Origin of the sequence: Smaragdicoccus niigatensis DSM 44881 = NBRC 103563, from assembly GCF_000380645.1 — a bacterium.
In the GTDB taxonomy this organism is placed as follows: domain Bacteria; phylum Actinomycetota; class Actinomycetes; order Mycobacteriales; family Mycobacteriaceae; genus Smaragdicoccus; species Smaragdicoccus niigatensis.
On the sequence record NZ_AQXZ01000015.1, the window covers coordinates 1 to 57,144 of the forward strand.

The 57,144-nt window shown below is 63.2% G+C and carries 53 protein-coding genes, 2 tRNA genes and 2 pseudogenes (1 of these 57 only partly in view); 26 read left to right on the top strand and 31 right to left on the bottom strand.

What is annotated here, in order from left to right; genetic code table 11:
* From F600_RS27510 to F600_RS0108490, 4 genes and pseudogenes are all read right to left on the bottom strand, one after another.
* Positions 1–239 (bottom strand): annotated as a pseudogene (locus F600_RS27510) (hypothetical protein); the annotation flags it as partial.
* Between the two features lie 103 nt (positions 240–342).
* Positions 343–1,329 (bottom strand): DUF2157 domain-containing protein, encoded by a 987-nt coding sequence (locus tag F600_RS0108480; protein ID WP_018160176.1) that lies wholly within the window; start codon positions 1,327–1,329, stop codon positions 343–345.
* A gap of 34 nt (positions 1,330–1,363) precedes the next feature.
* On the bottom strand, positions 1,364–2,407 hold the full coding sequence (locus F600_RS0108485) for an LLM class F420-dependent oxidoreductase (RefSeq protein WP_018160177.1): 1,044 nt from the start codon (positions 2,405–2,407) through the stop codon (positions 1,364–1,366).
* The gene (locus tag F600_RS0108490; protein ID WP_018160178.1) at positions 2,408–3,169 is read right to left on the bottom strand and encodes an SDR family oxidoreductase; all 762 of its coding nucleotides are present in this window, start codon (positions 3,167–3,169) and stop codon (positions 2,408–2,410) included.
* Between the two features lie 90 nt (positions 3,170–3,259).
* On the opposite strand from F600_RS0108490, the gene F600_RS27515 reads away from it, so the two are divergent.
* The 3 genes from F600_RS27515 (at position 3,260) to F600_RS0108505 (ending at position 5,584) form a co-directional block, all read left to right on the top strand.
* Entirely contained in the window at positions 3,260–3,886 is a 627-nt protein-coding gene (locus F600_RS27515; RefSeq protein ID WP_018160179.1) for a TetR/AcrR family transcriptional regulator, read from the top strand.
* Between the two features lie 74 nt (positions 3,887–3,960).
* A complete protein-coding gene (locus F600_RS0108500; protein WP_026306310.1) occupies positions 3,961–5,457 on the top strand; it encodes a multicopper oxidase family protein in 1,497 nt (498 codons plus the stop codon).
* 51 nt (positions 5,458–5,508) lie between these two features.
* Positions 5,509–5,584, top strand: a tRNA-Arg gene (locus tag F600_RS0108505).
* Positions 5,585–5,620: 36 nt separating this feature from the next.
* Here the strand turns inward: F600_RS0108505 and F600_RS0108510 are convergent.
* The 6 genes from F600_RS0108510 to F600_RS0108540 all read right to left on the bottom strand — a co-directional run bounded on the left by F600_RS0108510 (position 5,621) and on the right by F600_RS0108540 (position 11,823).
* Complete coding sequence (locus tag F600_RS0108510) at positions 5,621–6,751, bottom strand: tyrosine-type recombinase/integrase (protein WP_018160181.1); 1,131 nt, start codon at positions 6,749–6,751, stop codon at positions 5,621–5,623.
* A 317-nt stretch (positions 6,752–7,068) separates the two neighbouring features.
* A complete protein-coding gene (locus F600_RS0108520) occupies positions 7,069–8,673 on the bottom strand; it encodes a replication initiator (protein ID WP_018160183.1) in 1,605 nt (534 codons plus the stop codon).
* Complete coding sequence (locus tag F600_RS0108525; protein WP_018160184.1) at positions 8,670–9,089, bottom strand: hypothetical protein; 420 nt, start codon at positions 9,087–9,089, stop codon at positions 8,670–8,672. Before F600_RS0108525 ends, F600_RS0108520 begins: the two co-directional genes overlap by 4 nt.
* 417 nt (positions 9,090–9,506) lie before the next feature.
* Complete coding sequence (locus F600_RS0108530; protein WP_026306311.1) at positions 9,507–9,902, bottom strand: PPOX class F420-dependent oxidoreductase; 396 nt, start codon at positions 9,900–9,902, stop codon at positions 9,507–9,509.
* Positions 9,903–9,929: 27 nt separating this feature from the next.
* Positions 9,930–11,174 (bottom strand): NADH:flavin oxidoreductase/NADH oxidase family protein, encoded by a 1,245-nt coding sequence (locus tag F600_RS0108535; protein ID WP_018160186.1) that lies wholly within the window; start codon positions 11,172–11,174, stop codon positions 9,930–9,932.
* 91 nt (positions 11,175–11,265) lie between these two features.
* On the bottom strand, positions 11,266–11,823 hold the full coding sequence (locus F600_RS0108540; protein WP_018160187.1) for a hypothetical protein: 558 nt from the start codon (positions 11,821–11,823) through the stop codon (positions 11,266–11,268).
* Positions 11,824–12,072: 249 nt separating this feature from the next.
* Here F600_RS0108540 and F600_RS0108545 point away from each other — a divergent pair, with 249 nt between their 5' ends.
* From F600_RS0108545 to F600_RS0108565, 5 genes are all read left to right on the top strand, one after another.
* Positions 12,073–13,026, top strand: coding sequence for an alpha/beta hydrolase (locus F600_RS0108545; protein ID WP_018160188.1), 954 nt, complete (start codon positions 12,073–12,075; stop codon positions 13,024–13,026).
* 72 nt (positions 13,027–13,098) lie between these two features.
* The gene (locus F600_RS0108550; RefSeq protein ID WP_018160189.1) at positions 13,099–14,097 is read left to right on the top strand and encodes an adenylate/guanylate cyclase domain-containing protein; all 999 of its coding nucleotides are present in this window, start codon (positions 13,099–13,101) and stop codon (positions 14,095–14,097) included.
* Between the two features lie 134 nt (positions 14,098–14,231).
* Complete coding sequence (locus F600_RS0108555; protein ID WP_026306312.1) at positions 14,232–15,263, top strand: AraC family transcriptional regulator; 1,032 nt, start codon at positions 14,232–14,234, stop codon at positions 15,261–15,263.
* Positions 15,260–16,297, top strand: a complete 1,038-nt coding sequence (locus F600_RS0108560) for an AraC family transcriptional regulator (protein ID WP_018160191.1) — start codon at positions 15,260–15,262, stop codon at positions 16,295–16,297. The genes F600_RS0108555 and F600_RS0108560 overlap by 4 nt, the downstream gene beginning before the upstream one ends.
* Positions 16,298–16,313: 16 nt before the next feature.
* Positions 16,314–17,579: a hypothetical protein gene (locus F600_RS0108565; RefSeq protein ID WP_018160192.1), complete on the top strand. Its 1,266-nt coding sequence runs from the start codon at positions 16,314–16,316 to the stop codon at positions 17,577–17,579.
* Between the two features lie 10 nt (positions 17,580–17,589).
* Here the strand turns inward: F600_RS0108565 and F600_RS0108570 are convergent, their stop codons facing one another.
* The 4 genes from F600_RS0108570 to F600_RS0108585 all read right to left on the bottom strand — a co-directional run bounded on the left by F600_RS0108570 (position 17,590) and on the right by F600_RS0108585 (position 21,446).
* Positions 17,590–18,429, bottom strand: coding sequence for an oxidoreductase (locus F600_RS0108570; protein WP_018160193.1), 840 nt, complete (start codon positions 18,427–18,429; stop codon positions 17,590–17,592).
* Between the two features lie 35 nt (positions 18,430–18,464).
* Entirely contained in the window at positions 18,465–19,517 is a 1,053-nt protein-coding gene (locus F600_RS0108575) for an alpha/beta hydrolase (RefSeq protein WP_018160194.1), read from the bottom strand.
* Between the two features lie 75 nt (positions 19,518–19,592).
* Positions 19,593–20,195, bottom strand: a complete 603-nt coding sequence (locus F600_RS0108580) for a TetR/AcrR family transcriptional regulator (RefSeq protein WP_018160195.1) — start codon at positions 20,193–20,195, stop codon at positions 19,593–19,595.
* Between the two features lie 39 nt (positions 20,196–20,234).
* Positions 20,235–21,446, bottom strand: a complete 1,212-nt coding sequence (locus F600_RS0108585) for an acyl-CoA dehydrogenase family protein (protein WP_026306314.1) — start codon at positions 21,444–21,446, stop codon at positions 20,235–20,237.
* An 88-nt stretch (positions 21,447–21,534) separates the two neighbouring features.
* Here F600_RS0108585 and F600_RS30245 point away from each other — a divergent pair, with 88 nt between their 5' ends.
* The gene (locus F600_RS30245) at positions 21,535–24,222 is read left to right on the top strand and encodes an FAD-binding oxidoreductase (RefSeq protein WP_156024491.1); all 2,688 of its coding nucleotides are present in this window, start codon (positions 21,535–21,537) and stop codon (positions 24,220–24,222) included.
* 62 nt (positions 24,223–24,284) lie between these two features.
* On the opposite strand, the gene F600_RS0108595 is transcribed toward F600_RS30245, so the two are convergent.
* The 6 genes from F600_RS0108595 to F600_RS0108620 all read right to left on the bottom strand — a co-directional run bounded on the left by F600_RS0108595 (position 24,285) and on the right by F600_RS0108620 (position 30,278).
* Complete coding sequence (locus F600_RS0108595) at positions 24,285–24,977, bottom strand: type 1 glutamine amidotransferase domain-containing protein (RefSeq protein WP_018160198.1); 693 nt, start codon at positions 24,975–24,977, stop codon at positions 24,285–24,287.
* Positions 24,978–25,048: 71 nt separating this feature from the next.
* Positions 25,049–26,260, bottom strand: a complete 1,212-nt coding sequence (locus tag F600_RS27530; RefSeq protein WP_018160199.1) for an MFS transporter — start codon at positions 26,258–26,260, stop codon at positions 25,049–25,051.
* A complete protein-coding gene (locus tag F600_RS0108605) occupies positions 26,260–27,042 on the bottom strand; it encodes an alpha/beta fold hydrolase (RefSeq protein ID WP_018160200.1) in 783 nt (260 codons plus the stop codon). Before F600_RS0108605 ends, F600_RS27530 begins: the two co-directional genes overlap by 1 nt.
* Positions 27,039–28,760, bottom strand: a complete 1,722-nt coding sequence (locus F600_RS0108610) for a GMC family oxidoreductase N-terminal domain-containing protein (RefSeq protein WP_018160201.1) — start codon at positions 28,758–28,760, stop codon at positions 27,039–27,041. Before F600_RS0108610 ends, F600_RS0108605 begins: the two co-directional genes overlap by 4 nt.
* Positions 28,744–29,247: a hypothetical protein gene (locus tag F600_RS0108615; RefSeq protein WP_018160202.1), complete on the bottom strand. Its 504-nt coding sequence runs from the start codon at positions 29,245–29,247 to the stop codon at positions 28,744–28,746. The genes F600_RS0108610 and F600_RS0108615 overlap by 17 nt, the downstream gene beginning before the upstream one ends.
* A 131-nt stretch (positions 29,248–29,378) precedes the next feature.
* Positions 29,379–30,278, bottom strand: a complete 900-nt coding sequence (locus tag F600_RS0108620) for a hypothetical protein (protein WP_018160203.1) — start codon at positions 30,276–30,278, stop codon at positions 29,379–29,381.
* 262 nt (positions 30,279–30,540) lie between these two features.
* Here F600_RS0108620 and F600_RS0108625 point away from each other — a divergent pair, with 262 nt between their 5' ends.
* The gene (locus tag F600_RS0108625) at positions 30,541–30,948 is read left to right on the top strand and encodes a nitroreductase/quinone reductase family protein (protein ID WP_018160204.1); all 408 of its coding nucleotides are present in this window, start codon (positions 30,541–30,543) and stop codon (positions 30,946–30,948) included.
* Between the two features lie 17 nt (positions 30,949–30,965).
* Here F600_RS0108625 and F600_RS0108630 read toward each other — a convergent pair whose 3' ends face one another.
* From F600_RS0108630 to F600_RS0108640, 4 genes and pseudogenes are all read right to left on the bottom strand, one after another.
* A complete protein-coding gene (locus tag F600_RS0108630; RefSeq protein WP_026306316.1) occupies positions 30,966–32,318 on the bottom strand; it encodes a WS/DGAT/MGAT family O-acyltransferase in 1,353 nt (450 codons plus the stop codon).
* 7 nt (positions 32,319–32,325) lie between these two features.
* Entirely contained in the window at positions 32,326–32,793 is a 468-nt protein-coding gene (locus F600_RS32350) for an SRPBCC family protein (RefSeq protein WP_245541512.1), read from the bottom strand.
* Between the two features lie 9 nt (positions 32,794–32,802).
* Positions 32,803–33,495 (bottom strand): annotated as a pseudogene (locus F600_RS32355) (type 1 glutamine amidotransferase domain-containing protein); the annotation flags it as partial.
* Positions 33,496–33,501: 6 nt separating this feature from the next.
* Complete coding sequence (locus F600_RS0108640) at positions 33,502–35,052, bottom strand: succinic semialdehyde dehydrogenase (RefSeq protein ID WP_211220055.1); 1,551 nt, start codon at positions 35,050–35,052, stop codon at positions 33,502–33,504.
* A gap of 280 nt (positions 35,053–35,332) precedes the next feature.
* Between F600_RS0108640 and F600_RS0108645 the strand changes: the two genes are divergently transcribed.
* Together F600_RS0108645 and F600_RS0108650 are read left to right on the top strand one after the other, a co-directional pair.
* The gene (locus tag F600_RS0108645) at positions 35,333–36,103 is read left to right on the top strand and encodes a hypothetical protein (protein ID WP_018160208.1); all 771 of its coding nucleotides are present in this window, start codon (positions 35,333–35,335) and stop codon (positions 36,101–36,103) included.
* Positions 36,104–36,180: 77 nt separating this feature from the next.
* Positions 36,181–37,425: a saccharopine dehydrogenase family protein gene (locus F600_RS0108650; protein ID WP_018160209.1), complete on the top strand. Its 1,245-nt coding sequence runs from the start codon at positions 36,181–36,183 to the stop codon at positions 37,423–37,425.
* Positions 37,426–37,437: 12 nt separating this feature from the next.
* Here the strand turns inward: F600_RS0108650 and F600_RS0108655 are convergent, their stop codons facing one another.
* Positions 37,438–37,878 (bottom strand): nitroreductase/quinone reductase family protein, encoded by a 441-nt coding sequence (locus F600_RS0108655; protein ID WP_026306317.1) that lies wholly within the window; start codon positions 37,876–37,878, stop codon positions 37,438–37,440.
* A 126-nt stretch (positions 37,879–38,004) separates the two neighbouring features.
* Here F600_RS0108655 and F600_RS0108660 point away from each other — a divergent pair, with 126 nt between their 5' ends.
* From F600_RS0108660 to F600_RS31575, 6 genes are all read left to right on the top strand, one after another.
* Positions 38,005–39,483 (top strand): flavin-containing monooxygenase, encoded by a 1,479-nt coding sequence (locus tag F600_RS0108660; RefSeq protein WP_018160211.1) that lies wholly within the window; start codon positions 38,005–38,007, stop codon positions 39,481–39,483.
* On the top strand, positions 39,480–40,169 hold the full coding sequence (locus tag F600_RS0108665) for an alpha/beta fold hydrolase (RefSeq protein ID WP_018160212.1): 690 nt from the start codon (positions 39,480–39,482) through the stop codon (positions 40,167–40,169). Before F600_RS0108660 ends, F600_RS0108665 begins: the two co-directional genes overlap by 4 nt.
* Before the next feature lie 38 nt (positions 40,170–40,207).
* The gene (locus tag F600_RS0108670) at positions 40,208–40,831 is read left to right on the top strand and encodes a TetR/AcrR family transcriptional regulator (RefSeq protein ID WP_018160213.1); all 624 of its coding nucleotides are present in this window, start codon (positions 40,208–40,210) and stop codon (positions 40,829–40,831) included.
* A gap of 665 nt (positions 40,832–41,496) precedes the next feature.
* A tRNA-Ser gene (locus F600_RS31570) sits at positions 41,497–41,581 on the top strand.
* 60 nt (positions 41,582–41,641) lie between these two features.
* Positions 41,642–42,235, top strand: coding sequence for a dihydrofolate reductase family protein (locus F600_RS0108680; protein ID WP_026306319.1), 594 nt, complete (start codon positions 41,642–41,644; stop codon positions 42,233–42,235).
* Positions 42,236–42,253: 18 nt separating this feature from the next.
* The gene (locus F600_RS31575; RefSeq protein WP_018160215.1) at positions 42,254–42,427 is read left to right on the top strand and encodes a hypothetical protein; all 174 of its coding nucleotides are present in this window, start codon (positions 42,254–42,256) and stop codon (positions 42,425–42,427) included.
* Here the strand turns inward: F600_RS31575 and F600_RS0108690 are convergent.
* Positions 42,424–42,639, bottom strand: a complete 216-nt coding sequence (locus tag F600_RS0108690; RefSeq protein WP_156024492.1) for a hypothetical protein — start codon at positions 42,637–42,639, stop codon at positions 42,424–42,426. The two genes, F600_RS31575 and F600_RS0108690, sit on opposite strands and share 4 nt — an antisense overlap.
* A gap of 760 nt (positions 42,640–43,399) precedes the next feature.
* Between F600_RS0108690 and F600_RS0108695 the strand changes: the two genes are divergently transcribed.
* Positions 43,400–44,143, top strand: coding sequence for an MspA family porin (locus tag F600_RS0108695; RefSeq protein WP_018160217.1), 744 nt, complete (start codon positions 43,400–43,402; stop codon positions 44,141–44,143).
* 53 nt (positions 44,144–44,196) lie between these two features.
* Here the strand turns inward: F600_RS0108695 and F600_RS0108700 are convergent, their stop codons facing one another.
* On the bottom strand, positions 44,197–44,412 hold the full coding sequence (locus F600_RS0108700; RefSeq protein WP_018160218.1) for a hypothetical protein: 216 nt from the start codon (positions 44,410–44,412) through the stop codon (positions 44,197–44,199).
* 150 nt (positions 44,413–44,562) lie between these two features.
* On the opposite strand from F600_RS0108700, the gene F600_RS0108705 reads away from it, so the two are divergent.
* Positions 44,563–44,823: a hypothetical protein gene (locus tag F600_RS0108705; protein WP_018160219.1), complete on the top strand. Its 261-nt coding sequence runs from the start codon at positions 44,563–44,565 to the stop codon at positions 44,821–44,823.
* A 7-nt stretch (positions 44,824–44,830) separates the two neighbouring features.
* On the opposite strand, the gene F600_RS0108710 is transcribed toward F600_RS0108705, so the two are convergent.
* Together F600_RS0108710 and F600_RS0108715 are read right to left on the bottom strand one after the other, a co-directional pair.
* Positions 44,831–45,052: a three-helix bundle dimerization domain-containing protein gene (locus tag F600_RS0108710; protein ID WP_018160220.1), complete on the bottom strand. Its 222-nt coding sequence runs from the start codon at positions 45,050–45,052 to the stop codon at positions 44,831–44,833.
* Positions 45,053–45,162: 110 nt separating this feature from the next.
* Positions 45,163–45,354, bottom strand: coding sequence for a hypothetical protein (locus F600_RS0108715; RefSeq protein WP_156024493.1), 192 nt, complete (start codon positions 45,352–45,354; stop codon positions 45,163–45,165).
* 217 nt (positions 45,355–45,571) lie between these two features.
* Between F600_RS0108715 and F600_RS0108720 the strand changes: the two genes are divergently transcribed.
* The 6 genes from F600_RS0108720 (at position 45,572) to F600_RS0108750 (ending at position 50,718) form a co-directional block, all read left to right on the top strand.
* A complete protein-coding gene (locus F600_RS0108720; RefSeq protein ID WP_026306320.1) occupies positions 45,572–46,768 on the top strand; it encodes an RtcB family protein in 1,197 nt (398 codons plus the stop codon).
* Positions 46,769–47,113: 345 nt separating this feature from the next.
* Positions 47,114–47,332, top strand: coding sequence for an SHOCT domain-containing protein (locus tag F600_RS27540; protein WP_018160224.1), 219 nt, complete (start codon positions 47,114–47,116; stop codon positions 47,330–47,332).
* Between the two features lie 3 nt (positions 47,333–47,335).
* On the top strand, positions 47,336–47,728 hold the full coding sequence (locus tag F600_RS0108735; RefSeq protein WP_018160225.1) for a fluoride efflux transporter FluC: 393 nt from the start codon (positions 47,336–47,338) through the stop codon (positions 47,726–47,728).
* On the top strand, positions 47,725–48,066 hold the full coding sequence (locus F600_RS0108740) for a DUF190 domain-containing protein (protein ID WP_018160226.1): 342 nt from the start codon (positions 47,725–47,727) through the stop codon (positions 48,064–48,066). The genes F600_RS0108735 and F600_RS0108740 overlap by 4 nt, the downstream gene beginning before the upstream one ends.
* A complete protein-coding gene (gene crcB, locus F600_RS0108745) occupies positions 48,063–48,422 on the top strand; it encodes a fluoride efflux transporter CrcB (RefSeq protein WP_018160227.1) in 360 nt (119 codons plus the stop codon). The genes F600_RS0108740 and crcB overlap by 4 nt, the downstream gene beginning before the upstream one ends.
* 58 nt (positions 48,423–48,480) lie before the next feature.
* Positions 48,481–50,718, top strand: coding sequence for a WD40 repeat domain-containing protein (locus F600_RS0108750; RefSeq protein WP_156024494.1), 2,238 nt, complete (start codon positions 48,481–48,483; stop codon positions 50,716–50,718).
* Between the two features lie 72 nt (positions 50,719–50,790).
* On the opposite strand, the gene F600_RS0108755 is transcribed toward F600_RS0108750, so the two are convergent.
* Positions 50,791–56,301 (bottom strand): ATP-binding protein, encoded by a 5,511-nt coding sequence (locus F600_RS0108755; protein ID WP_018160229.1) that lies wholly within the window; start codon positions 56,299–56,301, stop codon positions 50,791–50,793.
* A 56-nt stretch (positions 56,302–56,357) separates the two neighbouring features.
* On the bottom strand, positions 56,358–57,144 hold the 3' portion of the coding sequence (locus tag F600_RS30250) for a CE1 family esterase (RefSeq protein WP_162141405.1). The gene runs 98 nt beyond the window's last position; only the last 787 of its 885 coding nucleotides appear in the window; its start codon lies beyond the right edge, outside the window; its stop codon occupies positions 56,358–56,360.

A 57,144-nucleotide genomic window follows, 5' to 3' on the forward strand; every position in this document is an offset into this window, starting at 1 on the left:
CTGAACACATGACGCCAGAACAGTGCGTGAACCTCGGGTGATGCCGTCCGTGCCCATGCGGACTGGTAGCCAGCCTCCTTGGCCCACTTCAACCCGGTCGATTCGCTGACGCCCGCCTCGACTGCGGCCTGCGAGGGCGTCTTGCCCGCACCGACCGCCCGCCAGAACGCTTCACGCACCTCGCTCGGCAAACTCCCGCCACGCGGACGTCCACGGCGACGCTTCAACTGCGCACACACAGCTACAGCACCTCTCAAAAGAGACAGGTGTTGCAGCGATCACTTGAGCCCGCCCGCGTATATCGGTTGCCTCGGCTGTGAGACGACAATTCGAGCACGCACCTCAGTCGGTCGCGCTCTGGTGCAGTCGATATCCCGCGAACGATGCGATCAACAGCGTCACTCCGGCGACGAGGACTCCGCCGACGGCACCGAGTGAATCCTCGGTCCAATCGCTCACCATCTCGGGGACGACGAGCGTCACCGCGATGACGGCGACCGCCACGTACGGCCAGTCGATCTTCTTGAGGTACAGCCACACTGCGGCGCCTGCGACGAGGATTGTCAGCAGGTAACCGACCCACGAAGACGCATCGGTGAACGACGCGATCTGCGCTCCGATCAGCGTCGCCGTGACACCGAGCGCCCGGGCGATCGTGATGTCTTCGAAGAACCGGAACTCGGTCAGAATCAGCCACACGAGCCCGACCCCGAAGAACGCGAGGCCGATCACGAGCGCTTCGTAGCGCGACGGCGCGAGTCCCCCGGCGAGGTCGACGGCCGCGACGAGCGCTCCACCCAACATGCCCAGGAGCCCGACCGCGGTCGAACTGAACCGGTACGCGAGCACGCAGATGACGACGTCGACGAGCGCGCCCCAGAACGCCGGCCAGTAGACGCCTCCGGTGTGCACACCCCCGAAATCCTCGATCGCGACGCCGACCGTGACACCGATGGTCACCGCCGCGGCCGTCAGCAGGGTTCCCGACAACCGCCGGCGCGTCTGCTCCGCGAGCCGGCTGCGCAGCGCCCCGAAGCCGGCGAGTCCGAGCACGATCGCGATCGCACTCAGGAACGCGACGTGACCGACTTTGCCCAGGTCGTTCCAGGCTTCCATCGTGAAGAGAAACCCAGCCGCCAAGACGAGCGCCCCACCGAGATAAGCGACGACCTCGGTGAGCTTTGGTAGTCCTGATTCCGCCGTCGGGGCCTTGCTGGTCGCCATCGCCCGCTGCACGACAGCGATCGCGCGTTCTTCCCCACCGGGAATGAGCAAGCCCTCGCCCGCGAGTTCGGACACCAGACGCTCGGCCGCTGAGTTGTTACCCATACCTATAACTTTGACACCAAATCGGTCAAAGTGATCACTCGTCGACGATCGACCGCAGCTTCGCGATATGTGCCACGCGCTCTTCCTTCGTGGCACCGATCGGGGTGACGAGGATCGTCGTGACGCCCGCTTCCCGGTAGGCCGCGATTCGCTCGCGGATGAACCCTTCCGGACCGACGAGGTTGGTGTCGCGAGCGAGTTCATCGGGTACGGCCGCGGCGGCTTCCATTTTCTTGCCGTCGAGGTAGAGATCCTGGATGAGCTTGGCTTCGTCCTCGTAGCCGTACCGGCAGGCCATCGTGTTGTAGAAGTTCTTGCCGCGCGCACCCATGCCGCCGACGTACAACGCGATGTAGTGCTTGATCGCCTCTCGCAGATGCTCAGTTCCGTCACCGATCGCGAGCGCCGCCGAGGTGAGAATCTGCAGTGGCCCCAACGCCGGATCACGCTTGGCCAGACCCGCTTCGAGCGACTCCCCCCAGACTGCTTTGGCCTTCTCGGGATAGAAGTGGATCGGCTGCCAACCGTCGGCGATCTCGGCCGTGAGCTCGACGTTCTTGTGCCCGACTGCCGCCAGGACGATCGGAATGTTGTCGCGCACTGGCTGGTTTATGATCTTGAGCGGTTTGCCAAGGCCAGTTCCCTGGTCGGCCGGAAGCGGCAGCGTGTAGTACTTGCCCTCGTACTCCATACGCTCGCGCTTCCACACCTTGCGGCAGATCTCCACGACTTCGCGCGTCCGGCCGAGCGGAGCGTCGTACTTCACGCCGTGGAATCCCTCGATGACCTGCGGTCCGGAGGCACCGAGACCGAGGATGTACCGGCCATCGGACACATAGTCGAGGCCAGCCGCGGTCATCGCGGTCAGCGTGGGCGTCCGCGTGTAGAGCTGCAGGATTCCGGACATCAACTTGAGGCGCTCGGTTTTCGCGGCCAGGTAGCCGAGCTGGCTGACCGCGTCATACGAATACGCCTCGGCCACGACCGCGAGGTCGAGCCCGGCGGCCTCCATGTCGACGACTTCAGCAGCGAGTTCTTTGAAGCCGCCGGCGTAGTTGATGAGGAGTCCGATTTCCATTTACATCATCTTCTTCAGCACCGAAATGGGGGCTACCGCCATGGCCTTGGTCATCGGAACCCACGGCCACGCCGGGACGATCGCCTCGTCGGGTTCCTTCTCGATCGCGTCGACGAGGGCCTTGCACCCCTCCTCGGCGGACACCATGAACTTCGTCGAGTCGGCTTTACCGGTCATCTCCGATTCGATGTAGCCGGGCATCAACGTCGTGACCGAGATCGGCTTGTTGTAGTTCTGCAGGCGGATGCCCTCGGCGAGCGATCGCGCGGCCGCCTTGGTCGCGGCGTACACCGTCATCGGACCCGCGAAACCGCGAACGGCGCTGATCGACGAAATGACCACGAGGTGCCCGTTCTTGCGTGCGAGGAAGATCTCCATCGCGGCCTCGCACTGAGCGAGCAGTCCCAGGAAGTTGGTCTGGGCGGTTTGAAGATTCGCTTTGAACTTGCCGGTGCCGAGGGGTGCGCCCTTACCCATTCCGGCGTTCGCGATGACTCGGTCGATGCCACCGAGTTCTTCGTCGAACTCCTTGAAGACCCGGAAAACGGCGTCGTAGTCGTTGACGTCCAGGGCGCGAACCGCAACTTTAATGCCCGGGTACTTGGCCCGAAGTTCCTCGGCGAGCGTCTCGAGACGGTCGGTGCGGCGCGCGCAGATCGCGAGATTACGTCCCTTCGCCGCGAATAGCCTGGCCATTCCTTCGCCGAGACCGGAGCTCGCACCGGTGATCAGGATGTTCTTACGTTCAACCTTGGACGTCACGGCTCGACTCTAGCTGCGGCGCTTGATCTCGAATAGGGGCCGTTGGCGTTACCCTCAGTAACGCACGATGACCGGAAATGATCAGGACAAATGACGACCCCAGACTCGCCTCGCTACCAAGACGCCGCGAAGACGTTGATGCGGAACACGATTCTGGACGCGCTCGGCCAACTCGTCGCCGAGCGGGAATGGACCCGCATCACGCTGACCGATGTCGCCAAGCTCGCCGGTGTCAGCCGGCAGACCGTCTATGCGCAATTCAAGTCGCGCAGCGGACTGGCGATGGCGTACGTCCTGCGCTTCATGAGCGAAGTGATTGCAGACGGCGTCGAGAAGGCGATCACCGATCACCCCGGCGATCCATTCAATGCCTTCGTCGACGGATTCCGGTCGTTCTTCCAGTCGTTCGACAGCGATCCGGTGGTCAAGGTGCTGCTGCACCCCGAGCGCAACCCCGACCTGATCCCGTCGATCACCGATTCGAGCACCGAATGGCTCGGCCAGGCGAAGGAACGGCTGAGCCTCTCGTATCAGAACAGTTGGGCTGGCGCGACGGCTCAGCAGGCCGACGTCCTCGCCTCTGCGGTCGTGCGAGTGACCTTCAGTTACGTGCTTCTTCCGCCCGAGAACGACCGCGATCATGCGGTGGACCTGGCCGCGATCTTCGCGCCGTGCGTCTATGCGCTCCTGGCGATGCAGCAGGCGAATAACTCCTAGCTCGGATTGTTTCCGGTCGCCGGATCGCGGCCCCGGCGTTAGCCTGGCAGGGTTGTCACGGCTAAGGGGTATGTGTGGACCGGCGTCATTTTCTGGGTTTGAGTGCCGCTGCGGTGGTGACCGGGCTGCTCCCCGGCTGCTCGAAGGACACGCCGTCGGGCCCCCGGATCGGATCGAACTCGCAGATCGTTGCGGACTACGAAAGCAAGCGCCGTGCCGCCAACGCCGCCGTTGCGGAAGTAAAGCTGCGCGCTGCCGCGACCGACGTCGACCTCGGGGGCGGCGTCATCAACACCTGGACGTACAACGGCGGTCTGCCCGGACCATTGATCCGCGTCAAGAAGGGCGACGTCATCCGGGCGACAATCCAGAACGATCTCCCCGCGGACACCGCCATCCACTGGCACGGCATCGGGCTCCGCAACGACATGGACGGTGTGCCGGGTCTGACGCAGGACCCCATCAAGCCGGGTTCGAGCTTCACCTACGAGTTCGCCGTCCCCGACTCCGGCACGCACTGGTTCCACCCGCACTTGGGAACCCAGCTCGAACGCGGGCTCTACGCGCCGCTCATCGTCGATGACCCCACCGAGAAGGCCGACTACGACATCGACACCATCGTCATCTTCGACGACTGGCTCAAGGGCGACCCCGACGCGACGCTCGCGGGCTTGAAGAAGAACGGCATGGGCGGCATGGACATGCCGGGAATGGACCACGGCTCGATGGTCATGCCGCAGTCCGACGTTCTCGATGGCGACGCCGCGGATGTCACCAGCTACCAGGGCATGCTCGCGAACGGTCGGTTCCCGACCGCACCTGTCGTGGTTACCTGTCGCGAAGGTCAGCGCGTTCGGCTTCGCATCATCAACGCAGCTGCCGATACCGCGTTCCGCGTTGGTGTCCCGGGCCAGAAGTTGAACGTCACCCACACCGATGGGTTCGCGGTCCAACCCGTCGAGGGCGACGCCGTGCTGCTCGGTCAGGGTGAGCGAATCGACGCAGTCGTCACTGTGCGAGGCCTGACCCGCGTGATCGGAGTCGGCGAGGGTCGAAGCCTGTATGCCCAGGTCATATTGCTCCCGGAAGGCGCTCAGGGTCCCCAAGAGGACCTGGCAATGGCGCAGGCGGTCGAGAAGTCAACGCCGTTGCGCCTGTCGGATTTCGTTGCCGCCGAATCAGTCCGTCTCGCTTCCAAGTCACCCGACGTGACCCACGACCTCGTCCTGGGCGGACCCGGTTCGAACTACGAGTGGACGATCAACGGGATCGCGTTCGACCACGCCAAGCCACTCGAAGGTGCCCTCGACTTCAAGCCGGGTCAGCGCGTGCGACTCAACTACAAGAACGACACCACGATGTTCCACCCGATGCACCTGCATGGGCACACCTTCCAGGTGGTCAACAACGGCAAGCCGGGCGCACGCAAGGACACCGCGATCGTGCTCCCGAAGCAGACCCTCACCGTCGATTTCGACGCGAACAACCCGGGTCAATGGGTGACGCACTGCCACAACGTCTATCACGGCGAATCCGGAATGATGTCGGTGCTGTCGTACGTGGAGTCGTGACGGAGCGGTAGACACAGGGTGTTCCCACGGGCGGCTAGACTTACCCCGCCCGCCCCCGTAGCTCAGGGGATAGAGCAACCCTCTCCTAAAGGGTAGGTCGAACGTTCGAATCGTTTCGGGGGCACCAGCAAAGAAGCAGGTCAGAGGTCATTTCTGGCCTGCTTCACTGCACGAGACGAAGGGTCGTGGGCACATTTTGGGCACAACCGTCCGTCCATGTGCCCGACAGCTTTGCCGAAACTTCATCGAGCTCGTCCTCCATCAAGTGTCCGTAACGGTTCAGCGTGAGGCTCGCGTCCTGGTGTCCGAGCATCCGCTGGATGGTCTTGATGCGTGCGCCCGCGCTGATGGCCAACGATGCCGCCGTGTGCCTCAGCTCGTGCAACACGAGGTCTCCGGGCACACCGGCATCGGCTGCCTGCGCAACAGCCTTGACCCACCAGCGTTGGGCGACATTGCGACTCCGCAGCGGTCCTCCGTTGCGATCCGGGAAGACGAGATCCTTCGGCGCCTTGCCCTCGATGTGCTTCGCCAGCAGGGCCATGAGATCGGGAACCAGCGGAACCTCTCGCCCCTTGCCGCTCTTAGTGTTGGACCAGACCAGGACACCCGCGGCCTCAGTCACGCTGGCGTGGACGTTCAGACGCCCTCGCAGCACATTGACGTCCTCGACGCGGAGCGCGGCAGCCTCACCGAAGCGAAGCCCCGAATAGCCCAGCAGCAGGATCAGTAGTCGGCGCTCCCCCTCGGCGCCGTCGGCAAGCCGGTGCAGCTGCGGCGCGGTCAGGAAACGACGTGGCTTCTCCGTCACCTTCGGCAGGCTCGCCTTCTTGAGAACGGCCGGATTGCTCACCAGGAGCTTGTCCTCGACCGCCACGTCCAAGATTTGCCTCAGGATCGTCACCGCCTTGCGCACCGTGTGGCCGGCCACCTTGGAGTCCAGGTCGGCAACCCACAGCCGCACGGCCTCCGGGGTTATCTGCCCAATCTCCTTGTCCGCGAATGTTGGGAGCACATAGCAGTCCAAAGCCTGCCGATATCGGCTCCGAGTACTCGCGGCCAAGTTCACCTTGGTCTTGAACCACGCCTCCGCAAGCCCCCCGAAGTTTGTCCGGCCCGCGGACGGAGCGACGTACTCGCCGCGCCGCATGGCGACCTCGACCGTGCTGGCGAACTCCGTGGCGTCCCGTTTGGTGCGAAAGCCTCTTTTCTTCGACTGCGCACCCCCGGGCGTGCGAAACCGCACCATGTACCGCTTGCCCGCGCTCGTCTCGTACGCCTCAATCGTTGCCACTGCTTGTCCTCTCGCTCGTTGTTCGCGTCGCCGGCCCTAACCAGTCCGTTGCCTCCGGCACGAAGCCAGGTAATCCAGAACAGCGGACTCCTCGTAGACGATCCGCCCGCTCCGAGAGTTCGACAGCTTCAAGAAAGCCGGTCCAATGCCTCGATGGCGCATCTGGGCAAGCGCTTGCTCTGACGGGGCGATGCCCATGTCGACCAGGGCGGCGGGAGTGTAGAGCCTTGGAATCCCGACTGGTTGGGTGTTGATCCCGGCGAACGCCGGCCGTTCCGTCTGTGCCCTAGCAGTTTCACTTCTCCGCATCCTGACTCCTACGCCGCAGTTGCCGAAACATTTGAGGGCGGTCCGCCCCAAGCGAGCAGCGCTCTGTCGTACTCGGCTCGCCACCGCGTGCGCTTGGCGATCTCTGCCATGAGAACCACCGACCGGCTTGGCACGCGAGGGTCGCTCGGTTTGGCGATACGCCACGTGAACTGGGACTGGTCGAGTTGTGGCTTCTCAATCCCGATCTCGGCGAGCGCCTGTCGGACGAATTCAACCCGATCAATGTTGTGGTCCGTCAAGGTCTTTCCGGACCACTGACGGGAGACGAGGACGCGACGGCCCGGCAGCCCGAGCGTTGAGCGGCGGTGGGCTCGGCCGCGGCACTGGCCCGGGATCATGCTCGAGGTCGAACCGAGCGGCTGGATGCCGTAGAGCAGCCAGACGGCACAGCGTGGAGAGCACGGCGTCTTGGCGAGTTCGGCATGGAGCTTGTTGTGGTGGACACGTTGGCGCTCGCCATCGGTGTCGACGAGTTCGGACGTCGATTTCATCAAGTACTTCGTGAGATACCCGATGTGCCGATTGGACTCCTCAGTGCCCCCGAGGATGCCTTTCGAATGAACCTGACGACCGAACCGAACAACGTGCGCCGGCTGTGACAACCCGTCGACAGCGGTGTCCCACTCAGTCAGAGGCAGTCGAGACTCCGGGTCGACGAAGGCCAATGCTTCGTGGTCCCATCGCGGCGGGTTGGCCGAGCTGTAGACCTGTTCGTCGTGGGCTGGCCACCACACTTGGTGATACGTCGCCTCGGTGACCTGGCGGAGCACCTCATGCGGAACGGACCCGCGCACGGCGGCATGCAGGTGCGGTGCCGCGCGCCTTTGCGGTTCGACGGTGGCGAAGTACTGGGCGTTCCAACCGAGAACTCGCCGCAGGTTCTGCCACCAGCGATCGACCAGGGCCGCGAAGTGGACGGCATCGCGAGCCGCGCGGCGGTAGTCGTAGCTACTCGGATCGACCGGACTCCCGTCATCACGAACCCGGCCGTAGCTATCGCACGTAAGGGTGATGAACATCGACGGCCGGAATCGGCCCGCGAACTCACGCCCAACCGTCGTTTTCGAGACTTTCTTGCGTGGCAGGTTCGGTGAGTCCTGACGTCGCTTTGTCGACCGGTACTTCGCTCGCTTGGCCGGACCGTCGGGATCGGGAAGCTTGCCGCGGACACCGAGGGCTCGCAGCCGGGTGTCGACCTCGGTGATCTGGTCACGGATCACTGCTCGCGCTTCCTTGTCGAGCGCCTGGCGGTACTCCTCGACGAGATCGGCCCGTTTGGTTGCGAGGTCCTTCTCCTCGTCCGACGGCTTTCGCGATTCGACGAGCGGCTCCGTTTCGGCGTGCCATCCCTCGCGGCACTGCGTCATCCGCAGCGATTTCGACTTACGGGCGCAGGTCGGACAGACCGATTCGATCGTGTTTCCGCACGGGGTGCCGACGTAGGAGACGGCACCGCTGGCTGAGTCTTTGACGTGCATGATCACCGGACGCACGCACACCTTGTGCTGCTCAGCAGCCGCAACAGCGACGGCCTCGGCATTCGGGTGAGAAAGCCGCTCGGCGCGGCTGCCGATGCGGGGAGCGGTAATCACGCCGCCGCCTTCGCGGTGGCTGGCTTCGAGCTAGCGGTCTGCTTGACGCCAGAGGCGCGGAACACGAATCCCTGGTACTTGAACTCGCCCTGCCCCATTACCTTCGGCTGAGCGGTCAGACCTTCCAGTTCGATGGGACGGATACCTGGCATCAACTCTGCCGCGGCCGGAACCGGCTGGACCTCGGCGAGGAAGAACATCTCGAACGAGGCGCGCTTGGCTTTGGTTTCTGAGGGGTCCATAACGGCCGCCTTCCAGATGCGAAGGCCCGTGATCTCGTCAACGCGCTGATGTGCCGGCTTGGTGCGGTCCGGTTGGAATTCGGTGTCGGGTCCGATGTCGCCGACGAGAACGAGTCCCAGGGGGAAGGCTTCGCCGAAGGAGACGGGGAAGCGTTGATCGCGCGTGAGTGCCACGGTGATGCCCTTTCAGTGAGTGGCTCTGAGCTTCTTGAGCCAAGATCACTCTGCCGGGACACCGAGGGACGTTTTAACCACCTTTCGGGGACACTTTAGGACACTTAACTCGCCGATAACGTCCCTTCGGAAGCCTTCGGGGTTCTTCGAACGCCTGACCGGTATACCCCGCCAGTCGCTGAAGTGCGCTAGAGCGTCGCGGTCGCCGGTGAAGTTTCCCAAGTACGGCCGTTTAGTGTCACGATTGGCGGTCTGGTCTCGAACGTAAGCCTCAGCCTGTTTCCGTACCGGCTCGGAGTCAGAAAGTGCCACGTACCAATGGCCGATTACGACCGGATGGGAGGCGAAGGCAGCGCGCAGTTCAGTCGGATGAGTCGGTCGATCACCGACGGCTTTGCCACGCCATCGTCGTCCTGCTCAGGTAGTCGTCGGGGGCGATATTTCGATGGGGGTCCGGCTGCCTGGAGCCGCTGTTAACTTGCCGCCGAGTGCTGCGATGGGCCCGAGTATCCGATACTTGCGGTTGAGTATCTTCCGGACGCGGGGAGTCTCGGCTGGGTCCAGTGGCCTCGCGGTCGCCGGCACTATCGGCGCACCCTCGACGACCCGCCCACGAATGTCGCACGCCTGCAGGGTGACCTGCGCGTTCCGTCGCAGTCGCTTGACCTTGTAGGCGTCGGTCTCGGAGAGGAAATAGAGCTTGCCGTCCGAGGGCGCTATCCACACAGGCGTCGCCACGGGTGTTCCATCTTTTCGGTAACTGGTGAAAGCCACATAGGTGGCCTTCCCAACTGCTTCCCATTCCTTAGTCATGTCGAGCTACCTCCCGCGAAGCGTTGTTCAGGACCTGACATCGCGGCGTTCCAGCCATGTCCGATAGCGGCTCAGCGCTCGTCGCTGCAGCACGGTTTCCTTCGCGAGTGCGAACTTCGGGTTGATGCCTGGCCGTGGTGAGCGTCCCCGGCCGAGCCTGCGCAATTGTTGGCGAACGCGTGCCATGCCGGCGGCCGACGCGAGGGCTTTGTCCTCGATCTTGACCGGGGCCAGTCGGACCACAGCCTCGTCGCTCTCTCGCCACCTGTTCGGCAGGTCTGGATCGACGGCCAGAGCTGTGCCCATGCCGACGAGGTCGACGCCGCTACCAAGAACGTCTTCAGCAACCGGCCGACGAACGATTCCACCGGTCAGCATCAGTGGGAGTGGGCTGTTGTCGGCGAGTTCAGATGCCAGCTCGAGGAAGTACGCTTCGCGAGCGAGCGTTCGACCGTCGGCGGATCGCCCGGACATCGCGGGGCTCTCGTAGCTGCCTCCCGACAGTTCGACCAGATCAACACCGAGCGGTGCGAGCATGGCGATCACGGTGCGCGCGTCGTTCGCGTCGAAACCTCCGCGCTGGAAGTCCGCCGAATTCAACTTCACCGCTACGGTGAATTCCGGACGTACCGTGGCCCGAACGGCACGCACGACGTCAAGCAGCAGCCGGGCACGGTTCTCGAGCGAACCTCCCCATTGGTCCGTGCGGTGGTTTGCCAGTGGAGACAGGAACTGCGACAGCAGGTATCCGTGAGCGGCGTGAATCTCGACGCCATCGAACCCGGCAGCCTCGGCTCGGCGTGCGGTTTCGGCGAACCTAGCAACCGTTGCCTCGATCTGCTCGGCGGTCATCGCGACCGGTTCGGCAATGCGCTTCGTCTGCTTGCCAATGTCGACCCGGATGGCTGAAGGTCCCCATGCGACGCCGGGCATCTCGGCCCGAATCTGGCGGCCGGGGTGGTTGATCTGCATCCAGATCTTCGCCCCGCCGCTGTGCGCTGCGTCCGCCCATTGCTGGAACGGTTCGAGCGGTGAGTGCGCGTCGAGCACGATTCCGGCGGGGCCGGTCAGAGCTTCGGCGTGGACCATGACGTTTCCGGTGATGATGAGACCGACTCCCCCGGCGCTCCAGCGTTGGTAGAGCCGCCGGATCTGGTCGTCGGGGAGTTGACCCGGCCCTGCCATGTTCTCCTCCATGGCCGCCTTGGCCAGCCGGTTCGGCAGGACGGCTCCGTTGCCGAGTACGAGTGAATTGAACAGTGCTGAGGACATCGGAAGCCTTCGGATCGATGATGTTTACGTTGCTTACATGAGCTTAGGGTTGGATGTAAACACCGTCAACATGATGTGTTGAGGTTCACGCTCAGGGCAACAGCGGTAACCGCCATAACGGCATCCCCGGCTCGATAAGCCAGAGTTGGGTGGCCATTACGCGCATAATGCGCAGCGTTCGCACGATCATGAATGCGGCAAGCGGCAACTCGGCGAGCACGGCGCTGAGGATCGAGATCCATTGGTCGCCGGGTGACGCCGTCATGATGTCGAACCAGGCGTCACACACGAGCAGGATCGCCGTCGTGAATGCCGTCAGTAAGACGAGTTGCCGACGCAGCCACCCGAAGACCGCCGTCATGGCCATGAAGGCAATGAGCAGGAAGTCAAAGCCCACCCACGTGACTGGCCAGTTCTGGGCGACGTAATCCGACGGGAGCGTCAAAGCCAGATAGACAATCCAGGGAATCAATCCGACCGCGCCGGCAGCCATCACTCCGACGCGGGCCTGGCGTAAACCCTCGATGAGGCGCGGATCGAAGTGAGTTGCGAAATCATCGCGGGGTCGCTTGAGGCGATTAATGAGTTCCCGCCGCTCGGCCGCCGTCATCTCGGCGATCTGCGCATCCGTCACTACCTGGTTAGCCATACACAGTCACTTTCCTGGTTCGGCGCCATCGGGGAGTCGCAGCATGTTCATTCAAAGATGAGCCTCGACCGTCGTGCCGCCTTACGAACCTAAAAACCGGCAGTTCGAACTCCCAGATGTCAGTTGGCCAAAAACTTATGAAGAGCGGCCACGTGGGTTCCACGATGGAGTCCAGTGGGCAAACTCACTCCTGGGAGCCCGGTCCGGCAGCGCAGGCGGGTCGGGCGAACCACAAGCGGAAGGAACCCCATGACCACAGTCAAGCCCGTGCTCGAACCTCAGGCCGCAGAGTTCGCGAAGGCCACCGATACCCCGCCATTCCTGTATCAGCTGCCGCCGGACGAGGGCCGCAAGACAGTGGACGACGTGCAGTCGAGTGAAATCGACAAGCCCGCCATCGACGAAGAATGGATCACCATCGCGGGCGGGCCGACCGGCTCCGTGCCGGTTCGGATCGTCAAGCCTGCCGAAGCAGACGGAACCCTGCCAGTCATTTTCTACATTCACGGCGCCGGGTGGGTATTCGGCAATGCCCACACCCACGACAACCTTGTGCGCGAGCTCGCCGTCGGCGCAAACGCAGCAGTGGTGTTTCCCGAGTACGACCGCTCGCCAGAGGCGAAGTACCCCACCGCCATCGAACAGAACTACGCGGCAGCTCAGTGGGTTTTCGCGCACGGAGCCGACAAAGGCCTCGACGCGTCTCGATTCGCGGTGTGCGGCGACTCGGTCGGCGGAAACATGAGCATTGCGCTGACGCTGATGGCAAAGGACCGCGGAGACGTCAAGATCGCCCAGCAGGTGCTCTTCTACCCGGTCACCGACGCCAACTTCGATACCGGCTCCTACCAGCAGTTCGCCGAACACTACTTCCTCGCTCGAGAGGGAATGAAGTGGTTCTGGGATCAGTACATTGACGGCGACGAGCAGCGCAACGACATCTACGCCTCGCCGTTGCGGGCCACCACCGAACAGCTCAGCGGGTTGCCGCCGGCGTTGGTGATCACGGCTGAGGCCGACGTTCTGCGCGACGAAGGCGAAGCCTACGCATCAAAGCTGCGCGAAGCCGGCGTCCCGGTCACGCAGGTGCGATTCGGCGGCATCATCCACGACTTCGTCATGCTGCACGCGCTGCGCCCAACGCACGCCGCCAACGCCGCGATCAAGCTGGCGCAGGACACCTTGCGTACCGCGTTGCACTAAACGCAAATCCCCGCTCGCCTGGGACTCTCGCGCGGTAGACCTGTAGGCGGGAGCCCAGCGAGCGAGGACGGCATGGCTGATCTGAACGACCCGGTGATGGCCGATATTGATTTGGATGTGTTCGCCGAGGCTATCGAAACGATGCTGCTCGGAGGATCACGCACGCTCACTCCGCGCGACCTCGCCGAGGCGGCGGGTCTCGATCGAGACGACGGGCGACTGCTCTGGCAATCTATGGGTTTCGCGACGGTCGCCGACGATGAGGTTGCGCTGACCACCGCAGATCTCGAGGCGGCCAAACGAGTGCGCCGAGCGATCGACCTCGGGATCGCCAGTTTCGACGAAGTCATTTCCCTGTCGCGGTTGACTGGCCAGATCTTCGCTCAGCTTGCCGACAGTGAAGGTGAGTCATTCCTGGCCATGGCCGCAAAACAGGCCGACGCCCGAGGCTTCACTGCGACGATTGAACAACTCGCGAAGGAGATCCTGCCGTTTATCGAGGAACTCCACACCTACGTTTGGCGACGTCAACTCTCAGCATTCGTTGCACGGAAAGTCGCGAACTTCGCCAGAACTGCTGGATCTCAACCGGAAGCCACGGTCGGGTTCGCCGATATCTCGGGTTTCACCGCACTGTCACGACAAACCGCGGACTCCGATCTCGCTACCTTGCTCGAATTGTTTGAGTCCGTCGCGACAACAGCTGTCGGTGCGCACAACGGACGGGTCGTGAAGCTCATCGGAGACGCGGTTCTGTATACCGCAGACGATCCTGGCGACGGCGTGTATGTCGCTCTCGACATGTTGGACGCCTGGCCTGTGACGCAGCCACCGATCCGCGCCGGCGTTGCCTCGGGCCCGATCCTTCGGCGATTGGGCGACGTCTTCGGATCCACTGTCAACATCGCTAGCCGCCTGACCTCACTGAGTCAACCGCGCGAGGTGCGCGTCGACGAGATGACGTCCTCCACTCTCTCTTCCGACTCGAGGTTCGAAATGCAGGAACAACCACCGCAAGACGTACGCGGGTACGACCAACTCCGTTCCTGGCTTGTGACTCCGAGGACTTAATGACAGCGTCGAAATGGCCAGTAGTCATAACTCATTGGCCACCGCTCATCTGCCGCACACCGTGGGTCACAGCCTACTGTTCTCGGTACCGAGCGTCGCCCGAGTGTGAAGTACCGCTGAGTTGTGAGGTGTGAGTGAGCCTGCATGAAGTCCTGCGTTCTCCGGCGAGCGCAGCATTGCTGGTCGATATGGCCACCGATTACGGAATGTCGGCCACGGATGCGCTCGCCGGAACAAAGCTGACGCGCCCAGCCCTCGACAACCTGGACTTAGAGGTCAGTTTTCGCGACGAACTCAAGATCATCGCCAACATCCTCGATGCACTAGGCGACAACCCAGAGCTGGGCATCGAGGCCGGGCTGCGCTGCCATGCCTCGTCTCCCGGGATCTGGGGCTTGGCCCTCATGAGTGCCAAGACGATCCGCGACGCGATCGCCGTCGGTCTCCCGCTCGCCACACTGAGCTTCTGCCTCTGCCGCTTGGAGCTGGTCAAAGACGCCGCGGACGGATCGTTACGCATCGTCCTCGATCCGAGCGAGTTGCCGATCTCGGTACGGCGTTTCGCACTCGAGCGGGACAGCACTGGCATTCGGACCCTTCAATGCGACCTGATGATGACGTCTGACGTGCCGTTGCAGGTCACTTACACAACCTCGTCACCAGACGATGCCGTCACCCAGCGACTCGTAGAGATCTTCGGGGTTGAGCCCAAATTCAACACCGGCGAAAACGGCCTCATCATCTCCGGCGACTGGTTGGACGTTCCGTTGCCGAAGGCGAATGAGAACGCCAAGTCGTTGGCTGAGCGACAAGCGATGGAAATACTGCGGCAACGCTCCGCGCGCGCAGGGGTGTCCGGCCTGCTGCGGGACCTGATGTTCGCCAATCCATCAACGGCATTGACGCTCGAGGATGCGGCGCGTGCCCTGACCGTCAGTTCTCGCACACTGCGCCGCAACCTCGCGCTCGAAGGGGTGTCGCTTCGCACTTTGCAGGAAGAAGTGCGTGAAGCGCTGGCCGAGGAACTGCTCATCACTGATGGCCTGGCGGTCGCGGAAATTGCCGAGCGACTCGGCTATTCACAGGTATCGAACTTCACCCAGGCGTTCCGGCGCTGGAAGGGCGTCGGACCCCGCGAATACCGGCAGAAGATGTTGCGAACGTGACCACCTCCGTCCTGCATTCGCCACGCTCAGCGACCGGTCTCGCAGTGATGGTCGACTGGGCATCTCAGTTCGGGGTCACGCCCGAACAGTGCCTGATCGGCACTCGGATCAACCCCCGAACACTTCGGATCCCCGACGCCGAAGTCAGTGGCCAGCAAGAACTCCGCGCGATTGCTAACATCGTCGCCGCGGTCGGGGACCGGCCCGGGCTAGGGCTGGACATGGCGGCGAACTACCCGCTGACCGCCTACGGAGTCTGGGGTTTCGCCCTACTCACCAGTCAAACGCTGCGCGAGGCACTGGAGGTCGGCATCCGATTCATCCGCCTCACCTACGCGCTCTGCACATTCGAGGCACGTCAACACGATGGCTCGGTATCCATCGTCGCCGACGCACGGACGATCCCGGGCCCGCTACGACGCTTCATCCTCGAGCGCGACACCGCAGCCATCGCCGTCCTGCCGCGCGAGATATTCGGCACGAGCGTTCCGCCGGCTCGATTGTCGTTCGCCGTGCCGGACCCGGGCCCGGCTGTCGACCGCTACACGGAAATGTTCGATGTGGTCCCGGAATTCGACGCGGCCGAGACCATCATCACCTTCGATCCCGAGCAGTTGGACGTCCCTCTCCCCCAAGCCAGCGCGCACAGCGCACGGTTTGCCGAGCAGCAATGCCGAGTACTGCTCGAACGGCGTGAGGCTCGCACGGGCCGCGCAGGTCAGGTCCGAGATCTGCTTCTGGCCAATCCGGCCGAGCCGCCGACACTCAACACCATCGCCGATCACCTGGCGATCAGCACCCGAACCCTGCGGCGCCAACTTGAGCAGGAGGGGACGTCACTGCGAAAGCTGCTCGATGAAGTGCGCAGGCACCTCGCGACGGAATTGCTGCACGGCGGCATGAGCGTTGAACAGGTCTCCAAGCGCTTGGGCTACGGCCATGTCAGCAATTTCTCCAACGCGTTCCGACGATGGAACGGTGAGGCGCCCCGCGCCCACCTGGCTCGACGGAACGCGACGAACAAGCTCGGATGACGGTGGGGAATGTCCTATGCGCAGATCACGTCTAGACCGTCTTGACGAGGGATGTCTGACGGTCGGCTCGGTCGATGAGCCCTGGACGATCCAACTCGAGGTCAGATTGCTGACGCGCCTCGATGAGCAACGTCTGACGGAAGCGATCCGGCGGGCGATGACGACTCACCCCATCGCTCGCGCGCGACTGCAGCCTCCCCGGCCCAACGACTTCCGGTTCTGGTGGCTTATCCCGGACGCACCGGGCAAGGTACCGCTGACGGTTGCCGATGGCGATGTGACCGAACTCCGCGATCAGCTGGTCAGCCGCGCGCCCGATCTGAAAGTCCGCACGTTCGATGCATTGCTCGTTCATGCTGATGACGGCGACCACTTGATCCTCAACATCCACCACGCCGCCGGCGACGGCATGGCCGCTTACCGGTTGATGACATCGATCCTTCGCAACTACTCCGGCACGCCCGACCCGGTCCCCGACTTCGATCCGGTTGACGCCCGCAATGTTCGCACGCTCATCGGCGCGCATGGGTGGAAGGACCGATGGGACCGGGGCCGACAGTTCGGCAAGCATCTGTTCTTCACGATGTGGCGGCCCGTTCGAATCGCCCCGCAGAATGGTCATAATGCCGGCGGATACGGCTGTGAGCTGATCCGATTTACCGCCGCGGAGACCAAGCAGGTCGTGGCCCGTCGACCACCCGGCGTGACCGTCAACGATCTGCTGCTCGGCGGCCTGGCGCGCACTGTTCGACGCTGGAATGACGCTCGTGGCGTCCGGCCCAGGCGGGTCACCATCACGATGCCAATGAACGTTCGACCGGACGAGTGGCAGCACGAAGTGTTTGGAAACTTCGCTTCCTACGTGACGGTTCGAGTGATGAAGAAAGAGCAACGGGACCTGCAATCCGCAACGCTCGGTGCGCAGGCCCGCACCAAGCTCATCAAACAGCGTCGGGCTCAGGGAATCCTCGTCGATATCTCCACGATGAGCAGCCTCGTTCCGGTGCGCTGGAAGCAGCTCATCGCGGACAAGCCGTTGGTTGGCGACCGCGCCGTCGACACCACCTGGCTCACCAATCTCGGCCGGCTGGGTGTACCCGACCTCGAGGTCGCGGACGTGTGGTTCTCACCGCCCGCGACGATGCCCATGGGGGCCAACATCGGCGTGGTGACGATTAATGGCGAAATGTTTGTCGCTTTGCGCTATCGGCACCCGCAGTTCGACCGCGAGGCCGCCAACCAGTTCTCACAGCTGTTCCGTGAGACGCTGCTTAACGGATAGCTGCGGAGAGTCATTCGCCCTTCGGGACCGGGAATTGAGCGCGCATGGCCAAGTCCCAGACCCGGTCCGGAGTGAGCTGACGCTGCAGGATTCCGAGCGTTGCGCTGGGAGTCACGGTGTAGCGGGCCTTGGGTCGCTTGCTCTGGACGGCTTTGCGAATGACCTTCGCGACCGCATCCGGGCCACCGCCAACAAGTGCGGCCATCGGACCCGCGTAGATATCTGCGGTCACCTTGCCGACCTTGGCGTTGAACTCGGCGTAGGGGCCGTCGTTGAGGCCGTCTACCGAACCGACTGCCGTGCCCGCGAACTCAGTCGTGATCAAACCGGGCTCGATGAGCACTACCTGTATCCCGAAACCCTGGACCTCGAAGCGCATCGCGTCCGAGATCGCCTCGACCGCGTACTTCGTCGAGTGATAGATGCCGCCGCCGGGGAACGTGAGCCGGCCGCCCATCGAGCCGAGGTTGATGATGCGTCCGCGGCCTGCCTTGCGCATGCCGGGTAGGACGAGCTGGCTCATCCGGATCAGGCCAAAGACGTTGGTTTCGAACTGCTTGCGGATGTTGTCGAGCGGAATCGACTCCACGGCGCCGGATTGCGAATAGCCGGCGTTATTGATGAGAACGTCGATCGAGCCCGCTTCACGCTCGACGGTTGCGACCGCCGCCGCCATCGACTCCTCGCTCGTGACGTCCAAGGCGAGCGTGTGACAGCCCTGGTCGGCCAGGTCTTTGAGGGTTTCCGGTCGCCGCGCAGTCGCGTAGACGGTGTGCCCGTGGGCGACGAGGTCGGCCGCGGTCGCCGCGCCGATCCCGCTCGAACAGCCAGTAATGAGGACAGTGGACATGGATCTTTTCCTTCTTGGTTGGTTTCCCGGAGAGGTCAGTGGGCAGACGAAGCTAAGTGCTCGTCCAGATAACGCCAGGTAGTGGCCGCGGCCTTGGGGCCGGTCAAAACGCCAAGGTGTCCGCCAGGTGCGGTTTCGAACCGAACTGAAGCCGCACGCGAGAGAACGTCGGTAATGGGCCGTGCAACAGGTACCGGAGCGATCGCATCCGCGAGCCCAGCCACTGCCAAGACAGGAACGGTGATCGCATCCAGTCGAACTGTGCGGTCACGAAGGCCGAAACCACCAGACGCCAATTCGTTGCCGAGCATGAGGCGGTGCCACATCTGGTTGAACAGGCGACCCGGGTAAGCCGGCATTGCCGCGGTGAAGCCGTCGATCGACTTCATCTGGTCAAGCTTTTCGACGTCGTCGGTGTTCTGCAGGACGAACCAGGGCTTCTTCAGCTCACGCTCGATCGACGTCAGTCGGTAGCCGTTTCTCACCAACCACGGCGGGATGCCGCCGATCACTCGGTTCATCGTTCCGAGGACTTGACCGCCCGTGAGTGCGGAGGCCTGCCGCAGCGGAGCGATCGTCGCCAACTTGGAGTAGTCGATCGGCGTCGCGATCGCTGCGATCGAGCGGATCGGAAGGTCCGGGTGCGCCGCCGATGTCAGCAGCGAGAGGGTTCCGCCAAGGGACCAGCCAATGACTGCAACATTCTCGCCAGCATCGGCAGCAGCTGCCTTGGCCGCGTTGGGCACGATTCGGTCAATCCAGTCCTCGAAACCCATCTTTCGGTCCGCGAAGGAGATGTCGCCATAGTCTGCGAGGTAAACGGTGTGTCCGTCGGTGATGAGCTGCTCGAGCAGGCTCTGGCCGCGACGGAGATCGAATGCCGCCGCGGGTGCCGCCGGAGGCGGGATCAGAAGGACAGCGCGATCGCCGTTCCCATATCGAGTCAGAGTCAGCTTGTGTTCGGACAAAATGACCGAACCCAGCTGTGCGGTGCCGGGGCGAGGCGGTGTGGTGGCAAGGACCGACAGGGCCGTACGGATTCTCGACAGCTCGCGCGAGAGGCGAGCCGGTGAGCTGTTGCTGTTCATGCGATGAATCTATGAAACTTTCAACGCCGCCCACAGATGACGACCGGCCAATGAGTTATGCCCAAAGGCCAGTCACTATCCGATGGCCCGAGTGATCAACGCCAACACATCCTCGGGGGGCAGTGTCGAGGGAAGGACTCGGCCTTCAACCCGCTCTAGTGTCGCCAACCCATGCGCACTCGACCAACACGCGATAGCTAGAACCAGCGGCTCGGCGCCCGATCCCCATCCCCGATCGCATTCGGCAGATACCGCTGACAGAACCAACCGCCACAAGCGGCGCCGGGCATCGACAAGCGCGCGTGCGTTTGAATCAACCAGGCCGGAGCCATACATCAAGCTAAACCGCGCAGGCTCCGCCCTGGCGAATCGCACATACGCCTCACCTAACCGCGCGACGGATGTTCCCGCTGGCACGTCCGGACCTGCCGAATCGACGGCCGATTTCGACAGCTCGTGGAGCTTTTCCAGGCCGTCAACTGCTGACTGAGTGAACAGAGCCGTCCGATCGGGAAAGTAGTGCGCAATCCCCTGATGGGTGATGCCGACTCGACGGGCGATTGATCGCAAGCTCGCCCGCTCGGGTCCGACTTCTGTCAATTCATCGATTGCTGCTGCGAGCACCCGCTCGCGGACGGTGCCCTGGGCAGCGGCGACGTTCTCCACGGCGTCTGACATACAGGGAGTATGACCCACGCCGCCGAGATCACCCGAAGGTCAACGGATTGGCATTCCCGATATCGCGCGAGAGATGACCAGGCGCTGAATCTCGGAGGTGCCCTCAAAGATCGTGTAGATCTTGGCGTCGCGGAACATTCGTTCAACCGGGTGCTCGCGGCTATAGCCCGCCCCGCCCAGGATCTGGACCGCACGCTCGGTTACCCACACCGCGACTTCACTCGCCTTGAGCTTGGACATCGAGCCCTCGCCGGAGGTGAACGCCTTGCCGCTTCGGCCCATCCATGCGGCGCGCCACACGAGCATGCGAGCTGCGTCGATTTCGGTGCACATGTCGGCAAGCGCGAACGCAATCGCCTGGTTCTCGATGATCGGCCGCCCAAACGCGACGCGCCCCTTCGCGTAGTCGAGGGCGTACTCATAGGCCGCACGGGCAATTCCCAAGGCTTGCGCACCGACGATCGGTCGGGTCAGTTCGAAAGTCTTCATCGCGGTCTGCGTGCTCGTGCGCGTACCTTCCCGAGCCCGCGCGAGACGCTCATCGAGCTTGTCCTTTCCACCGAGAAGGCACCGACCCGGGATACGGACGTCATCGAAGAACACGTCCGCGGTGTGCGATGCCTTCAGACCCAGCTTCTTGATCTTGCGAGTGCTCTCAACGCCGGGAGTGCCCTCCGGCACGATGAAGGACGCTTGGCCGCGGGCCTTCAGTTCGGGGTCAACGCTGGCGACGACGACATGCGTTGATGCGATTCCACCGTTGGTAATCCACGCCTTCTGCCCGTTGATTACCCACTCGTCGGTCGCTTCGTCATACCGCGCGCGGGTGCGCAGGTTCGACACGTCTGAGCCCGCGTCAGGTTCCGTGGCGCAGAAGGCAGCGAGGCGCGGTTCACTGACATCGCCGTAGAACTGCGGCGCCCACTCGCCGATCTGCTCCGGCGTCCCCGCGGCGAGAAGACCACCGACGGCAAGGTTGGTGCCGAACATGACCATCGCCGTACCCGCATCACCCCAGAACAGTTCTTCGGCCAGCAACGCCATGGAGAGACCTGCGGGGTCACCCCAGGTCGTCGCGGTCGCTTCCCAGCCGTAGAGCCCGATCTTGGCGGCCTCTTGGATGACGTGCCACGGCACCTGCTCGTTTTCGTCAGCCTCAATCGCCGCTGGTCGCATGACGTCGACAGCGAACCTGTGGGACCAGTCCACCAACTCCTGGTGGTCGCTCGACAGTTCCATAGAGAAAGTCATTACAAAGCTCCTTACCTGCCAGTGGCAGAACATGTCGCATGCAGCGTAAGCTCGCTACCTGCCAGTGGCAAGCAGCGAGGAGACCGTGATGATTGTTGGCACCAAGTACGTGTCGAGCGATGTGGACACCAACTACGACGCCATCGTGATCGGATCGGGCCTCGGCGGCATGACGACCGCGGCACTGATGGCAAAAGCTGGACGCAAGGTCCTTGTACTCGAGCAGCACTACACCGCCGGAGGATTCAGCCATTCATGGGGCCGCCGCGGCTTCACCTGGGATGCCGGCGTCCACTACATCGGTCGCGTCCACAATCCTCGCTCCTTCGAGCGCCAACTCTTCGACCTGATCACGGACGGTCAGCTGAAGTGGGCCAAGATGGACCCGGTCTACGACAGGATCGTCATCGGTGACCAGACCTACGACTATGTCGCGGGCGCGAAGAACTTCCGCGAAAAAATGCTGGAATACTTCCCAAACCGCCAGCGGGAAATCGATACCTACCTGCGCCTTGTCCGCGAATCAACGAGCGAGTTGATGAACCACTTCGGACCGCGCCTGTTCCCCGGAATCATCCAGGCAGGACTCAAGGGTGTCACGCACCGCACCGGCTCAAAGTACTTCGAGCGAACCACGCAAGAGGTTCTCGAAAGCTTCATTGACGACCCCAAGCTCATCAGCGTTCTGTGTGGACAGTGGGGCGACTATGGGACGACGCCGCGGCGATCCGCCTTCGGTGCGCACGCCGCGACCGTGCAGCACTACCTCGACGGTGCCAGCTTTCCCATCGGCGGGGCGTCCGCGATCGCGGGGAACATCGTGCCCATCATCGAACGCGCCGGCGGAATGGTCTGTACCCAAGCCGAGGTCGACGAGATCCTGATCCGCAGGAACCGCGCGGTTGGCGTTCGCATGGCAAACGGCGATGAAATCCAGGCCGACCAGGTCATCAGCGCGACGGGACTGTTCAACACCTGGAACCGATTGCTCCCGCCACAGGTCCGTGAGCAGCACGGCATGGGTGACAAGCTCGCTCGTCTGAAGCCAGCGATTGCGCATGTCGGTCTGTACCTGGGGATCGACGGAACCACCGAGGAACTCGGGCTGGAGCAAGCCAACCTCTGGATCTACCGCGGCTACGACCACGACGCCGAGTTCAACCGATTCGCCCAGCAGCCGAACACCGACTTCTACGTCAACTACATAACCTTTCCGTCCACGAAGGACCCCGACTGGCCGCGCGAGCACCCCGGCAAGTCCGCCATCGACGCTATTGCCGCAGTCCCGTACGACTGGTTCAAGAAGTGGGAACGCAAGCCGTGGGGCGACCGCGGCGCGGACTACGAGGCCTTCAAGCAGCAGTTTGCCGACGCCATGCTCGCCGACGTGTACAAGTACGCGCCGGGCGTCCGCGGCAAGGTCGAGGTACAGGAAGTCTCTACACCGCTATCGACCGCCCACTTCAGCAACTACGCGAACGGCCCGCTCTACGGCCTCGAGCACACTGTGGAGCGGTTCAGCCAGTCGTGGATCAAGCCGACCACCCCAATCAAGGGTCTGTATCTGACTGGTCAGGACACCCTCCTCGTCGGCATCGTCTCGGCGATGGCCTCAGGACTGCTGACCGCAACACAGACTCTCGGACCAGCCTTCGCACGGCTTCTGCCTGAACTCGGGCTCGTCCGAGGCCTCCCGGCTAGCGTGCTCGGCAAGGTTCCCGGCATTGCGGTGCCGGCACCAAAACCAGCCGTCAAGCTCACCGAACCGGACCCGCTGCCCCGCACATTCACTGCGCGCTGCGTGGAAGTCATCGACGTGACCGCCGATACCCGGGCGCTGAGGTTCATGGACGGGTCCGGCGCGGACCTCATCTACAAGCCGGGCCAATTCTTGACCTTTCACCTCGACATCGACGGCACGACGTGTCAGCGCTCGTATTCAATGTCGTCGGACCCGACCAACCCGAAGATCTTTGAAGTCACCGTCAAGCGCATCGACGGCGGCCTTGTCTCCAACTGGCTCTGCGATTCAGTTCGAGTCGGCGACGAACTGACTGTCAGCGGTGCCCACGGACACTTCACCTGCGCTCCGAATCCTCGACGCAAGCTGCTGATGCTGTCGGCGGGCAGCGGCATCACTCCCATGCTGTCGATGAGTCGATGGATCGTGTCGCAGAAGCTCGACGTCGATGTCGTGTTCTTCCACAACGCACGCAGTCGCGACGATTTCATTTTCGGAGCAGAGCTCACCCAGCTCGCCCAGGACCATCCCAATTTCACGCTGCACTTGTCGCTCACCCGCGAGGGCCCCAAACAGGGTTGGGATGGGCCGACGGGATACCTCGATAGCGAGACCTTGGAGCACATCGCCCCCGATCTTGCCGAGCGCCACGCCTACTCCTGTGGCCCAGAAGGCTTCATGGAAAGCGTTCGCGGCATCGTCGAGGACACCGGCTTCCGCATGAGCCGCTTCTTCGAGGAGAGCTACGCCAGCCCGGAGGCGATCGTCACGCCAGGAGGCAACCTCGTCTTCACTCGCTCGAACAAGACAGTTCCGTGTGCGAGCCTCCAAACAGTCTTGGAGGCGGCGGAAGCGGGCGGACTCAAGGTCGACAATGCCTGTCGCACCGGCGACTGCGGTGAATGCACGCTGAAGACTCTGTCCGGCACTGTCGAGATGAGCAGCACCGCCGGCCTCGACCCAGCAGACGCCGAAGAGGGCGCCATCTTGAGCTGCGTGGCCTACATCGACGGCGACGTATTGATTGACGCGTAGTTAAAGAGTTCGACCCCCGATCAAGGTGCGATCGGGGGTCGAGTCAGGACTGAGCAAACGAATCAGCCTTCGAGAACCTTCACGACCTGCTTGGCCGTGACCTTTGCTGACGGCGGGTTCTGTCCGGTCACGAGACGACCATCGACGACAGCCTTGGGGACGAACGGAACGACCGGGACCTTCTCGTAGAGCGCGCCCCGCTTCTTCATCTCTTCCTCGACGTTGTACGGAACGAGCTTGTCGACTCCGGCGGCCTTCTCTTCGGCCCACGCGAAGCCGGTGAGCTTACGCCCCTTGACCAGCAGAGAGCCGTCCGAAAGCGTCACGTTGAGCAGGCCGCAGTAGCCGTGACAGACCGACGAGACGACTCCGCCATTCTCGAAGATCTCACGGGTGATCTTCTGCAGACCCGGGCTGTCCGGGAAGTCGTACATGACGGCGTGACCACCGGTGTAGTAGATCGCGTCGTAGTCCGACGAGTTGATGTCGTCCGGCGAAGCCGTGTTCGCCAGCAGTGCCATCTTGGCTTCGTCGGCGTGCCACGCCTTCGCGGTCTTGTCGTAGTTCGGGAACTTCAGCGAGCGCGGCTCCAGCGGGGACAGGCCGCCCTTGGGGCTGACGAGGTGCTGTTCGTATCCGTGCTTCTCGAACACGTGCCACGCGTGGGTGAGTTCGGACAGCCACAGGCCCGTCGGGTGGGAGGGGTCGTCGTAGTGTGCAACGTTGGAGACGACGTGGAGAATGCGTTTTGTCATGAGGTAAGAATCCTTGTCTTGAGTCGAGGGCGATATCTATTGGCCACTACGAATAACTAATTGGCCATTGGTCAGCGATTAGGTCTCAGTTCCTCCAGTGGGGTGACACCTACGTGCATGCCAAACTCACGACGCCGTTCACGACTGGTCGTGATGATCCCAACGATCGATATGGCGGTGGTCAACGCCGTGTAGGTCAGCAGGACGGTGTCCAGCCCGAAGGTGTGAACCAAGGAGCCGGCGATCATCGCGGGGACGCTGAAGGCGATATAGCTGACGACGTAAATGAAGGCGAACGTGGCCGCACGCTCGTGGCCGCCAACAAATTCCATGACCTGTCTCGCGCTAGCCGAGAATGCGAGTCCGAATCCGCTTCCCGCGACGACCGTGCTCACAAAGAAGAGTGGTACTGATCCGAGCGCGACGGACGCCGCGACGCCCACGGACCCGATCGCCATCGCGCAGCTCGCCGTGACCGTGATGGTCGCGGGCGCACACTTTCTGAGCAGCAGCGGCGCCACCGCTCCCGAGGCATTGAACAGGCCGATGGCCAGTCCTCCCGCGAGGCCGAGATGCAGGTCGAAGACGGTGATCATCGCCGGTGAGACCAGAGACAGATAGAGTCCGCTGATCGACCACAGCGCGATGATCGCGGGCAGAACTGCGAGGAACGTTCCGCGCGCGGCAGGGGGCATGGACAGGCGAGGAACCAGTGACTTCAACGCGCCTGGTCGACCGTGTGTGGTCCGCGTAACCGGGATTGCCGCGAGGGCAGCGAGCGCGAAGAACACCGCCAGCGAGATGAACGTGATGTGCACCGGGTTGTGGAATTGCTGGATGATCCACCCGGTTACGAGACCTCCTGCCGCGAGGCCGCCAAGCGGCGCGAATCCGTTGGCGAGCGCACCGACACGCGAACCCGCCGGTGAGTTCTCCAGGATCGCGGCGTTGAAGGCACCCAAGGCAATTCCGGTCGCGATTCCCTGAACTGCTCGGCCGGCGAGCAACCAGCCGACGTCCTTTGCGTACAGGAAGATGAGCATGCTGAGGGCTTCCACGACCAATGCGCCGATGATGACGGGTTTACGTCCAACATGGTCCGAGAGTCCCCCCGCGACCAGCAGCGTTGCCATCAGGGCAATCGCGTAAGTCGCGAAGATGATGGTCAGCATTGCCGGGCTGAAACCGAGCTCATGCTGAAAGGGAACAAGCAGCGGTGACGGCGCCGCGGCTGCGACGAAGAAGCCGAACAGTCCGATAACCAGGAGCGGAAGCGCGGGCATTATCGACCTCGGCTCGCGCCGTGAATGATCACGGAACTGACGGCTTGTGGATCGTCATACATGGGCACGTGGCCGCATCCCTTGAGGTTGTGCCATTCGGTGTCCAGAGGAAGCTGGTCCGTCTCGCGGCAACCGCGGTTGAGAAGCACGTCGCGGCTCCCGATCGCGATTGTCACCGGAACGTCCAGGTGTTGGCCTCCGTGGAATCGTGCGTGCGGAAAGGCAGCGAGAGTTCGGTCGAAGCCCGACGACCGGCCAAGCGCGCGGCTTTCGGCGATGAGTGCGGATTTCGGCAGTTTCCACGGCTTTCCGTACACTCCCGCGGCCGCGATGGAGCTGCCCGGAAGGCGGCTCAGTTGTTCGATCCTGCTGTCGAGACGCCGATTGACCCTGCGGTTGAACCGCAGCTCGCGCATGGTGTACTTCGGGACCTGCTTCCAGAGGCCCGCAGGACAAATACCCGTCGCGGAGCGTACTACGCCCATACGCGCGAGTTCGAGCGTGATCCATCCACCCAGGGAGTTGCCGGCGGCGTGCGGGCGGACCACACCTAACGTCGTAACGAAGTCGTGGACCGCATGCGCCAGGCCCGCCGGGCTGACGTCGGCCGCGTCGTCCATCAGTGGCGATTCACCGAAGCCGGGAAGGTCGAGGGTGATCACGTCGAACCGGTCGACGAGGAACGGCAGGACCGGAGCCCACGACTGTCGGCGCCCGCCAATGCCATGGATGAGCACCAGCGGCTCCCCAGTTCCGGCACGCTCGTAAGCGAGTTCGGTCATCGATCGTCCCACTCACGTTCGGGATCGAATCCCGGCAGACCCAGGTCTGCCCGCAGGATGTCCGCGGCCCGTTCGGCGAACATCGAGATGGTGAGAAACGGGTTCACCCCGAGCGCGCGTGGGATGACGGACCCGTCGATAACCAGAAGTCCCTCATGCAGATCTCCGTCAGCACGGAAGACGCGTCCGGCATCGTCGACCACGCCGCCTTCCACGTTGTCCGCGGTCGCGCACCCGCCGATCGGGTGGCCGGTCATTCGGTGCTTGCCCATGAGTACGTTCTTGGAGACGTACGTGCCGCCGACGGACTCCACGACACGCTCGAGCGTGTCGTCGATGTCGCGCAGCATCCGTTCCTCGGGAGCACCTGGCCAGTCGATGGCGACCGAACCGTTCTTCTTGAGGACGAACTCCCCGTCGGAGTTGTCGTGCGCCATGATGAGGAAGCCCAGTGAGTGGTTCATCGCGCCGTCGGTGTTCCAGCGCACGTCTTTGCGGATTCGTTTGCGTTTGATGCGATCCTTGGGCCGCTTTCGAACGGTTCCGAGCGTCATGAGGGCGACCCGGAGGACGTCCACGACCGCCCGCGGAACCGACATGTCTTCGACAGTGAAGCGTTTGCGGAGGTCAGACTGGTTGGCGCCGAACCGCATTGCGGAGTTGATGCTCGGGCCGCACTGGACGTCGGAACGTGGCGAACCGTCGGTTGTCGCCCATGGCAACGTGTCGGTGCGGAAGTCAGTGTTGTAGGCGAAGGCGTAGTTGTCGCCGTTACCACTGAAGTTCTTGCCGAGCCACTCCGAGGTGCTGAGGCCGCTGGCTCTGGATCGCAGCAGAATCCCGTTCGTCCCGAGGGTTCCCGCGCTGAGGATGACCCGTTTGGCGGTGATTTCCACCGGCGTCGTATCCCGGCCTCGTGAGCCGTCCCGTCGCACTCCGACGACCTGCCAGCTGTCGTCCGCGGACTTGGTCACCCGATCGACCTCGATGCAGGTGTGTAGTTCGACGCCGTAGTGGTGGGCCATCGGCAGGTAGTTCGTCATCAGCGTGTTCTTGGAGAACGAGTTGTCGCCGGTTCCGTCCCCACCATGCAGGGGGCATTTCTTGCGCTGCACGCCATACTTGGTGACGCGATCTTCGGTGCTGACGGTGATCTCGAGGTTCGTTGCCGGTACTCCCGCTTGATCTGCAATCTTGTTGAATGCGTCCACCCGTGCCAACGGCTGGTCGTCGGCGAACCGAACGGCACCGAGCATGGCTTCGGCGCGGCCGAAGTACTTGGCGAGGTGTCCGATCCCGTCGGAGTCCTCCTCGACCGCATCGCGGAACGCACGTGGCCACGACTGCAGAAAGACCTCGCGGTCGGGTCGCATGGCGACGTTGAAGTTGACCAGCGAGGTACCGCCAAGTCCGACCGCCTGGAGGACGTCGATGTCGTCGTTGCGGTTGATCTCGATGAGGCCGAGCGGGTTCCGCGTCGAGTACATCTGCTTCATCGCCGATCGACTCGTTTCCGGGAACGTGCCGGTCGGATGTTCTTTACCTCGCTCGAGCACAGCGATGCGGAGTTTGCCGCCGGAGGCCGCATTGGCGACCCCCAGTCGCGCCGCCATGATGGACCCGCCGTAGCCCGAGCCGACGATGACGATGTCGTACTCGCCGGCCAGCGCCTCGGGTGCGCTGGCCAGCGACTGTGCGATCTCAGACACCGGTCGCATCCAGCGCGAACCACAAGACATTCGCCGCGTCGTTCTCGCCCTGCTTCCACATCGCCGGGCCGAGGAACATTCCGGGCGAGACCTCGCGCAATTCGTCGTGGATCTTTCGAATGAACCACGGGTTGCCCGGCTGCTCGTAGTCGAGCACGATGCAGTCGTTGCCGTCGATGAGCGACTTCTGGATTCGGGTCTTGAACTCGAACCAGTCCATCGAGACGCCGAGCTGGATACGGTTGATGCCCTTGCCGCTGGTCGCGTCCTCGGACGTCAGCGTCTTGCCGTCCCAGGGAAAGACCGGCAGCTTCGACCACAGCCGCAGGAGTCCCGCGACAGGCGTGATGCGATGCGTGCCGCGCACCGCGAGCATGCGCCCCTTGGGCTTGTTGTCGAGAACTTCCAGGTGGTCCGGAACCGAACCCGACTTATAGAGCGCTTCGAGATCGTCGAAGCTCATCGATGACAGATCGTCCAGGGTGTAGGTGGTCATGTGATTTCCGTTTCTAGATGTTTATCGAATGAGACGCGCAAATTGGTGCTGACGCTCCGCGCCTTGAATTTGGGCGTGCTGAATACAGTGCCGCGATTGATCGCGGCACTGTATTCCAATGAATTGGCTTGCTACTTGTCGTACGCGGTGGTCGGCCGCGGCAGGTGCAGCATGAGCTGGGCGTCTTCGATGACGTCGAGGCGCAGGATCGTCGATGCGCCGAGACCGTCGAGCAATTGTGTCAGCGGGCCGTCGTGGCGGGTGAGCTTCACATCGCGGGGGAAACTGCGCTGTGCGTACGACAACGTGTTGGTCTGGACAGTGGTCGTGTGCCATTTGCCGTCTACGAGGCCAACGGTCGTGCTGGTGCTGATGCGGGACTGCGGCTTGACCTTCTCGAACTTGGGAAGGGGTGCCTGGAACGTCAGATCCGGGGCCCCGCCGGGACCATTGGAGATCTCCGCCCGCACGTCCTGGTCGATGTTGACGCTGATGTCGGTGCGCCATTTCGGCAGCTGGTAGCCGTTGACGCCGCGCACCCGGGCAATCTCGGTAGTGACCGGGAGGGCCAGCACGTGGGCGTGGAAGCTCTGGCGACGCATGGAGTCGAGCAGTTCCAGTTCGGGGAGTCCGGTCGCACCTGGCCGGCGGGCAACCACAGCCACAGACACTTCGTCATACGGGTCGTTGTCGCACACCGTGTACGAGAAGAACGTCAGCGCCACCAGGCCCTGGGTCGGAACTGCGCGCAGCGGCTCGATCGGCTGGGGAACGGCCGCGCGCAGCTTGTCGAGCGGAGCGAGCATCAGGACCTGAATGATGCGGGCGCTGTAGTAGAAGTTCGGTGCGTAGATGGGCCCGACTCGGGACTGCACCAACTGCTTGGGCACTCGGCGGAACCAGTCGATGTTGGCCACCGCCGGATCCTGTGCGACCTCGTCGAGGTTCGGATTCGACCGATAGCGGTCGTAATAGCCGCCCTTCGGGACCTGGACCGTCTCGCCCGCGAATTCGACGTCGATAAATTCCATTGTGCGATGCCTCGCTCGTTCATGTGGTAAGCCGCCGAATTCGGCGACTGTTGTGGACTTCATTGGGCGGTGCCCCTATCCGGCGTGTGAATCCACATCGGATTAATTCGAAACTAATCGGTTTTCGACACTCGCTACAGACGACAAGTGGCCAATAACTTATGACGAGTGGCCAAGGCGATTGCCGTAGGAACGCAGTGCGTCAGGATCGATGTAGCGCAACATTCTGCGCACCTGTTGCCGTAAACGAAAGACGTACGCAATGAGTAAGAACGACACCATCGTCGCGGAGTTTCGCGCGAACAACGGAACCGTCACCACCGGTGGATTCGGGCGGCACCTGATCCTTGTCCACCACATCGGCAACAAGACCGGAACGGAACGCGTCACGCCGCTCTTCGCGATGCGAAAGGACCAGGACACCTGGGTGATGGTCGCAACCAAGGCCGGCGCACCCACCGACCCCGACTGGCTGCACAACTTGCGCGCCTTCCCCGAGGTGACCATCGAGACGCCAGACGACGGAACAGTACCCGTTCGCGCGGAGGAGATCACCGGTCCCGAACGCGACGCAATCTGGGCTCACCTCACGCAACTGGTCCCGCTGCTGGGCGAGTACCAAGCCAAGACAACTCGCGTCATACCGGTCATCGCGCTCCACCGGAGGTGACGGGCCTGCCGGGCTCGTCACTCCAACTCAGCAAGACTCCACTCGAGGTGCTCGAGCATGCGCTGAAGTCCGGGAACCGCGGTCCGGCAGCCGACGATTCCGATGTCCAGGTTGCCTGCGTAACTTACAGCGGTGATGTTCAAGGCGTTGTGGTCTGCGGGTATGGACACCGGATAATTTGCCGCCATCCGCGCACCGTTCAAATACAGCGGCTCCTTCGGGCCCGGAACATTGGAGATGACCAGATTCGCGACCGGAGGCGCGATCGATCCGATGCCCGGCAACGCTCCGGTCAGCAACTGCGCGGCCTGCATCGTCGCACCCATAAGCTGGATTTGGGACTTGGACTGCCTGGCCATCGTTGCTTTGGCGCTGTTCATGGAGCCGACGATCGTCGCGAGCCGATCCTCCGGATTCGGCAGATGTGTGCCGAGATTACAGAGCGCAAATCCAATCGCGTTGCCCCCGTCGGAATCTTCGGATCTCACCGATACCGGAACGGCGGCGACCAATGGCCGCGCCGGCAAGGCATCATGAGAGAGAAGATACCGACGTAGGGCACCCGAACACATTGCGAGGAATACGTCATTGAGCGTCGCCCCCGCACCGGCTTTGCGCCCGGCTTCGCGGATACGCTCAATCGGCCACGACTGGGCGGCGAACCTACGGCTGCCCGTGATGGGAACGTTGAACATCGTGCGCGGGGCAGGCAACGGAAGAGCCGAGTTATTTCTACCCACGCTCCCGGCTGCGATCTTGCCGAAACTCAGCGCCGCGGGCCCCGCCGCGCGGACATAGTTCGCTAAAGCACTTGCCGTTGCCGGTGACGCTGTTTTCGGTTGACGAACCGGGACCGACGGAGGCTTAGCCCACAGCGGCGCGGACGTACCGTCGACCGTGTCCGAAAGAGACGACGCCACGAGGCGCATGGCGGCCACACCATCGGCGAGCGAGTGGTGCAGCTTCGCGTAGACGGCGAATCGATTGTGGTCGACACCCTCGATGAGGTGGTACTCCCAGAGCGGTCGATGCCGATCCAACAGAGCGCTGTGCGCACGCGAGACGTACTCGAGCAGCTCGCGAACCCGGCCCGGTTGAGGCAGGCCCGACAGCGTCACGTGATGCGAAAGATCGACGTCGTCGTCTTCGGTCCACCAGATCTGGCCGAGCGAATCGACCGGATCTGCAGGCCGTTTCCGGAAGGTCGACTTGAGATCCGTGTACGTCGTCACGTCGTTGTAAAGGTTGCGCACAAACTGTTGGTCCGCGTGCGGCGGGAGCTCGAAGAGTTGCATAGCCCCCACATGCGTCGGATGTTCGCGTGATTCGGCCAGCAGGAAAATTGAGTCTGTTGGTGAAATGAGCCCCATGTCCGTGTCAGGCCTTCTGGTCCGCGAGGCGTGTCGATGGTTCGAATTTCGCCGCAAGCCGTTCCAGCGTCGTCCGCATTCCGTCCCGGAGATGATCACTTCGGTCGGTTGCCCCGGCCATGTCCTGCAGGAGCACCACTGGACGAATCTGCTTGGTGTGCTTGCGGATCGACTCGGTCACCCGGGTTCCTCCGCCCTCGGCGTCGGCAAAGGTATACCGCCAGTGCGACTCTGAGGGCGAGTCGGTAAGGAATGCGAATACCTTCCCCGGGACGTTCTCAGTGACGGTGCCGGTCATCGACCAGCGGTAGAGGGGTCCGATGTGATTACGGCCGACGAATCTTCTCCCCGGTTCTATCCACGCCGTTTTCCTGTTTTCCGGACTGATTTCGCCCATGTGCGTCATGTCGCTGATGAACGCCCACAGTTGCTCGCGGGGCGCATCGATGACTCGCGACACGACCACCTCGAGCACCGGTCCACTCAGTTCGGCGACCAAACGTTTGGCCAACTTTTCTGAAGAAGCCGGATTCTGGCCCGTGTAGAGGTTCCGGTCGATGACCACGTAAGGGCGCAACGGAATCTTTCGCTTCGAATAGTCGACGCCCGCTTGTTTGAGTCGATCCTCCAGCAGCCAGGGCGCCTTCTTGGCGAACCGGTTGAGAAGTTCTTCTCGGTTGGATAGTCCGGTCATCCGATAGCCCGCGAAGGGCGATGTCCCGTCCGGGTTTCTCGCGGCCAGGATTGCCGCCGGTGCATGGCACAACAACGCCAGGGGCTTACCTGATTGCAGCCGCTTGGTCAGCAATTGCCCTGAGGTCTCGTTGTAGGCGAGGTCCTCCATCGGTCCGTGCCCACCCGGATAGAAGACGAGGTCGAACTCGTCCGCGTCGATCTCGTCGAGCGGCACAGTATTTTCGAGTTCGGCGGCGATGCTGTGCAGGTAGTCCCTGACGTGCGCGGTCTTGCGCGGCAGGCCGCCGGCGAGCCCCACACTGAGCTGGTCGAGCGTGGGTGGTTTCCCGCCGGGGGTCGCGATCGCCACCCGCCATCCGGCTTCGGTGAAGATGCGGTGCGGGACCGCAACCTCTTCACCCCAGTACCCCGACGGGTGCACCGTCCCATCGTTGAGGGTCCAGCGATCAGCCGCTGAGACCACAAACAAAACGGTCTTCATGGTTAGCTACTTCACCCCGGCGCGTTTGAACATCTTCAACGCCACCGTGGTGGCCTTCGCCCAGGCCTGCCACGGGATCGACTTCGGCGGGTTGATGTTGTGCAGTCGCTGGTAGGCGATCGTCTGACCTTCGGTGTACTTGAGAATGCCTTCCGAGCCGTGACGGCGGCCGAGCCCAGAGTCCCCCATGCCACCCATCGGCGAGTCGACGCTCCCCCATGCTGCGGCATAAGCTTCGTTGACGTTGACCGTGCCGGCGTGAATCCGCGATGCGATCGCTCGCCCGCGCGCGCCGTTGCTGGTCCACACACTCGCGTTGAGTCCGTACTCCGTGTCGTTCGCCAACCGCACTGCAGTGTCGTCGGCCGAGAACGGGTAAATGGACACCACGGGACCGAAGGTCTCCGACCGGTAGAGAGTCATGTCCGGGGTGACGTCCTCCAGGATCGTGGGCTCGAAGAACAGTGGTCCGAGATCTGGGCGCGGGTTGCCGCCGGCGAGGACTTTCGCGCCTTTGGCGACGGCGTCCTCGACATGCGAACTGACGGTCTCGAGCTGGCTCGCGTTCGTCAGTGAGCCCATATCCATGTCGAACTTGTAGCTGGCACCGAGCCGCATCTCGCCGACGCGTTTGACGAACCTGGGGACGAACTCGTCGTAAATGTCCTCATGGACGTACATGCGCTCGACGGACACACAGAGTTGGCCCGCCGAGGGGAAGGACGCCGCGACAGCTCCTTCGACTGCTCGGTCGAGGTCCGCGTCGTCGAGAACCACCATGGGATTCTTGCCGCCCAGTTCCAGGGACGCACCGATCAGTCGACGACTTGCCGCGCTGGCGATCTCGCGGCCACTCGCCGTCGACCCGGTGAACATCATGTAGTCGGCGTTGTTCATCAACGAGTCGCCGATCGAACTGCCGCGGCCGATGACGATCTGCCACACGTCACGCGGAAGGCCCGCTTCGCGCATCAGCTCCAGCGCCCACAACGCCGTCAAAGCGGTCTGCGTGTCGGGCTTCTGCACAACAGCGTTACCTGCCATCAGTGCCGCGATCGTGTCGGTGGCGGCCATGCTCAGCGGGTAGTTCCACGGGGAGATCACGGCCACGACACCCTTGGGATGACGAAGTTCGGTGGTCGCCGTCATTCCCGGAATCAGCCCGCGGCGACGCTTGGGAGACAGCACCGACTCCGCCGTTCGCGCGTAATAGCGCGAGACGATCGCCGCGTCCATCACCTCCATGAAGGCATCGCGACGGGTCTTGCCGCTTTCGGCCTGCATGATGTCGAGAACTTCGTTCTGGCGCTCGAGCACCAGGTCATGGAAGCGCAGCAAGATCTTCTTGCGCTGCTTGAACGAAGTGTTCTTCCAGTCCTGCTGCGCCCTGCGGGCACGAGCGAAGGCGTCTTCGACGTCGTCCGGGGTCGACACCCGGAACGAAGCCAGAGCATCCAGTGTGTAGGGAGCTCGCGTGGTCGTCTTCGCGGCGTCTGGCTTCGCAACGACCAGGTTGGCCAGACGATTTGCCACCTCGGGCGTCAGCGAGGCGGGCATTTCGCCCGGGTGCTCGAACGCGGCCCGAACCGATTCCGGCGTTGCTACTTCACTTCTCGTCATGTCATTACTCCGTTCAATGTGGGCGCTACCCACCGAGTGATTCGGTTGCTCGCCGCGAGTGGCGAGCAACCGCTAATGACTTCCAAGCTAGGGAAATCGCGCACCCGCCCACAGATGACAACGGGCCAATGACTTTTGCCGACTGGCCAATTCGTATCTCTGCATTCCGAATGGAATGCCCGTTGACCAGCGCTTTCGCGCCCTAATGTAAGTGGCTATGTTCGCGCGGACGTTTCAGGAGATCGCCAACGGTGGCCGACTCCCCACGTTGTTCATGCTGTTGGCGATCATCGCGGCCTTCACGTTCATCCGCTTCAGCACCCGCATGATCCGCGCTGAGGTGAAGTGGTGGCCCGGCAACATCACGCCGGGAGGCCTCCACCTTCATCACGTGGTGTTCGGGGTCGGCTTCATGCTTGTGGGCGGACTCGGACTGGTGGTGCTCGCACCGGCGTTCAACCTCACCGCCTCATGCGTCCTCGCCGCGGTATTCGGCGTCGGCGTCGCGCTGGTGCTCGACGAGTTCGCGCTGATTCTGCACCTGAGTGATGTCTATTGGGCGAACGAAGGGCGCAGCTCGATCGCCGCAGTGTTCGCCGCAATCGCCATCACCGGCCTCTTCCTCCTCGGCTTCCATCCACTGGGGATCGCCGGCAACTTCGATCTGTTGCGCGAGGACCAAAGTGTGGTGGTACGGGTCGCGACGCTCGGATACTTCACCGCACAATGTGTGCTCGCCGTGATCGTGCTCCTGAAAGGCAAGTTCTGGACTGGGTTCCTCGGCATGATCTTCGTGCCGTTCCTGGCGGTCGGCGCGTTCCGCCTCAGCCGGCCCCGAGCGCCGTGGGCGAAGCACTTCTACGCGAACAGCCCCGAGAAGCTCGCACGGTCCAAAGCTCGGGAACAGCATTACCGAGCACCCTTCATGCGGCGCTTCCAGGACGCGGTTGGGGGCCCGTTCGGAGTTCAACCGCCTGAAACTCCGTGAGCGCATGGCCAGTCGACATAACTCCTTGGCCTTCCGTCATCTGTCAGCGCGAACGAAAACCCAGTTGACTTGGATCTATGAATTCCCCGGAATACGACCTCATCGTCTTTGGTGCGACCAGCTTCGTCGGCCAAATCATGACCAAACATCTTGCTGAGCACTTCGCCACTCACGATGCAGAGGCTCGGTGGGCCATCGCCGGTCGATCCAAGTCGAAACTCGAGGAGCTGAAGCGGTCGCTCGGAAGTGCCGGCCGATCTGTCCCGATCGTGGTCGCCGACGCCGCAAGTGAAGAGGAACTACGTGCTCTGTGCGCGCAAACCCGCGTGGTCGTGTCGACGGTTGGCCCCTACGCCCTGTACGGCGAACCGCTGATCAAGGTATGCGCCGAAACTGGCACCGACTATTGCGACCTCACTGGAGAGACGCAATGGATCAAGAAGATGGTCGACAAGTACGAGGCCACAGCGAAGCGCTCCGGTGCACGGATCGTGCATTGCTGCGGTTTCGATTCCGTTCCCTCTGACCTGGGCGTGTACTTCCTCCAGCAGCAGGCGCTGCGACAGTGGGGCGCGCCCGCCACCAAAGTCACGATGCGAGTCAAGACGCTCAAGGGTGGAGCGTCCGGTGGGACGATCGCCAGCATGCTCAACGCCGTGGAGGAGGCTGTAGCCGATCCGGCGCTGCGCAAGCAATTGACCAACGCGTACTACCTCTGCCCTGACGACCACGGGTTCTCCGCCCGACAGCATTACGTGAAGTCAGCCGAGCACGATCCCGATTTCGATGCGTGGACTGCCCCGTTCGTCATGGCGGCAGTCAACGAGCGTGTCGTGCACCGCTCCAACTTCCTGTCCCACAATTCGTACGGAGACGGCTTCACGTACAACGAGGCGATGCTGACTGGATCAGGCCTGCGCGGACGGTTGAACGCGACCGCTATCGTGGCCGGTCTTGGAGCTTTTATCGCGGGTGCAGCCGTGAAGCCCACACGCAGCTTGATGGAACGCTTCCTACTTCCGAAGCCGGGCGAAGGCCCCAGTCCGGAAGCGCAGGCGGCTGGTCGCTACGACATCCGCTTCGTGGGCAAGTCCGAGAGTGGTCAAACGATCCGGACCAAGGTCACTGGACAAGGTGACCCCGGTTATGGCTCCAGCAGCAAGATTCTGGGGCAGGCGGCGATCAGCCTTGCCTTCGATTTCTCCGATGCGGGCGTCAAGACCGGGCCCGAGGGTGGATTCTGGACGCCCGCGACCATGTTCGACCAGCGCCTCATTGGCCGTTTGACGCGCTATGCAGGTATGCGATTCGAACTCGCCTAGAAACGTGTTCAGTCAGGACACGAATTCACAGATCACGACCGGAATCTCCCGTGTCGTCCGCTGTTGATACTGGGCGTATCCGCGGTAGGCGGCGGTGATCTGCGGCCATAGCTGTGCCCGCTCGGCCGCACTCGCGGTACGAGTGCGAACCTTCCGCCGGCGGCCGTAAATGACCAGCTCGGCGTCTGGATTCGCACGCAGGTTCTGGTACCAGTCGGGGTTGCGATCGTCGCCGCCCTTCGACGCGACGAGGACGACCCGGTCGGCGTCATGAACAGGTGAGGTCAAGTAGCACGAACGAGGTTGTCCGGACTTGCGGCCGACCGCATGGAGCTCAACCACCGGCATTCCGAAAGCGCTTGCTAGTAAACGATTTCCGGTAACGGTGAGGACAGCCTTGTGCACGAGGTTCATCAGCCTGGCGCTCCGGTCTGCGCGGGCGTTGCTGTTCATTACTGGAGGACCTTCCGAGTTGCGAGCGTCACACCATCGTGGGTGTTAACGGTGTTTACATCACCTAAGTTAGCACCGCATACTAGATGCTAGCAATGCTTACATCGGTCGGGAGGATCAATACTGATGACAAACACCAACGCGCAGACACCGCGAATCGCCATCGTCGGGTCCGGCTTCGCCGGACTCGGCGCAGCGGTCTCACTCAAGCGTCAAGGGTTCGACAACATCGTCATTTTCGAGAAGGCGTCAGATGTCGGCGGCGTATGGCGAGACAATGACTACCCCGGCGCGGCCTGCGACGTGCAGAGCTACCTGTACTCGTTCTCGTTTGCACCAAACAGTCAGTGGGGCAACACGTTCGCCCGACAGAGTGAGATCTATGCCTACCTCCGCAAGGTCGCCGTAGATTTCGACCTGCTCCCCCACATTCGGTTCAACACCTCGGTCGATGCGGCGCGCTGGGACGCTGGCCGATCCATCTGGCGACTCGACACCGCGGGCGGCGTCACTGAAGTCGAGCACCTCATCGTCGCGACAGGTGCGCTGTCCGAGCCTGCGATTCCGAACCTCAAGGGCATTGAGCAGTTCAATGGAGAGGTATTCCATTCGGCCCGATGGAATCATTCGTTCGACCTCGAGGGCAAGCGCGTCGTTGTCGTCGGAACCGGCGCATCAGCAATCCAGTTCGTCCCGGCCATCCAGCCCAAGGTCGACCACCTGACCCTGTTCCAGCGCACCGCGCCATGGGTTCTCCCGCGCCACGACCGCCCGATCGGAAGCGTCGAGCGCACCCTCATGGGTACGGTCCCACTCCTTCAACAAGCCGAGCGTGCGCGCATTTATGTCCAGCGGGAAATGGCGGTTCTCGGCTTCCGCAATCCACTCCTGATGCGAATCGGCGAATTCCAAGCCAAGCGGCACCTGCGCGACCAGGTCGCCGACCCTGAGTTGCGCGCCAAGCTCACGCCCGACTACCGACTCGGCTGCAAACGGATCCTCATCTCCAACGAGTACCTCCGGTCGCTCGATCGGCCGAACGCCGACGTCGTCACCAGTGGAATCCGTGAAGTGACTGCTGACGGTGTCATCGACAACGACGGCGTTCTGCATCCAGCAGACGCCATCATCCTCGGAACGGGCTTCAAGACTGCTCGACTGCCGCTGACGGACGCGATCGAGGTTGATGGCAGGACAATGGGCGAGACCTTCGGGAAGAGCCCGCGGGCCTACCTTGGGACATCGGTGGCCGGTTATCCGAACGTCTACCTCATGCACGGCCCGAATATCGGACTGGGCCACACGTCGGTGATCCAGATGTTCGAATCGCAGGTCAACTACATCGTCGACGCGATTTCGCACGCGGCCAGCCAGAACGCCGGCGCGATCGAACCGACTGCCGAAGCGCAGGAACAGTTCGGCCAGCTTGTCGACCGCCTCACCGAAGGATCGGTCTGGACGTCGGGTGGATGCGACAGTTGGTACCTCGATCAGACGGGGCGCAACAGCAACCTCTGGCCGGGAACGACATTCGACTTCAGCGCCAGATCGAAACGCTTCCGAGCCGACGATCACGTCCTGACTCCCGCGAAGGTTGCGTCATGACGACTCCGATCGTTTTGCTGCACGGTCTCGGCGGCTCACCGGCCGCGTGGGGCCGGGTGCGTCCACTCTTGGACGGCGACGTAATCGCACCCAAACTGGCTGGCGACTCGATCGAGGCTGACGCCGACAGGGTCGCGGAGGTCGTCTCCGCGCCTGCCATCGTGGTCGGCCACTCGAGGGGTGGCCTCGTTGCGACCGCGTTGGCCGAGCGTCATCCAGAACTCGTCAAACGGCTCGTCCTAGTCAACGCAACGCCGACACGGGACAGCCGGATCAGCGCCACCGGCTTGTCCGAACGCATCCTTGAGATCCCGCTGGTCGGCGAGGTGATCTGGCGCAACCTCCCCACGGCTGTGGTTGCGAAGGGATTGGCCTCGGCCTTCGCGCCTGGAACACCGGTCCCAGGCCAGTTCGTCCGGGATCTCCAGGCAACGAGACTCACCACCTTCCTGTCCGCCACCCGCGCAATCGATGCCTATCTGGAAACCAGCCCGCTCGGTGCACGCCTCACGGCACTATCCCAACCAACACAGATCATTTACGGCACCGCTGACCAACGAGTCGATCCAGCGGCTTTTGGCGCGCTTGCCGGCATCGACGGAGTGACAGTCACTTCGTTGCCGTCGGTTGGCCACACCCCAATCTGGGAGCGTCCGGAAGCGGTCGCTGCCGCGATCATGGCGTGACGAACGCATCGCACCAAATGTGTGCAGTGCTAACTATCATGACGGAGACGATTCACGCGAAGGAGTATGAGGCTGTGACAGCACCATCGACCCCGTATCACCACGGCGATTTGCCGAGCGCTCTCGTTCGTGCGGCGGTCGAACTCCTCGAGGAGGGCGGCGCCGGCGAACTGTCGCTTCGTGCTGCGGCGCGACGTGCGGGAGTGTCGACAGCCGCCCCATACCGGCACTTCGCTGACCGCGAAGCCCTGCTGTCGGAGGTTGCGGCAGTGGGCTACCGCGAACTCGCACAACAACTGATCGCGATCCACCCGGAACCATCCAACGCGAATGAACTCGCGGATGTCGCCATCGCCTACGTCCAGTTCGCGCTCACCCGGACCGGCATGTTCCGCGCTATGTTCGCCGAACCATGCGATCCGACGAGTGCGGAACGCGTGGCCGCCACCACAGCGATCAGCGACTACGTCAAATCCATTGTGCTGCGGGTCTTCCCAGATGTAGAACCGCAGCCGATGGCCGACGCCGTCTGGGCATTGGTACACGGGATGGCATTCCTATACCTCGACGGAAAGTTCGACGCCTCGTCCAACGGCGAAGTCTCCGAGCGGATTCGCTCGGCCGTTTTGGCTGTATTGAGCGTGCCAAGCCAGCCGAAGTGATCAACGGGTTTGATCGCCCAACAGGAGGACGCGCGCGTCATGAGTGCGTCCATCCGTCGGCAAAAGACCGTTTATCTACACTCGTTCAACGATCTCCCGCGCAGGCCGGATGAGTGTCGGAAACTAGGGCGTCGAATGTCGGCAAACCATTCGCCACGGCGGCGCCGTGCTCGGACGCGACCTTTCACCACCGAAAGCGACATCTGTCGCGATGGTGTCGTTCAACCGCGAGCCCGTCAGTGATCACTCAATTTTCGACACGCACGCCATACGCACACCAGCCGCGTCATGCTGGCAAACCTGGCGCCTGCTGTCGACGGCACCTACGCAGAAACTCTGCCGAAATCGGCCATTAAGCATCAAGCGGCGCGCTCCGCGCGCCGATCCCGGCTCGAGGCTGCGCTCCGCTCCGCCTCGGCCGGCCCGGTGTTCGAGTGGTCGCGTTGGGTCACGCGCCGGCGGCGCTGCTGGCACTATGCTCGACGCGCGATCGGCTGTCGCTCGCGGCGACCGTCATCCGGCGTCTCCGAGTTGCCAAACATCGGTAGGCCTCAGACAGCAAAACGAGCCCACAGTTCGACAGAATCGTGGGCACATTTTGGGCACAAACCAGGTCAAAACAGGGCAAATCGTGGTCACACCCAGAAAGACGAAACCCCAGCTCAGCGCCCATTTCTGGCTACCGATCTGGGGTCCCTGGACGCTCTCCTAAAGGGTAGGTCGGATGTTCGAATCATCTCGGGGGCACCAAGCGACAAGATCCGGTCCCGTCGACCGGATCTTGATTCGTTCCAGAGATAAAATCGAGCCGTGCGAAAAATAATCGTCATCTCGATGATTTCGCTCGATGGCGTCTTACAAGCACCGGGCGGACGTGACGAGGACACCTCCGGCGCTTTCCAATACGGCGGGTGGACCGCATCCTATTTCGACGAGGTTTTCGAAGCGGCGATGGCCGAGGACCTGAAGCCCGCGAATTACCTGCTGGGCAGAAAGACCTTCGATATCTGGGAGCAGTACTGGCCCAAGCATGCCGACTTCTGGCCCGGCATCAATGACGGCATGAAGTACGTCGTGTCGACGACGATAACTCGGTCGGACTGGGCCAACACAACGTTCCTGACGTGCGTGGATGACATCGAAGAACTCAAGAAGTCGGACGGCACGGACATCCACGTCTGGGGCAGCGGTCAGCTCATCCAACTGCTGCTCGAACATGACTGGGTCGATGAACTCCGGCTCAAGATCTACCCAATGACGCTCGGTTCGGGAAAGAAATTGTTTGCCGAGGGCACAATTCCGGCGGCGATGAAACTCACCGACAGTACGGCAACACCGAGCGGCGTTATTCTCGCCAACTATCAGCGCGCCGGCGACGTTGAAACCGGAAATGTCGGACCTTAGGGTGCGTATGGTGGCCGCATGAGCAGCACTGACGGCGAAGATCCGCGGGCCAGGTTCCGGATCCTCCCGACCCCGGACCCGGTCGAGACCGACGACCTGGCGACCGAGGAGGCCGTCGAGCCGGTCCCTGCAGAGATTGCGCACAGCCAGCAGCGGGCGCATCTGCGGTTGGTGACCGAAGCCGGAGGCTAAACGCCGAACCGGTCGCTCAGTCGGTGCCGGTAGACCAGAAGTGCGGCCAGCTCGTGACGGGCCGAGCTGAGGTGATTCCGGACCACGACGGTGCGCCGCCGCGCTTCGAGCGTGGCAAGAATGATGCGGAGACTTCCGATCTCGACGTCCAGTTCGTCGGCGAGCTGTCGGGCTTGCGCGCTGTCGGCGCTATCCGGTTGGGCTCGTCTCACGACGTTGAAAGCTAGGTCGAGAAGGTTAACGCGATCGAAGTCGATCTCTGACGGTTTGGTCACATACGCCGATCGGCGGCCGGTCCGAAGACCAGCCGCCGATCCGGCAATTCTACTTCGCTCAGCTACCAGACCCGGTGAAGAGCCCCAGCAGCGTCGTAATCAGTGAGATGAGGGCTTCCATTGCCATTCCTCCAGTTTTGTTTTGAACTACCGAATATTTCGAAATTCGGGCCGCGCATTTGATTGCCGGCGACATCCGAAGTTGTACAGTGTCGACGGGAGCACTGGAAAGAGGCCCGACCGAAAGTTCGGCGAGTCGATACACGAGTGCAATGCGGTCAGGAACCCGACTGCCATTCCGAGACCTTGAGGGACCTAAGCGCCCGCGCCCTACCGCAGCCACAGCACGGTAGCTCGCCACGCCGGACCTGCGGCTTCTATGACGAAGACCACACTCACAGGTGTCGGAAATTTACCGAATTACACGCGTGTCGTTCACTCATCGTTCACGTTCCGACCAGGTCAGTCGCAGCCTTGTCACGACTATGGATCAGGTACGAATCGCGCCTTTTCAGGCGGCTTAGCGGACTTTAAGAATTACACCGCGACGAACCACTGGTCACATACCCACAGCAGAAATCGCCGAAACGCCACTTCCGGAAATCCCGCGACAATTCGGGAAATGGCGGAGACACGAAAGATAACGGATTCAGCACACTGGTTCGCCCCCCGGCGACCAGTAACCGAAAGGCTTGACATGAAGATCCGCAAGGCGACTGGGCTCGCAGCCTTCGCCGGCGCAATGTCCGTCATGATGACCATCGGCACCGGAACCTCGGGCGCCGTCCCTGTTACGTCCCCCGACCGCGCCATCGACGTTCCGATCTCCGGTGGTTGTATCGCACACATCGCCACGGTGGGCCAGGTATTCACCAGCGTGATTCCGCTGTCCGGCAGCCCGTTCACCCGCGAGGTGTTCCTCAAGGACACCGGAATCGTGAAGTTCACGGGCTGCGACACCAAGAAGCTCCCGGTCAACTACGTTCTCGAGGTCGGCTACCAGATTGCTCCGAACGCTGACGTCTCCGACGGTCTGTCGCTCGGTGTGAGCCCGCAGTTCGCGACTGCGAACCAGTTCATCTGCAGCACTGATGGTACTGCCGCTACAACGAAGAGGGAGCCTTGCCCGGCGGATCAGCAGCCTAGACTCATCAACTCGACGACCCGAACGACCACGATCGCCCTCCCCGTGAGCCAGAAGTTCAAGCCCGGACCGATCGTCGAGACCGCCGTTCAGAAGCGTGAGTGGAAGAAGGACGACACCAAGACCCCGACCAAGTACCCGCCGGGGGCCGCTGCCATCAAGGTCAACAACTGGCACCTGGTGCTGAACAACGCGGTGGGCATCATCCAGATGCGCTCGTACGTGAAGCTGATCTCCTCGTCCAGCGCCGGCGACGACATCAACGTCGTTTACGGCCAGGCGACCGTCCTGCGCTAAACCTGAATGAAGTGCCGGGTGGGGCATTGTTGCCCCACCCGGCACTTTCACGTTCAGACCCCGAACCGATCCTGCAGCCGGAACCGCAACATTTGCGTTGTCGCCAGGTCATGACGAACGGCATTTATTCGGCGCTTCAACCTCGGCGTCAGTTCATTCGCGGAAAGCACGCTGAGCAGAATGCGAAGGTCGGCGATTTCGCCATCGAGTTCGGCCGCGAGTTCGACTGCCTGCTCCAGGTCAGTCGTGTCCCCCGCGTCCTCGCCCATGGATGCAAGCTAAATGCGCGCCGTTGAACCCGCTTGCCAGCAGAGCGAGCCGTCATCTGATGTTCAACTAGCGGCCAGGAATTCGGGCAAATCCGTCGAGATATCGCCTGGTGAAACGAATTTCCGTGAACCAGGGATATAGCTCTCGCAATGACGCACACACAGCCTGGCACCGGCGCCGAAGACACTCGCGAGCAGGAACAGGCTCGACAGTTCCACGGAACACTCGTCGAACAACTGCGCATCACCGGTCATCAATTGAAATCCGCCCGCAGCGCGGCCCGGCGTGGAGCGGCAGCCGCTCACTTTCGGGTCGGAAAACTGAATCGCGATGTCAACGAGCTTCGCCACTTGATCTCGCTGCTGCACGATCGGTTCCCGACCCTCGCATCGCCGGACGACAAGATCTGAACGAGTCTCAGCCCGTGGCTGCGGCGCGCTGCCAGTTGTGCTCATGGAGCAGAACTTCAACGCGGCGCTCAACAAACAACGGCACGAAGTCACGCACCTTCGCGTTTGCGAAGCCGTCGTGCGCCTGCGATACGAGAGCCACGATCTGATCGCGTCCGATCGCCGAGTACTTGGCGGTGAGCCGTTCGACGAGGTGGTCGAGAGAACGGCGTTCTTCGTTGGACACCATGAGGCAAAAATTACCCCCGGGCGGCGTACCGCGCGGGGGTAACGGTGAGTCGGTCGTTGCCATTCAACGCCCAAGCGGCGCGTCGTGCGAAACGCCCGAGGCGCTCTTATTTATGAAGCCCGACCCAGCTGCCGGGTGGCGCCCAACGCTTCCATCACCACGAGATCGGTGACATCGCACGGCCGGTTCACATGCTTGAATCGGGCGAGCTCGTGCGGCTGTCCCGCTCGAGCCGCCCACGTGGCGGTGCCTCCACCGCCACACTGCGGGCACTCCTCCCGCGTCACACGGTCGCTGCTCATCATGACTCCTTGATACCCGTCGGCCGTATAGGCCAACCTCTTCTACCGGGTTATCGCTCAGCGAACCGGCTGTCATTACTGGTCAGGGCGATTTGTCACACAAACGAAGCACGCCGTAACGGTAAATTCACTGGCCACCGTCCTCCGGCTTCGCCACACTTGCTGTCGCCATCACGGACAGAATCCGCGTGGCAAGTAACCCAAGAGGAGCCAGCAAATGAATGGGCCACGAATTCCGTACCCCGGAGTGGCATGTTTTGCGTCACTGATCGACGACATCACGCTTGACCAGGTCGCGAACCTCGCCCGCCTGCCGTTCATCCATCCGCACATCGCACTCATGCCGGACGCGCACACCGGTAAGGGCAGCGCCGTCGGAACCGTCATCCCCACTATCGGGGCGGTCATTCCGGCGGCGGTCGGGGTGGACATCGGCTGCGGCATGGTCGCTGCTCGGACCGTTTTCACCAAGGACGACCTCGCCGGCCGCGACCTGACCCAACTGCGAGCATCGATCGAATCGTCGATTCCGCTGTCACCCGGAAACTACAACAAGCGGTTCGATCGCTTTCCGTTCACCGCGGCGCGTATCGACGAACTGCAGGCGCAGGCGGATCGCGACGGGGTTGATCTGTCGCACTCACCGAAGTGGCGCGAGCAGTTGGGGTCGCTCGGCGGCGGAAACCACTTCATCGAGCTGTGCATCGACCAGACGGATCAGGTCTGGATGTTCCTGCACTCGGGGTCGCGTGGCGTGGGAAACAAGATCGCGCAGAAGCACATCGGCATCGCCCAGCGGCTGTGCAAGATGTGGCACATCGATCTCCCCGACCGTGACCTCGCGTACCTCCCGGAAGGGACGCCCGAGTTCAGCCGCTACCTGACGGAACTCGGCTGGGCGCAGAAGTTCGCATTGCTCAACCGTGCCGAGATGATGGACCGGTTTGCGCGCAGCCTTGCGCACTTCATGGGTGGCGACCCGGAGGACATCGCGAGCATCGAGACCGAGCGGATCAACTGTCACCACAACTACACGGTGAAGGAGCGTCATGCCGGACGTGACGTCTGGTTGACGCGAAAGGGTGCGATCGATGCGAGCCTGGGCACGCGTGGACTCATCCCCGGATCGATGGGTACGCACAGCTACATCGTGACGGGTAAGGGAAACGCGGCTGGACTGAACTCCGCTCCGCACGGTGCAGGACGTCAGTACTCCCGGACAAAGGCCCGCCAGCTGTTCACCGTCGACGACCTCGCGGCAGCAATGACCGGTATCACCTACCGGCATGGCGAACAGTGGGTCGATGAGATCCCAGCGGCCTACAAGCCGATCGATCAGGTGATGGCTGACGCGGCTGACCTGGTCGAGATCACGCACGAGCTGCGCCAGGTTCTGAACGTGAAGGGCCTCTAGCCCCTCGAGTGAAGGTGTGACTGGCTGGCAAAACGCGCGCGGTCACGGTGGTCCCTCTTGCGCGTCCGCCGTCGGGCAATCCGGCGGTGGACGCGCCCCTGGGTCAGTACCACAAGTTCGCACACGAGTCCGATGAGGATCGGGATCGCGAGCACGATCAAAATGTCGATGGTCGGACTGACCCACACCCCATCGACGGCCGGGGCGGCGACCGTCGGACTGGTGGCGGACAAGATCACGTAAGTAAAGTTACCTAAAAGCTCTCCTGTTAAACGTGGGAAATTCACATTAAACCCGCACCCCGAGTACGACCTCCCTGTTGATCAACAGTGCAAAACTTTGGATATGCAAGCACTTCGTGCCGGTCACGGCTTCTTTCTGCTCGGCGGGATCCTGCACGTCATCGTGCTCATAGCGGTCGCGGCAGCCATCTACTTCATCGTTCGCCGCTGGCCGTCGCGGTCGGGCGTCAAGCAACTTCGGGAGTCGTTCGCCCGCGGTGAGATCGACGAAGACACCTACCGTGCGCGACTGGCCGTTCTACGCGAGACCGCCCGGTACTGACGGGTGCGCAACCAAGCTCCGATCGTCGCCGTCGTGAGTCTCGGCGGCGTGATCGGCGCCCTGCTCAGATATGGCGTCGGCACCGTCTGGATGAGCGAATTTCCCTGGGCCACAATGACGATCAACGCTGTCGGCTGCGGCGCGATGGGGGCTCTGATCGTTCTGGTGACCGAGGTCTGGCCCTCCCAGAAACTCCTCCGGCCCTTCCTCGGAACCGGCGTTCTCGGCGGATTCACGACGTTCTCCACCTACGCCAGCGACGGCATCACGATTCTTGATCGCGGGCAGTTCGTTCCCGGCGTGCTGTATCTGATGGCGACGCCCTTGCTCGCGCTCACGGCGGTCTTCGCCGCGTTCGCATTCACCACACGTCTCGTCGAGAGGAGAGTCCGATGACCCGGCTCAGCGGCCAGGCAGTTCGGCTCACGGTCTACATCGGTGAAAGCGACACCTATCACCACAAGCCGCTGTACACGGAGATCGTGCATCGAGCACACGCCGCCGGCATTGCGGGTGCGAGTGTGTTCCGCGGAATCGAAGGATTCGGAGCATCCTCCCTCGTCCATACGACCCGCATCCTGTCGCTCAGCGAGGACCTACCGGTCGCGATCGTCATCATCGACAGCGACGAACGCATTCGCGCCTTCCTCCCCCAGCTCGACGAGCTCGTCACTGAGGGGCTGGTCACGCTCGACAACGTCGAAGTGTTCCGATACTCCGGCCGAACGAAGTGAATTGGCTGCTCGTCGCGATGGGCGCCGCCGTCGGCGCGCCGCTTCGCTATCTCACTGACCGGGCCATTCAGTCCCGCCACGACTCGGTCTTCCCGTGGGGCACGTTCACGGTCAACGTCGTCGGGTCGGCGATCCTCGGCGTCATCACCGGCGCCGCGAGCACCGTCCATCTCCTCCTCGGTGTCGGATTCTGCGGGGCGCTCACCACGTATTCGACGTTCTCGTACGAATCCCTCCGCCTCGCCCAGACCGGCGCGCGCATGTATGCAGCCGCGAATGTCGTCGCGAGCATCCTCGCGGGCCTGACAGCGGTGCTCATCGGTCGAGCCATCGGAAGCCATTTCTTCGGGTTCTGAACCTGCTCCGACCCGGAAGGTTGGTCACCGGTCGTGCCACGCTTGTAACCTCATCGCTGTGACCAAGCCCCCGTCGCTTCGCTCGCCCCGGATGTCTGCGCAATCACTTCGGGATAAAGCAGATTCGACGTTCCACGCGTTCCGGGAGTCGCGCCGCAGCCTGCAGGTGACCATCGCTGTCCTGATGATCATCAGCATCATCGCGGTGGTGTCCGCAATCTCGCTCGCCGCCGCCCGGACGACCGAATCGAAGCGGCGGGAACTCGCCGTGGAAGCCCGCAACGAGGCCTGGTCTCGAATGGCGGCGGCGGAAGCGGCCCGACTCCGCTACACCGACCCCGCCTTGGCCGCACAGTTCGCGCTCGCCGCATACCGCCTCGCCGACACCGTCGAGGGCACCTCGGCACTCCTCGACTCGACGACCCTGGTGACGCCGAGCCGTCTCATCGGACCGCCCGGCGCGACGATCGTTTCCGCGTCGGCGGGAAGCCGCACGGCGATCAGCATGGCCGACGGCACCGTCGGCCTGTTCACGATCGGCGCGGACGGGTCGCTGCGGGAACTCGAGACCATCAAGTCGGGCGGCACTTCCGGTGCTGCCCTTGTCTCCATCAACCGCAACTACCTCGTGCGTTCGGTGGGCTCGGCGATCGAACTGTGGCGTCTCGGCGATTCTGCGACCCTGGCGGGCCGCATCGAGACTCCCGGCACCGTGACGGCACTCTCGCTGTCGGGCGACGGCATCGCGGCCGCGGTCGGCAACGACGTACTGCGTTGGGACATCACCAACCCGAAGGCTCCCGCACCACTCCCCCCGCTGTCGTTCGGACACCCGATCAACGGCATCGCCGTCAATGATTCGGCGCACCGCATCGCCGCCGTGTCCGGAGACGGCACGCTCACCGTCTGGACCGGCGACCAGCCCACGTTCAACACACAGGGCGATGGGTTCACCGCGGCCGCGTTCAACGGTGACGGCACTCTTCTCGCGGCTGGAAGCCAGAGCGGAATCGTGTCGCGGTGGCGCTTCGACGGTGATGCGGCACAGGGCCTTCCGGTCCTGACCGGACTGGCCGGCAACGTGCACTCGGTCGCCTACAGCGGCAACCGACTCGCCGCGGCCGCCGGAACCATCACGCAGGTGTGGCGGGACGATCTGCCGGAGTCGACGATGCCGTCGGCGACCGCGATCACGTCCGTCGCCATCACTGCCGACGGCGCGACGCTCGTCACCGGAGGGGAAAACGGAACGACGCAGGTGTGGCCGATCCCGGCACCCCTCATCTCCAATCCGAACCTGGCGAACGCCAGCCTGGCCGTCGGCACCAAGGGCACGAAGATCACAGTGGGTGACACGGCCGCGACGGTCATCGACGCCGACCACCCGCGCAATCTCACCGCCCAGCCACTGCCGGCCATGCCGGAGGGCCAGGTCCCGAGCGGCGCCACCGCGACGTCGGCCGACGGGCTGACGACTGCGGTCGGCACCACCAGCGGCAACGTCGTGGTGTGGCAACGCAGCGCCGGTGGCGATTTCAAGCTGGCCGGTGTCGCAGCGATGACGCACGACCCCATTGCACACCTCGAGCTGAGCCGCTCAGGCAAGATTCTCATCGCCACGACCCAGACATCCAACAAGGCGTTCCTGTGGGACGTGGCAGCCGACAAGGCGCTCCCCAGCATCGATGTCTCGACCGGTACGCCGACCGCGCTCGGCTACGACGCCCGCAGCAACCGCATCGCGATCGGATCGAACCGAGACGTCGCGATCTACAGCCTCGAGCCGGCGAACAACCCGTCCAAGCAGTCGTCGATCGTCGTGCCGTCGACGCCCACGGCAGTGGCGTTCAACCCGGAGGGAAGCCTTCTCGCCGTCGGTAGCGCCGAGAACGAGGTCCTGCTGTACGACGCCGGAAACGGTGAGCTCACCGGCCGCATGAGCGCTCCCGCAAAGGGCGTGCAGTCCGTCACGTTCAGCCCGGATGGCGCCTTCGTCGCCGCGGGCGGGCGCGACGAGTTCGTCTGGATCTGGGACGTCACCGAAACGGACAAGCCGGTTCGCTATGCGACACTGCGCGCTTACCCGGGACCGGTCTCGGACGCGGTCTTCGTCGGCGACGGTTATCTTGCCGGCGCCATCGACCACGTCGGAGTTGCCCTGTGGCACTTCAGCGCCGAGGACGTTGCCGCCGAGCTGTGCTCACGCGGCAGCACTCCCGTCAGCGAAGAAGAGTGGCGCACGCACCTTCCGGGTGTGCCACTCATCGAAACGTGCCTGACGTCGATCCGGAACTGAGCCGCTGCGAGATAGTCGACTGGCCTGCACATCGTGCAGGCCAATCGACTATCTCCGGCAGACAAGGCTCGATCAGCTGATCGAGGCGTGTTCCTGCTGCTTCTTCGCGGCCAGCGTGCGCGCCTGGCCCCGCTCGATCGCCTCGGCGAGGCTCGGGCGCAGCGTCTCGGCGGCGACGATGGTGTGCACCGAACCGACTCGCTGTGCACGGTCGATGTTGTGGATCGCCTCGAACTCTGCGGCCACTTCACCGAGCTTGACCGAACGCACCGACGACCGAACCTCGGCCAGGGCGACCCGGACCCGAGCACGCTCGGCATCGTCCTTCGCCTCAGCGAGCTCGGCCTCGAGCTGCAGGACGTCCGGGTCCGACGCGACCCGCTTGTCGACCTCACGGGTGAACACGACAGCCGCCGCCGGTGCGCCACCGATCACGGAAGCGAACGATCCCTCGACCGCGATGACTTCCATGTTGTCGTTGAGCGCTCCGGAGAACACCACGAACGCACCACCGTGGTAGCGCGAGATCAGGCAGAACACGATCGGGCCGTCGAAGTTGACGACCGCACGGCCGATCTCGGCGCCGTACTCGAGTTGCAGTTTCCGCAGTGATTCCGGCGAGCCGTCGAATCCGGAGAGGTTCGCCAGAACGACGACCGGACGGTTACCGCTCGCTGCGTTGATCGCTCGCGCGGTCTTCTTCGACGAGTGCGGGAACAGCGTGCCGGACGTGAAGGAATCCGGACCGTCGGCGGGGTACCAACCCTTGCGCGAGATCGGGCGCGACTCGATACCGATGAGCACGACCGGGTGACCGGCGAGGTGCGCATCGAACACGACCGAGGTCTCGGCTCCGGCCATGTCGGCCCAACGCTCCATGACGCGGTGATCCTGGTCGACGATCGACCGCATGACCGTACGGATGTCGAACGGCTTCTTGCGGTCGCCGTTCGTGATCGGCGAGAAGATCTCGCCGACGGTCGTGAAGTCGCTCGACGGATGGACGTGCGGGTAGTTGTTCACGTCGCGGTTGATCGGGTCCTTGGTGAAGGCCCGACGCGGGAACCGCTCGCCCGGTGCGACGTACGAGTGCTCGTAGTGCTCGAGCAGCAGGTCACAGGCGGCCTTGAGGTTCGGCACCCAGTACTGCGCCTCACCGTTCGGACCCATGACACGGTCGTATCCACCGATACCGAAGTTGTCTTCGGCGGAGACACCACCCGAGTAGTCGAGCGACCGCTTACCGGTGAGCACCATCGCACTGTCCGGGGTCATCACAAGGATGCCCTTCGTGTGCGCGAGCATGGTCGCCTCGGCGTTCCAGTACGGCTGGGCACCGACGTTGATACCTGCGACGACGACGTTGATCGTGCCGCCGGCCTGCGTGAACTGAACGATCCGGCGCAGCGCCTTCGCGACCCAGTCCATGTTCTCGGTACCGCTGTCCATCGAGATCGTCGCACCCGAGGAGAGCGCGAACCACTCGACCGGAAGCTGACGCTCGGTCGCGAGGTCGAGCGCGGCGATGATGCGCGAGCACTCGGCTTCGGCGACGGTTCCGAGCGCCTTCGTCGGGTCACCGAACATCGCAACGCGCGTCATGCCCTCGGGGTAGCGCATCGTCGGCTTCGTCGTCAGACCCACGATGACACCTGCGGAATTGCGGCCGCGCGGTCGATCGATCGGTACGAGCGTGCCGGATTCGTTGAGGTCGTACTCGACGAACCTGCCGTCCTCACCGGTGAGCATCGGAACGAGCTCGTACGGGTAGACGAGTCCACGCATCTTCGCGTTGTGGACCTTGAGCGTGTACTCGTCGAGCGGACGAAGGGCTTCGCTCGGCGGCTCGGTGACCGAGACGACCAAGCCCGCTCCGGAACTGAACGACACGCGTACCGAAACGTCGCGCGGCTCGGTGCGGACGTCCGGACGGACGCGCAAGCGGATTCGAACCTGCTCGAGGCCCGCGCCGTAGGTGATCGGAGCGATGATGTGCCCGATCGCCGACAACTCCGACTCCGGGATGTCCAGGACCGGCCACACGAACATCGCGACCCGGTTGTTCTCGAGGCGCTTGCCATGACGCTGCGTCTGCGCCCGGCGAAGGCCGTCGACACACGCCGCGATCGCGCGCTCGATGCCGGGCACGCTGATCACCGCACCCGAGGCGTCCCGCTGGACATCCTCTTCGCGGACCTCGGCGAATGCGTGCAGACGCTGGTCCTTCGCGTTGTTGCGCGCGGTGAGCTCATACAGGTGAGTGTCCGCCGGCGCCGACAAACGACGGCCTTCGAACTCCTTGAGCCGCCAGAAGTCGAACCGCTGCGCGGTCATCGGGTGCATGTCCCGGATGATGCGATCTTCGGTGAAGCCGTTGTCGCCCGGGCGCAGCGTGATCTGGAAGGCGACGTTGCGAGCACCGAAGACCGTGATCGTGATCCGGCGAACGTTCAGCGCTGACGTGTGCGAGTTCGCACGACGCACGAGCTCGGCGGAGACCGCGTCACCGTCCAGCGGAGCATCCGGCCAGCTCACATAGATGTCGACGCCGAGGTTGTGCCCCGCACCGGCAGCAACGTCTTCAGGCAATTCCGCGACGTGGTCGAGAACCGTGCCGAAGTCGTCGAAGCTCGCGGCCGTCGCAGCGAGGTACATCCGTTCCCCGGCAAGGTCGAACGTGCCGGTCACGAAGCCATGGTCGCCGCGGGCGACCGTCGTGACGTCCGCGAGGGTGTGAATGCGGTAGTACTGCCGCGTCAGCACCTCGACGAGCGGGCCGGGGCTCGCGATCCGCTGGCCGAGCATGAGCAGCAGCGGCTCGGTCGACTCGGCAAGCGCCTGCACGCGATCGGTGTAGTCGACCGCGTCCGGGTTCGCCGACAGATAGTCGAGACCGCGACGCACGTTCCGGTAGGCGCGGAAACGCGCTTCCTTGATGACGGGCTCGCTGAACGCACGGAAGCGCAGCAGTCGAGCGACGTCACTGATGAGCGGGAAGCGGATCTGGGTCGCCCCGATGAGGCGGTCGAGAACCTCTGCCAAGGCGGGCGTCGGGCGCGGCGCGGCGGCGTCGCGAGCGAGCCAGCGCTCGAGCAGCCCGGCGATGACCGGAACCTGGTTCTCGATGCGCTGCAGACCCAGGAACAGGCGGTACACCGCCGACTCGAGGTCGGGCCCAGGCGTCAGGTCGGCGCCATAGTGTCCGAGCGCGCCCGCGAGCTTGGCGGTGAACGCCGGCTTGAGTCCGGCGATCTCGGGGTCGAGCGTGAGCAGGAACGAGTGGAATCCCTCGCGCGGGCTGTGGACCTCTTCGAGCACCTCGGTGTCCTCGTCGGCGGCCGGCCGGTTCCGCGAAATTTCGCAGATGTCGGCGAAGGTCGCGATGAGTCCGACTTCGGCCTCGAGAAGCGCAGCACTCGGCTCCGCGAGCGACGAACGCAGCTCCCAGTACTCGGACAGAACCCGAACGGCACGCTTGGCGTCGACGTCGAATCCGGTGATGACCGAGCGAAGGGTATCCAGGCGAGCGCCGGCCTCGGCGATCGTGTCGCCCAGGACCTCGGACTCGGCGCGCGGGAACACCACGCGCGGAGCCGTCGAGACCGCAGCGCCCTCAGACTTCTTGTTCATGCGAAGCAGCGGCGCACCGGCGTCGATCTGCGAGTTCACCACCGCGAGGACGTCGCGCACGACACCCGGCCACGGGGCACGTACGGCCATCTCCATCTTCATGGCCTCGAGCACCACGAGGGTGTCGCCGACCTCGACGGTGTCGCCCGCAGCGGCCGGAACGGCCACGACGACCGCCGGAGCCGGAGCCCGGACGATGCCGCCGTCGTCACGACTGACGCGGTGGGTGATGTTGTCGACCTCGACGAGGAACTGGCCCGGGCTGTTCGCGAGAACGACCTGGTAGTGCGTGTTGCCGAGAGTGATTCGGGAGCCGAAAGCCCCGAGACGCTCGATCGAGGCCTCGAGCTCGTTGTCGGCCACGTTGATTCGGTAGTTGGTCGGACCGGTCTGTGCCACGGCCAGCGTGTACGCCTGACCCTGGTAACTCAGCTCGACGTCGCGGGACATCGCGTGCGTCGTACGTGGGCGACCACCGCGGGCCGAACGCAGGAACGAGTCACGTTCCATGTCCTGCTGGCTGTCGTAGAACTCGATCGCCGCAGCGATCAAGGCCACGTGCGCCACCCGGCTCGGTGCGACGGTGCGCGGGCCCTGGCGGTCCAGCCAGCCGGTGTCCGCGGAGCCGTCGATGAGCTCGGGGCGATCCAGCAACTCGAGGAGGAACGACTTGTTGGTGGTACCGCCATCGAGCACGACCTGGGTCGCCTGCAGCGCGGTACGCAGACGCGCCAGCGCCTCGTCGCGGTCACGACCCGACGCGATGATCTTCGCGACCATCGAGTCGTAGTCCGGCGGAATGACGTCACCCTGGGCGATACCGCTGTCGACGCGGATACCCGGGCCCATCGGGAAGTTCAGGTGGACGACCTTGCCCGGTGCGGCGGCGAAGTCGTTGTCCGGGTCCTCGGCGTTCAGGCGCGCCTCAACGGCGTGGCCGATCTCTGGCGGGCAGGCACCCGGGAGCGGCTCACCATTGGCGATGAGGATCTGGAGCTTGACGAGGTCGACACCCGTCGCGGCTTCGGTGATCGGGTGCTCGACCTGGAGTCGAGTGTTGACCTCGAGGAAGGTGAAGATCTGCTGGTCCGGCTGGTAGAGGTACTCCACCGTGCCGGCGCCGACGTAACCCGCGGCGTGCACGAGCTCGGAGGAGGCGAATCGGAGGTAGTCGGACTGTTCCTGGGTCAGGACCGGCGACGACGACTCTTCGATGACCTTCTGGTTCTTGCGCTGGATCGAGCAGTCACGCACGCCCGGAGCCCAGACATTGCCGTGTTGGTCGGCGATGATCTGCACCTCGACGTGGCGCGCGTCGGTGACGAGTCGCTCCAAGAAGACAACCGGGTCGCCGAAGGATCGCTCGGCTTCGGCCATCGTGCGGTCGAGACCGACCTCGAGCTGGTCCTCGGAGTAGACCTTGCGGATACCGCGACCGCCACCACCACTACGGGCCTTGATGATCAGCGGGTAGCCGATGGCCTGGGCGTGACGGCGAGCGTCGGCACGGTTCTCGACCGGCCCGCCACTCCACGGTGCCACGGGGACGCCCACCTTCTCGGCGAGGATCTTCGCGGCGACCTTGTCACCGAGCAGTCGCATCGCATCAGCGGACGGCCCGATGAAGGTGATGCCCATGCGAGCGCACATCTCGGCGAAGGCTGGGTCTTCGGCAACGAAGCCCCAACCGACCCAGACAGCGTCCGCACCGCTTTGGCGGAGGGCACGACCGAGTTCGGCGTGATCGAGGTACGGCGTACCGCTGCCCGTCGGTCGCAACAGACAGGCTTCATCAGCCTGACGTACGAACAAGGCCCGGCGCTCTGCTTCGGTGTGCAGTGCGACGGTGCGGATCGACCAGTTTCTTGCGGCGTTCAATTCGCGCACAGCCCGGATAAGGCGAACCGCAGGTTCACCACGGTTGACAATCGCGATTTTCTGAATTGTGTTCATCGTTCAACATCATGCATAACTACTGGCGGGTAGCACAGTCGGCACACATACGTTGTCTAAAGGCGGAAGAAATCCGTGACTTTTTTGGCCGCGCCTACAGGCCACACATGCCGCCCTCCGTTGATACGGAACAGCTCGACGGGCTGGTCGCAACTCGGGTAAGTGACAAGGTCAGTCTGCTTATCCGTCTTCGTCACCGGAGCGCCGGTGCAGCCGTTGCGCTTGCCCCAATCCGCGAATTCCGTCATGACTGGGATCGTCGTCACATCGGTGAGCGTCTTACTCGCTCCCCCCGCGTACGGGACCGTCGTGTCGGCGGTTCCGTGGATGAGGAGAACGGAATCCTTCGCCGACGGCGTGCACGTCGACACCTGGATGGTCCCCGCCACCGCGGCGATTCCCTTGAACACCTCCGACGCTTCACACGCCAGACGGTTGGCCATCATGCCGCCGTTCGACATCCCGGCGGCGTACACCCGGTTCTTGTCGACGCGGTAGACCTTCGACACCCGGGCAATGACTTCCTTCGAGTAGCCGACGTCGTCGATGTTCTGCAATGGCTGGGCCGCGTCGCCACAGCACATACCGGCGTTCCACACCGCGATGTCGCGCTGGCCCCACTCGGTGCCCTGGCCGTAGACGGCGATGAAACCCTTTTCGTCGGCCAGATCGTCGAATCCGGTGAGACGTTCGAACTCCGGCGCGCTGCCGAACGCGCCGTGCAGCAACAACACCACCGGGTACTCGCGGTTCTCGTCGAACTTAGCGGGGATGTGGACCTTGTACGTGCGTTCCTTGCCGGCCCACGTGAACGTCTGGATCGGATTGCGGTCAAGACTCGGT

Bases quoted from the DNA above. Each gene is read 5' to 3' on its own strand.
- F600_RS0108480 (WP_018160176.1), bottom strand. From the start codon at position 1,329: ATGGGTAACAACTCAGCGGCCGAGCGTCTGGTGTCCGAACTCGCGGGC.
- F600_RS0108485 (WP_018160177.1), bottom strand. From the start codon at position 2,407: ATGGAAATCGGACTCCTCATCAACTACGCCGGCGGCTTCAAAGAACTC.
- F600_RS27515 (WP_018160179.1), top strand. From the start codon at position 3,260: ATGACGACCCCAGACTCGCCTCGCTACCAAGACGCCGCGAAGACGTTG.
- F600_RS0108530 (WP_026306311.1), bottom strand. From the start codon at position 9,902: ATGACTAAGGAATGGGAAGCAGTTGGGAAGGCCACCTATGTGGCTTTC.
- F600_RS0108535 (WP_018160186.1), bottom strand. From the start codon at position 11,174: ATGTCCTCAGCACTGTTCAATTCACTCGTACTCGGCAACGGAGCCGTC.
- F600_RS0108540 (WP_018160187.1), bottom strand. From the start codon at position 11,823: ATGGCTAACCAGGTAGTGACGGATGCGCAGATCGCCGAGATGACGGCG.
- F600_RS0108545 (WP_018160188.1), top strand. From the start codon at position 12,073: ATGACCACAGTCAAGCCCGTGCTCGAACCTCAGGCCGCAGAGTTCGCG.
- F600_RS0108550 (WP_018160189.1), top strand. From the start codon at position 13,099: ATGGCTGATCTGAACGACCCGGTGATGGCCGATATTGATTTGGATGTG.
- F600_RS0108565 (WP_018160192.1), top strand. From the start codon at position 16,314: ATGCGCAGATCACGTCTAGACCGTCTTGACGAGGGATGTCTGACGGTC.
- F600_RS0108570 (WP_018160193.1), bottom strand. From the start codon at position 18,429: ATGTCCACTGTCCTCATTACTGGCTGTTCGAGCGGGATCGGCGCGGCG.
- F600_RS0108575 (WP_018160194.1), bottom strand. From the start codon at position 19,517: ATGAACAGCAACAGCTCACCGGCTCGCCTCTCGCGCGAGCTGTCGAGA.
- F600_RS0108580 (WP_018160195.1), bottom strand. From the start codon at position 20,195: ATGTCAGACGCCGTGGAGAACGTCGCCGCTGCCCAGGGCACCGTCCGC.
- F600_RS0108585 (WP_026306314.1), bottom strand. From the start codon at position 21,446: ATGACTTTCTCTATGGAACTGTCGAGCGACCACCAGGAGTTGGTGGAC.
- F600_RS30245 (WP_156024491.1), top strand. From the start codon at position 21,535: ATGATTGTTGGCACCAAGTACGTGTCGAGCGATGTGGACACCAACTAC.
- F600_RS0108595 (WP_018160198.1), bottom strand. From the start codon at position 24,977: ATGACAAAACGCATTCTCCACGTCGTCTCCAACGTTGCACACTACGAC.
- F600_RS27530 (WP_018160199.1), bottom strand. From the start codon at position 26,260: ATGCCCGCGCTTCCGCTCCTGGTTATCGGACTGTTCGGCTTCTTCGTC.
- F600_RS0108605 (WP_018160200.1), bottom strand. From the start codon at position 27,042: ATGACCGAACTCGCTTACGAGCGTGCCGGAACTGGGGAGCCGCTGGTG.
- F600_RS0108610 (WP_018160201.1), bottom strand. From the start codon at position 28,760: ATGCGACCGGTGTCTGAGATCGCACAGTCGCTGGCCAGCGCACCCGAG.
- F600_RS0108615 (WP_018160202.1), bottom strand. From the start codon at position 29,247: ATGACCACCTACACCCTGGACGATCTGTCATCGATGAGCTTCGACGAT.
- F600_RS0108620 (WP_018160203.1), bottom strand. From the start codon at position 30,278: ATGGAATTTATCGACGTCGAATTCGCGGGCGAGACGGTCCAGGTCCCG.
- F600_RS0108625 (WP_018160204.1), top strand. From the start codon at position 30,541: ATGAGTAAGAACGACACCATCGTCGCGGAGTTTCGCGCGAACAACGGA.
- F600_RS0108630 (WP_026306316.1), bottom strand. From the start codon at position 32,318: ATGGGGCTCATTTCACCAACAGACTCAATTTTCCTGCTGGCCGAATCA.
- F600_RS0108640 (WP_211220055.1), bottom strand. From the start codon at position 35,052: ATGCCCGCCTCGCTGACGCCCGAGGTGGCAAATCGTCTGGCCAACCTG.
- F600_RS0108645 (WP_018160208.1), top strand. From the start codon at position 35,333: ATGTTCGCGCGGACGTTTCAGGAGATCGCCAACGGTGGCCGACTCCCC.
- F600_RS0108650 (WP_018160209.1), top strand. From the start codon at position 36,181: ATGAATTCCCCGGAATACGACCTCATCGTCTTTGGTGCGACCAGCTTC.
- F600_RS0108655 (WP_026306317.1), bottom strand. From the start codon at position 37,878: ATGAACAGCAACGCCCGCGCAGACCGGAGCGCCAGGCTGATGAACCTC.
- F600_RS0108660 (WP_018160211.1), top strand. From the start codon at position 38,005: ATGACAAACACCAACGCGCAGACACCGCGAATCGCCATCGTCGGGTCC.
- F600_RS0108665 (WP_018160212.1), top strand. From the start codon at position 39,480: ATGACGACTCCGATCGTTTTGCTGCACGGTCTCGGCGGCTCACCGGCC.
- F600_RS0108670 (WP_018160213.1), top strand. From the start codon at position 40,208: ATGACGGAGACGATTCACGCGAAGGAGTATGAGGCTGTGACAGCACCA.
- F600_RS31575 (WP_018160215.1), top strand. From the start codon at position 42,254: ATGAGCAGCACTGACGGCGAAGATCCGCGGGCCAGGTTCCGGATCCTC.
- F600_RS0108695 (WP_018160217.1), top strand. From the start codon at position 43,400: ATGAAGATCCGCAAGGCGACTGGGCTCGCAGCCTTCGCCGGCGCAATG.
- F600_RS0108700 (WP_018160218.1), bottom strand. From the start codon at position 44,412: ATGGGCGAGGACGCGGGGGACACGACTGACCTGGAGCAGGCAGTCGAA.
- F600_RS0108705 (WP_018160219.1), top strand. From the start codon at position 44,563: ATGACGCACACACAGCCTGGCACCGGCGCCGAAGACACTCGCGAGCAG.
- F600_RS0108710 (WP_018160220.1), bottom strand. From the start codon at position 45,052: ATGGTGTCCAACGAAGAACGCCGTTCTCTCGACCACCTCGTCGAACGG.
- F600_RS0108715 (WP_156024493.1), bottom strand. From the start codon at position 45,354: ATGAGCAGCGACCGTGTGACGCGGGAGGAGTGCCCGCAGTGTGGCGGT.
- F600_RS0108720 (WP_026306320.1), top strand. From the start codon at position 45,572: ATGAATGGGCCACGAATTCCGTACCCCGGAGTGGCATGTTTTGCGTCA.
- F600_RS27540 (WP_018160224.1), top strand. From the start codon at position 47,114: ATGCAAGCACTTCGTGCCGGTCACGGCTTCTTTCTGCTCGGCGGGATC.
- F600_RS0108740 (WP_018160226.1), top strand. From the start codon at position 47,725: ATGACCCGGCTCAGCGGCCAGGCAGTTCGGCTCACGGTCTACATCGGT.
- F600_RS0108755 (WP_018160229.1), bottom strand. From the start codon at position 56,301: ATGAACACAATTCAGAAAATCGCGATTGTCAACCGTGGTGAACCTGCG.